The organism is Marinomonas sp. G8-14 (genome assembly GCF_055808935.1).
Genome location: NZ_CM147891.1, coordinates 3,370,343 through 3,427,473, shown reverse-complemented (window position 1 = coordinate 3,427,473; position 57,131 = coordinate 3,370,343). Strand labels below are relative to the sequence as shown.

The following is a 57,131-nucleotide window of genomic DNA, read 5'->3' as shown; positions in this document are numbered from 1 at the left end:
AGCGTTGGCTCTACAGCGTTTGGTTGAGGATTTTCACCTTACTCAACAAGAAGTTGCAGATACCGTTGGTAAATCTCGTTCAACTGTAGCGAATCTATTACGTTTGTTAGGGTTGACGCCTGAAGTTCGTCGTTTGTTAGAACATGGTGATATTGAAATGGGCCATGCGCGAGCTTTATTACCTTTAGAGCATGACAAACAAATTCAAGCGGCGTCACAAGTTGTCACTAAATCCTTGTCTGTCCGTGAGACAGAAAGATTGGTGAAAAACTTCCAAGTTATTGAAAAAAATGAAGATAGCAAACCTATCCTGCCAGATTTAAGTGCAGAAGCAGAACGCATTAGTCAAAAAATTAATGCAGCGGTAAAAATACAGCCTTCAGCCAAAGGAAAAGGCAAGTTGGTCATTGAGTACCGTAACCCTGAACACCTAGAACTCTTGATCAGCGAACTGCTTAAAGGGAAATGAAGCAATTCGTGACAAATGCTTTTTTCTATCTAGACAAGATGATTAGAAAGTGATCTTGATAATCAGTTTAAGTTGAACACGGCAGCTATTACCCATATAATGCCTCGAATTTTGTAAATCATCACATTGATTGCACTTTTATAGTGCGCAAAGAGAGTTAGGCAATGGAGACAAAAAAGCCACTAAGCGCGAGTGCAATTATTAGCGCTAAAAAGAAGGCTGTATTTCGTTTCCTTTTATTGCAATTATTACTGACTTTTTTAATTTCTTTGGGAATTTTTTACATTGCAGGCTGTCTGTATGGGTACTCATTTATTTTGGGAGCCTTAACCAGCATATTGCCTAGCGTATATATGGCTTGGCGAGTTTTTGGTTACAAAGGAACTCGTCCTGCAAAAGATGTCGTTAGATCATTCTATCGAGGAGAAGCCGGTAAAATAGCGATGACAGCAATATTACTGTCGTTGGTTTTTCTTCTGATAAAACCATTGGCTGCAGGAGCTTTCTTTGCAGGTTTTGGTTTGGCAATTTTGAGTCACTGGCTCAGTCCTATTGTACTAAAGCATTGATTAGTACGAAGGAAATAAGGTTTTAATCATTGAAAGAGCGTGGATATAAATATGGCAAGTGAAAATCCAACAGCTTCTGAATATATACAGCATCACCTTCAGAATTTGACCTTTGGTCAACATCCTGATGGCAGTTGGGGCATTGCTCACGGTGCTAAAGAAGCGGCAGATATGGGGTTCTGGGCGATTCATCTTGATACGATGGGCTTTTCCATCGCATTAGGTATTCTGTTTTTATGGTTATTCCGTAGAGCAGCGAAAAAGGTGTCTGCAGACACGCCGTCTGGATTACAAAACTTTGTTGAGTTGATGGTTGAGTTCGTTGACGGTAGTGTTAAAGAAACCTTCCATGGCAAAAGTAAAGTTATTGCTCCATTAGCACTCACTATTTTTGTCTGGGTATTCTTAATGAATACGATGGACTTAGTACCAGTTGATTTCTTACCAACTATCGCCGGACTACTGGGTATTCCATACTTTAAAGTGGTTCCAACAACAGACTTAAATGCTACTTTAGGCATGTCTTTATCTGTGTTTATTTTGATTGTGTATTACAGCATCAAAGTAAAAGGTATTGGTGGCTTTGTTGGTGAATTAACGTTACAGCCTTTTGGTAAATGGATGATCCCTTTCAACTTATTGCTTGAAGGTGTTGGTCTGCTTGCGAAACCTGTGTCATTGGCATTACGACTATTTGGTAACTTGTATGCTGGTGAATTGATCTTTATTTTGATTGCTATTTTGCCTTGGGGTCTACAATGGGCTTCTGTCTGTGCCATGGGCAATATTCCATATTTTGGTCATCGTGCTTCAAGCTTTCATCTTTATGATGTTGACTATCGTCTACTTGAGTATGGCGCACGAAGATCACTAAGTGTGTGTTCTTTAAAGTAATATTATTTAAACCTTATCTAAAACTGTGAAAATGTAGGAGTTAAAATGGAAACTGTAGTTGGTCTTACTGCGATTGCTGTAGCCCTTCTAATCGGTCTAGGTGCCCTAGGTACTGCGATTGGTTTTGGTATTTTGGGTGGAAAATTCTTGGAAGGCGCTGCGCGTCAACCAGAAATGGTTCCAATGCTGCAAGTTAAAATGTTCATCGTAGCGGGTCTTCTTGACGCCGTAACTATGATCGGTGTAGGTATCGCATTGTTCTTCACTTTTGCGAATCCTTTTGTTGCTCAGGTCGCTGGTTAATTTTCTGTAATGTTACAGAAACGATTTTTAAACGACTTAGAGCGAGGGTATTAGCGTGAATTTGAATCTCACACTTATAGGCCAAGCTATCTCGTTTGCGATTTTTGTCTGGTTCTGCATGAAGTACGTGTGGCCACCAGTGATTGCTGCGCTCGAAGAGCGTAGCAAAAAAATAGCGGACGGTTTAGAAGCAGCGAACCGCGCTTCACGTGATCTAGAGTTGGCACAAGAACAAGCCGCTCAAATATTACGTGAAAGCAAAGACAACGCGGCCGAGATTATTGAACAAGCCAACAAACGTGCGAACCAAATGATCGACGAGGCGAAAGAGCAGGTAATTGCTGATGGCAAACGTCTGCGCGAAGCAGCTCAAGCAGAAATAGAGCAAGATGTTATGCGTGCTAAAGAAGCATTGCGTGCACAAGTCTCTGTTTTGGCTTTTGCTGGTGCCGAGAAAATTTTGGGCGCCACCATTGACGAAAAAGCACATAGCGAGATCGTTGAACAGCTCGCCAAAGAGCTTTAAGCGAGGGTCTAATGGCTGAATTAAAAACAGTCGCGCGACCGTACGCTAAAGCGGTTTTTGAAGTAGCTAGAGAGCAGGGTTATATTGCTGAGTGGGCCGATATGTTAAACATATTGGCTGCTGTTACAGTAGAACCCAAGCTTAAAAAAGCACTTGGAAATCCCGCTTTTAGTGCGGAAGAGAAGGCAAACGCTCTAGCGGACGTTTGTGCAGAAGTAGCTACAGAGCAAGGCAAAGCATTTTTGTTAGCACTTGCAGTGAATAAGCGTTTATCGCTTCTTCCTATGATTTCTGAGCTATTTTTACAGTTCAAACTGAATTTCGAAAAAGCTGTAAATGTTGAATTTACATCAGCTTTCGAGTTAACAGCTGAACAAACACAAACATTAGCCGCTTCATTGGCGAAAAAGTTAGATCGTAAGGTCAACTTAACCAGTGAAACAGACGCGAGCCTAATTGGTGGCGTGGTTATCCGTACCGGTGACTTAATCATCGACGGTTCAGTACGCGGAAAATTAGCGAAACTGGCCGAGGCGATAAACTCCTAGCGTTTCGTTAAATCGAAACCAGGGTTGAGGAATTTAGCATGCAGCAACTGAATCCATCTGAGATCAGCGAGATTATCAAGAAGCGCATCGAGAACCTCGATGTAACTTCTGATGCCCAGAATGAGGGCACAATTGTCAGTGTGGCAGACGGTATCGTTCTGATTCACGGTCTGGCAGATGTTATGTACGGGGAGATGATTGAATTCCCTGGTGGTGTTTACGGTATTGCTTTGAACCTAGAGCGTGATTCTGTAGGTGCGGTAGTACTAGGTAAATACCAAGATCTTGTAGAAGGTCAAAAAGTAAAATGTACAGGTCGTATATTGGAAGTTCCAATTGGTCCTGAATTGCTTGGTCGTGTTGTTGACGCATTGGGTAACCCAATTGACGGCAAAGGCGCAATCGATGCAAAACTTACTGATAAAGTTGAAAAAGTGGCGCCGGGCGTAATCGCTCGTCAGTCAGTTGATCAGCCAATTCAAACTGGTTACAAGGCAATTGATGCCATGGTACCAGTAGGCCGTGGTCAGCGTGAGTTGATCATCGGTGACCGTCAGGTTGGTAAAACAGCTTTAGCAATCGACACTATCATTGCTCAGAAAAACTCTGGCATTAAATGTGTGTACGTTGCGATCGGTCAGAAACAATCTACCATTGCTAACGTCGTGCGTAAGCTAGAAGAAGCGGGCGCTATGGCTTACACCACTGTGGTTGCTGCAGGTGCGTCTGATCCTGCTGCTATGCTGTACCTAGCACCATACACTGGCTGTACTATGGGTGAATACTTCCGTGACCGCGGTGAAGACGCATTGATCATATACGATGATTTGACCAAGCAAGCTTGGGCATACCGTCAGATCTCTTTGCTACTTCGTCGTCCACCAGGTCGTGAAGCGTACCCTGGTGATGTTTTCTACCTTCACTCTCGTCTTCTTGAGCGCGCGTCTCGTGTAAACGTTGACTACGTAGAGAACTTTACCAATGGTGAAGTGAAAGGTAAAACAGGTTCTTTGACAGCATTGCCAATCATCGAGACACAAGGTGGTGACGTATCGGCTTTCGTACCGACAAACGTTATCTCTATTACCGATGGTCAGATCTTCTTAGAAACGAGCTTGTTTAATGCGGGTATCCGTCCAGCGATGAACGCCGGTATTTCGGTTTCTCGTGTTGGTGGTGCAGCACAAACTAAGATCGTTAAAAAGCTTGGCGGTGGTATTCGTCTTGCCTTGGCTCAGTATCGTGAATTGGCGGCATTCGCGCAGTTTGCATCTGACCTAGACGAAGCAACTCGTAAGCAGCTAGAGCATGGTAAACAGGTTACTGAACTGATGAAACAAAAGCAGTTCTCTCCTATGCCTGTAGCTGATATGGGTGTGGTTCTTTACGCTGCTAATGATGGCTTCCTTGAAGATGTTGAAACAAGCAAAATTGGTAGTTTTGAAACGGCTTTGTTGAGCTATATGAACAGTGAACACACTGATCTTATGGCTGACATTAACAAAACTGGCAATTTTAACGGCGAGATTGAAGCGACATTTAAAGCGGCAATCGAGAAGTTTAAAGCGACGCAAACTTGGTAATGATTTTGGTGGCAAGCTAGTTTAGCCTGTCACCATTTTCTTGCAGTTTGTGAAATAACATTCTCACAAGGGCAGTTCTATTATGGCAGTCGGAAAAGAGATACGCACTCAGATTTCGAGCATAAACAATACGCGTAAAATTACTCGTGCTATGGAAAAAGTAGCCGCAAGTAAAACGCGTAAAGCTCAGGATCGTATGGCCGCTTCTCGTCCGTATGCGGAACGAATTCGCCAAGTAGTTGGTCATTTGGCCAACGCGAATCCTGAGTATAAACACCGTTACCTTACCGAGCGTGAGGCGAAGCGTGTTGGTTATATCGTAATCTCTTCTGACCGTGGTTTATGTGGTGGTTTGAACGTTAACGTGTTCAAAGCCGCTATTAAGAACATGAAACAGTTTGCTGATTCTGGTGTTGAAATCGACATCTGTGCAATTGGCTCTAAAGCCGTTTCATTCTTTCGTAACTACGGCGGAAATGTAACAGCAGCCTTCACCGGTTTAGGTGATGCACCTAAAGCTGACGACTTAGTCGGAAGTGTTAAGGTGATGCTAGACGCATTTGATGAAGGTCGCATTGATCGTCTTTATGTGGTTTCAAATGAGTTCGTGAATACCATGACTCAGAAGCCGACGGTTGAGCAACTTTTGCCATTAAAGGCGGAAGAGAATACAGAGTTAAAGCACCACTGGGATTATATCTACGAGCCAGATGCCGTTGAAATTCTTGACGAATTATTGGTTCGCTATATTGAATCTCAAGTATATCAGTCTGTGGTTGAGAACATTGCATGTGAGCAAGCAGCGCGTATGCTGGCAATGAAAAATGCAACCGACAACGCAGGCGATATCATTGATGAATTACGGTTGGTGTACAACAAGGCTCGTCAAGCGGCGATTACTCAGGAAATTTCTGAGATAGTCAGCGGCGCGGCAGCGGTTTAAGGTATTTAGGTATTTAAGAGGATCCGAACATGAGTAGCGGACAAATCGTACAGATTATCGGTGCGGTTATCGACGTGGAATTCCCACGTGATAGCGTGCCAAAAGTTTATGATGCCCTGACTATCGAGGGTAAAGAGTTGGTGTTGGAAGTACAACAGCAACTAGGTGACGGTATTGTTCGTACCATCGCCATGGGTTCCACTGACGGAATGAGACGTGGTTTGGTGGTTGAAAACACTAACAAACCTGTTTCTGTCCCTGTTGGTACGAAGACACTAGGACGTATTATGGACGTTCTAGGTAACCCAATTGATGAAAAAGGCCCTATCGGCGAAGAAGAGCGTTGGTCAATTCACCGTGCTGCTCCTTCTTATGCTGAGCAGTCTTCTAGTAACGAATTGCTAGAAACTGGCATCAAGGTTATCGACCTTGTTTGTCCTTTCGCGAAAGGTGGTAAAGTTGGTCTGTTTGGTGGTGCCGGTGTAGGTAAAACCGTAAACATGATGGAGCTTATCCGTAACATCGCGATCGAGCACAGCGGTTACTCTGTATTCGCTGGTGTTGGTGAGCGTACTCGTGAAGGTAACGACTTCTACCATGAGATGACTGACTCGAACGTAATCGACAAGGTATCTCTTGTATACGGTCAAATGAACGAGCCACCAGGTAACCGTCTACGTGTTGCTTTGACTGGTTTGACTATGGCTGAGAAGTTCCGTGACGAAGGTCGTGACGTACTTTTCTTCGTAGATAACATCTACCGTTACACACTTGCGGGTACGGAAGTATCTGCATTGCTAGGTCGTATGCCATCTGCGGTAGGTTACCAGCCTACACTTGCTGAAGAGATGGGTGTTCTTCAAGAACGTATCACCTCTACTAAGACGGGTTCTATCACGTCTGTTCAAGCGGTATACGTACCTGCGGATGACTTGACAGATCCATCTCCAGCAACAACGTTCTCTCACTTGGACGCAACCGTTGTATTGTCTCGTGACATCGCCTCTTTGGGTATCTACCCAGCGATCGATCCACTTGATTCTACTTCACGTCAGCTTGACCCATTGGTTATCGGTCAAGAGCATTACGACGTAGCACGTGGCGTTCAAATGGTATTGCAACGTTATAAAGAATTGAAAGACATCATCGCAATTTTGGGTATGGACGAGTTATCTGAAGAAGATAAACAAACGGTTAACCGTTCTCGTAAAATCCAGCGTTTCTTGTCTCAGCCTTTCTTCGTAGCAGAAGTATTCACTGGCTCTCCAGGTAAGTATGTTTCTTTGAAAGACACGATTCGTGGCTTTAAAGGCATTTTGGATGGTGAGTTCGATGATCTTCCTGAGCAAGCGTTCTATATGATTGGTAGTATCGACGAAGCGGTCGAGAAAGCTAAGAAACTTTAACCATCACACGCAGCAAAAGCGTCATTAGACGCTTTTGCTAAGTATGACTAAGAGAGGCAACTTATGGCTATCACAGTACACTGCGATATCGTAAGCGCTGAACAAGAGATTTTTTCCGGTACGGTGCAATCTCTTGTGGCTGCAGGCAGCTATGGTGATTTGGGTATTATGCCTGGTCATGCGCCATTGTTGACGACGCTGCAACCAGGTCCTGTTCGTGTGGTTAAAGAAAATGGTGATGAAGAGTTTATCTTCGTATCGGGTGGCTTCTTAGAAGTTCAGCCACACCGTGTTACCGTTTTGGCTAATACAGCCACTCGTGCAAAAGATCTGGACGAAGAAGCGGCACTAAAAGCGCAAGAACATGCGAAAGAGCTTTTGGCTAACCAAAAACCTGATGTCGATTACACTCGTGCGACAGCGGAATTAGTGGAAGCTATGGCTCGTTTGCGTACTATTCAACAGTTTCGCAGTCATCAATAGGCGGGATTGTTTTGAACAGTCAAAAAAGCAGCCTGATGGCTGCTTTTTTATTGTCTGCTATTTATTTGGGGATGTTCTTGAAGGGTAAAGCTGCTTCTTTAAAGCATCTTCCATAGTGTATCGAAGATAATTTGTTGTGCTTTGGCAATGTCTTTTGATTCCAATACCACGGCAGAAGGGAAGTTGTTACTCGCCAAAGAAATAATCGCGCATTTGGGCGGATAGATAGCGATATAGCTGGCATCCACCGAGCCTTCTGTTTTGATCCATTTACGTTCTGATAATTGCGCTTCTTCACCCCCTTCACCCAGAGCGATTACTTTTACATTAATGCCCAGTTTTACCCGTTGTTTGGTGTAGTTGGGGAAAGGGCGGTACAAAAAGGGACGGATCGGTTTAGACGAAAACACGCAATATTCTTTGTGGTCTTGTTGTGATACGACGTTTAAAATATCGCGTAATACCCATTCTATACCATCGTCTCCCTCATAATACCGCACATGGGTTTGATGATAGTCTGGTTGCTGTTGATGTAAGTTTGGGATGATTGTGCTCTTGAGGTTCTCTATGGTTTTATTGAGTCGGTTGCGTTTTTCTTCCGCTAGATTCAATAGAATGTCTGGATTTTCAGCAGTAAAAAAACGGCGCTTCCCTTTCGGGAAATAGCTGACAATACCTTTTGTTTGTAATTGCTTGAGAGACTCGTAGGCCGTACCGCGATTGATGCCACTGTGTTCGGCAATGTCTCGTATGGAAGACGGACCGAGTTTTAACAAGGTTTGATAAAGTTGTGTTTCTTTTGGTGTTAAACCAAGCATTTCAAAAGCTTGCTGAATCATAGGGCTCTAGTACCTGATTATAATTTGTAGCGTTTTTAATGATTTAAAAGAATACACGTATTGATAGAAAAAGCGCAGGGCGATTTTTCTGCGAGGAGAAAAAAGTGACAAATGATCAACGATTTGGTGGCATTCGCCGCTTATATGGTGATGCAGCGTATGAGTTTTTTACTCAAGCTCACGTGTGTGTCATTGGTATTGGTGGCGTTGGCTCTTGGGCGGCTGAAGCCTTAGCCCGTTCTGGTATTGGTCGCATTACCTTGATCGATATGGATGATGTTTGTATTACCAATACCAACCGTCAAATTCATGCGCTAGACGGTAACATTGGCGAATCGAAAGTCGATGTCATGGCCGAGCGTATCAAGTTGATTAACCCCGATTGCCTAGTAACCCGCATTGAAGACTTTATTACCCCTGAGAACATCTCTGAGCTGCTCTCTACGCCCTTTGATTACATTATCGACTGCATAGACAGTATCAAGCCTAAAGCGGCTTTGATGGCATGGAGTAAGAGCAACAAGCGCAAAGTGATTACTGTCGGTGGCGCGGGTGGTCAAATAGACCCGACGAAAATCTTAATCGGTGATCTTTCAAAAACGGAAAAAGACCCGCTCGCGGCAAAACTACGCAACTTTTTAAGACGCCATTACAACTTCACTCGCAATCCCAAACGCCGCTTCGACATCGAATGTGTGTATTCCACCGAGCAATTGCGCTACCCGCAAGGTGACGGCACCGTATCTCACCAGCGTTTAAAAGGCGATACAGAAACCAAAATGAACTGCGATACTGGCTTTGGTGCGAGCACCGCCGTAACCGCTTCCTTCGCGTTTGTGGCGGTGTCGAGAGTGTTGGAAAAACTGGCGCAGAAGGCGAATTAAGACATGATACCTACGACCATGACGTTCTTTGAACGCTTCGAAGCCGATATTCTATCGGGCAAAAAGACCATTACTTTACGTGATGAAGTGGAAAAGCATTATGTGCCGGATTCTGTTGTCACCGTATCTACCTTTGAAGACGGTCGTAAATTTTGTCGATTAAAAATAGTGTCTGTCGAGCCGGTCTTGTTTGATGCATTGACGGATTACCATGCCGCACAAGAAAACATGACCTTGGATGAATTAAGGGCCGTGATTCAAGACATTTACCCAGGGATTCAGCAGCTGTATTTGATCTCTTATCAGCGGGTTGATGCATGACAGACAAACAGATTCTGCTCATCTATGACAAGGAATGTCCCGCCTGCCATTTTTATTGTCAAATAGTTCGTATACGGCAAAGCGTCGGAGAGTTAGTACTCATTGATGCTCGCGACAATCCAGAGGTTATGGTAGAAGTGAATGCGAAAGGCTTAGACATAGATCAAGGCATGGTGTTGAAAATGGATGGACAGCTCTACTATGGTGCAGACGCTATCCAGCTTTTAGCTTTGCTGAGTAGCCGATCTGGCGTGTTTAACCGCTTGAATTATTGGCTGTTTCGTTCCAAAAAAATCGCCGCTATTTTGTATCCTATATTAAGGTCTTGCCGTAATCTGTTATTGAAAGTATTAGGCAAAACTAAGATTAATAACTTAAAGCAAGAAGATAACGATAGGTTCTAACGAGCATGTCGTTATATTTCAATAGAAGGTTATTAAAGGTTATCTTGAAATAAATCAGCAATTTTTTACAAGAATTTTTTACCCGAATGGTTAGCGTTAGACAGAGTTGACGTTTACTTGGAGGCCCGGATGCACGCAAACGAATATTGCCACGTTTCAACTAGCCAAATCTTGGGCGGTGTGGAAATGATTGAAGCACAGTTTACCGATACCGTATTTGGTAAACATGCTCACGATGGCTTTGTTATCTCGGTGGTCGATGCGGGAGTGATGCATTTTAGCCATCGTGGCGCGAGCCATAATGCCTTGCCGGGACAGTTATCGATTGTTGCTCCTGATGAATTGCACACCGGATCTAAGGGAAGAGGGGAAGGTTGGCGTTATCGTGCTTTGTATCCATCCAAGGAGCGTATGATGGCTTTAAACCAGTCTTTGTTTGGGGTTGAGTATGTCCCCCATTTTCGACAAAGTGTGATCAGCGACGCGCGCTTAAGCCAGCAGATGCGGATGCTACTTAAGAAGCTCTCTCATGGCGCGGAAGCCTTGGATATTGAGGTGCATTGGGAAATGCTGTTGGTGAACTTACTATTACAGGAAAGCCAACGAACGTCGACACGCCATTTTAATAAAGCACAATCTAATATTGAGTCAGTACGTGATTTACTGTCAGACTGCTATCAGCAGAAACTTTCCCTTGAAGTCATTGCGCAACAGGCTGGTATCAACAAGTTTCACCTCATTAAAGAATTTAAGCGTTGTTATCAGTTAACCCCTCATCAATATCAAATCCAACAACGCTTGAATCATGCTCGAGCCTCAACTAAAGCGCGGTTTTAGTTCTGTTGATATTGCGCTCAATTGTGGTTTTCATGATCAAAGCCATTTCACCAAAGCGTTTTTTAGCGCGATGGGGATCACGCCAACGGCCTATCAAAAGCAATTTTTTACAAGATAAAAGCTAACTGGCTGATTAAAGTGATGGCCTCAATCGTGAGGAGCAAAGTCATGGAAAATCAACTAGCGTTTTTGGCCATTTGCCTAGCATCGGCATTATCACCAGGACCTGGTGGTTTGGCTGTTGTAAGTAACAGCATTAACCAGAGTTTACGGGGTACTTTACCGGTGATTTTTGGCATTGCTACAGGGTTAATATTCGCTTCTGTGTTAGCGAATACTTGGTTGTTAGCCATGATTCATTCTAATGAACACGCTTTTCAAATTATGACGTGGTTGTGTAGTGGCTATATCGCTTATTTGGGCTGCAAGGCGTTGTATTATGCTAACAGTGAGGTGACTATCGCCACGCAAGGATACAGTTTTAAAAATGGTGTATTGATCTCGCTATTAAATCCAAAAACATTGGTCTTTTTTGGCGCTTTATTTCCATTATTCGTTCCGTCAAACGAACATTTTGTGGTCTATTCAGTATTATTAACGCTAGAGTTGGTCGTGATCACTTTGATTATCCATATACTTATTTCTTCAGCGATAGATAAGGTATCTCACTGTTTAAAGCATCATATAGTACTGATTAATCGTATTACAGGGTTGTTGTTTATCGGTTTGGGCATAGCAGGTTTTATTGTTTAGGTGCCTGTATTTTTTCCAAAATCGCCAATATGCCATTGGCTCTAGAGCTGGTTAAGTAGCTTGATAGATTAAGTTCGGCTAGCTCTGCTTTTAGATCCATTTGTTGGATGTCTGTGAGAGCTTTCCCTTCGACCAAGCTCAATATGGCGACTAATACCCCGCGCATGAGTTTGGCGTCGCTGTCGGCTTCAAAGTGGCGTATGCCATGGCTTTCTTCAATGATGAGCCAAACTGCGCTTTCGCAGCCTTTTATTTTGTTTACTTCCGTTTTATCTTCAGCAGTCAGTCTTGGAAGTGTTTTGCTCAACGTCACCAAGGTTTTGAAGGTGTCTTCCTTGCTTCGGCACGCCTGTAGTTGGGTTTTGAGGTGTATGGCGTCTGTCATCACGGGTTACTCATCGTTTAGTAGGTCTATGGCGTCGAGCAACACATCACAGAAGCGGTTGGCTTCTTCCATGGTGTTATAACAAGCGAAGGAGGCACGTAAGGTTCCGGCAACGCCAAGTTGTGCCATTAATGGATGGGCACAGTGGCTGCCTGCACGAACGGCGACACCTTGGCTGTCTAGGTAAGCGTTTAAATCCAAGATATGAATATTGGGTACACTTAGAGACACTAGGGTGGTGTTTTTCTCGGGGGAATAAATTTCGATACCGCCCGCTTTATGCAGTCTTGTATAAACATGATTCGCAAGCGATTGCTCCCAAGCCAATAACGCTAGGCGATCTTGGGCGTTGAGAAAGTCACACGCCGCCGCTAAGCCAATAACGCCTTCAATATGTGGCGTTCCCGCTTCTAAACGATAAGGCAAAACATTGAATTCTGTGGCTTGGTAGGAAACATGACGTACCATTTCGCCGCCAGTTTGGTATGGTAGTAACACGTCCAACGCATGACTTTTGCCATACAAAACACCAACGCCGGTCGGCCCATACATCTTGTGGCCAGAGAAGACATAGAAGTCACAGTCTAATGTTTGCACATCAATAGGATAGTGCGCCACAGCTTGAGCGCCATCGACAAGGGTAAAAGCGCCTTGTTGCTTGGCATGATCGAGCATAGTTTGTAGCGGTGTACTTACGCCGATGGCATTCGAAATCTGCGTTGCCGCAAAAATACGAGTGCGATCGGTAAAATAGTGGCTGAATTCGGGTTCCCATTCACCATTGGATGTTAACGGTACAATGCGTAAGCGTGCGCCTGTGCGAAACGCCAGTTGCTGCCAAGGGACCAAGTTAGCATGATGTTCTAAACTGGTGATGAGGATCTCATCGCCTTTTTCAAGAATGTGCTCAAGGCCGTAGGCCACTACATTGATGGCTTCCGTTGCGCCTTTTGTCCAAATCACGTGGCTTTGTTCTGGCGCGTTAATAAAGCGCGCGACGGTGTCTCTGGCTTGCTCAAAACGGTTAGTGGCTCGATCGCTAAGAAAGTGGGCGCCGCGGTGAACATTGGCATTGAAGTGTCGATAGTAGTCTTGGATAGCATCCAATACTGGCAAGGGCTTTTGAGTCGTGGCGGCATTGTCCAAGTATGTTAATGGATGATCGTAGGCCGATTGCGCCAAAATGGAAAAAAGGGGACGAAGCAATAACGGGTCGAAAGCCATGAATACTCTACGTTGAAATCAGCCTAAAATAAAAGAAATTGTACCTTAACTCCTACAAAAAGCGGGAATTATTGGGCTTTTACTTGCGTTTTTTTCAGACAACTATAATGATTGATAACAGATACTAGATGACAAACTAGAAAAGGTACAAAACGGTGGCGGATTTTTTATATAAAGGTGTGGTGGATTGGTTTTTGGATCAAATGTCACAAGAGGCCATTGTGCCTGGTGATAAGATGCCCTCTTTACGAGCGTTATCGAAGCAATTGGGCCTGAGCTTAAACACGGTCATACACGGTTATGAGTTGTTGAGTGAAGATGGCTGGATCGAGTCTCGTCCCAAATCGGGTTACTTTGTTTGTCATCGCAGTGACACTAAGCCAGCTTTGTTGCTGGCGGGGGATGAGCTACGTGAACTGGCCAATGATGGCACTAAGCCGGCTTGGTCGTGTCTTGCTCACCGTGCGGCTTTGGTCGATCAAAGCGAGGCTTTTTTAAGCCCCGCAGCGCGTCAGGAAGAAGTCCATCTGCCTGTCTTGGGTAAAGGTCATTTAGCCGTGCGCGAAGCCGTTAGCGAGCATTTAAAAGGCCTTGGTATTAAAGTCCATGCCTCACACCTTTGGTTAGGACATTCACCTTTAGCTATCTTCACTCAAACCGTGCAAACCTTAACTCAACGTGGTGACAGCGTGTTGGTGTTAACGCCGTGTGATCCTCGAATCACCACCACCTTGCAAAGTTTAGGGCGACAAGTGATTGCCCTGACGGCGGGTGAGCGCGGTGTCGATTTAGATTTAGCGATTCGCTGTTTACGGGATAAAGCCATTCGCTTGATTGTTTTGCCTGGGCAGTTTTCGTTTCCAGCGGGTCAGTTGGTGAGTAATTTAAGTCTGCGTCGTTGGTTGGCGATTATTGAAGAAACCAAGTTGCCCGTGATTGAGTGGGATTTGTGTTCGCATTTGGCGTATCGCGCTGGTTCGATGATGACCTACAAGTCAATGGATTCGTCTGACCATATTGTCTATATCGGTGGCGTGGAATCAAAAGGCGTAGATCGCTCTGCAAGCTGGTGCTTGCCAGGTCGATATCAAGCCGTATTAGAAGGGGCCTTTTTAGGTGCCGATATGGCGTTGAGTGATGCTCAGCAGATGGCACTGAACGACGCCTTGCAGTCTAATAGCAAACGTTCGTTAACGAAACGTGCTCGAGAAGTTTGGGCAAATTCGGAGCGTGTTAAAGCGCATTTGGAAACCCGTCTGGGCGAGCATGTCAGTTTTGCGGCGAGTAAAGGAGGGATGTCACTCTGGATGCGCTTGTCTAAACCGTTGGATGTTGCCAGTATGACGGCTCTACTAGCCGGCTTTCGACATGCGATCATGCCCGGTGCTTTGGTGAGTCATGAAGCCGACGCTAATCATTGGTTGGCAGTGAATGTGACCTTAGACGACGTTGAGCCTTTAGCGAAAGCCTTGGCGGAGCATTTGGTCGTTGATGAAGAGATTAAGACGACCAAGACGATAAATGATCCTGTTATTGAACCAACAACAGAGTCAGCAGAAGTGAGCGAGCAAAGAGAAGAGGCTGAAGAGATAGAAGAGATAGCGGAAGCCATAGAAAGCGATTTACAAATGTTTGATGTTTTAGAAGCCAACAACGTTGGAGCGTCTGACAAAGAAGCGAAAAAATCACGCAATGCAACAACAGAACCACTTTATAACCCGATGTTGGATTTAATTAATCACGACTTTGGTTAGAGCCTCAAAAAGAGTCATGTTTTCTAGAAAATGACAAAAACAATAAAGGCCAGATTTACTGGCCTTTATTGTTTATTCGCTAGTCTATGGCTATTGTTGGCGCGCAGCCCTGAACATATCTAGGTCTTTATTATAGATTTCGCTGTTCATATCAAAGGCGCCCATGACGCTATGGAAAATATTCGCTTGGGTGCTTTGTTCTCGTGCTCTTAGTTTATCGATAGAGATATGCCTCTGATCAATAAAAGATGGCGACATCCACACAAAGAACGGCACTTTGAATTGTTGCTCAGGTGCAATGGAATAAGGTGTTCCATGTAAATAAATACCACCTTCGCCAAGTGACTCTCCATGGTCAGATACATAAAGATAAGCGCTGGAGGTGTCTTTCAATCCTTCTAAAGTTTTGCGTAACTGATCTAAGAAATGATCGTTATATAAGACGGTATTATCGTAGGCGTTAATTAGCTCCTCTTGCGTGCAGTTACTAAGCTCGACCGAACGACAAATAGGTTTAAAAACCTCAAACTCCTTTGGATATTTACTGTAATAAGATGGTCCATGACTGCCTGTTTGATGCAGAACCACAAAGACTTTTTGTTTATCCGATTCTTGAATTTGCTCAGCTAGATGACTTAATAACACGCCATCATAGTCGCATTCACTGCCTTCACAGTTCTTTTTCAAATCCCCTGAACTTAAATAGCTAGCTACTTTAATTGGTGGCTCTCCCCAGTTTTTTGTGCGCCAAAAAACGTCAACTCCTTGTCTTTGCAGGTAACTTGGCAAAGGTTCAAATTGCTCGGAGAAACTACCACTTGGGTTATTGTGTGAAAGAATACATTTCACAGATTCGGTAGTGTAAGTGGCGCAAGAGGTCGCATTTTTTAAGGTAACGACATTTTCAGATGCGGTTAGCAAAGGATTGGTTGGTTTTTCATAGCCGTATAGGGAAAAATTCTCCGCTCGCGCTGATTCACCAATGACTAACACCACAACGGTTTTTTCATTTGAATCAAAGGTGGCATCTGGTAATAGAGTTTGTACTACATTTTCTTTCGCTAACTGGTTTTGATAGCGAATCGTATTACCTACGTAAGACCAAGGCATGATTCGGCCACCTAATTGTTTGGCATGATCATCAATCCATAGCCAATGACTTTGTGACTGCCAAATCCAAGTAGACGTGACTATGACGGTGATAATAAGATGCGCGAATAATCGTATTCTTGAGGTTTTCTGAACCGACACACGAAGGATTAACCAAGCTGGTAAGACGCCAAGCAGAATAAAATAAATGGCCAGCTTTGGGCTTAAAAATTGTCCAGATTCTGAATATTGGGTGTTAAAAATATTGCCTATCATGGTTCTGTCTAAGATGACGTTATAGGTCACCACGAAATACACTGCCAATGAGTTTGCTAATGCAAACACCACACATACAGCTTTACCTAAGCGTCTAGATAAAATAAACAACACATAAAGCACCAGCGTGGTGACTAGATAAATAGCGGCAAAAACGGTCATGAGAGTTTGCATGCTATTCAACGTAAAGCCATCTAGATTTTTTATCGAAAAAGAAAATAAAGGCCAGTTATATAGCGCTGTATTTAGTAGCGTTAGCAAAATAACAAAGCTTGAAGTACTAGGTTTTGTTTTAAAACCCTGTCTGAAGAAAGAACATAGCCCTGTCGTGAGTCGGGACAAAATAGTGTGGTTACGCTTCATGTGGGATATGTGTTCCTGTTGACCTTGTTTGCTACTTCGATAAAAAATCTAGATTAAGAGAAGGCTAAATAAGAAAAATCTAGATGGAAAAAATTGCTCGTGATTATTCGCCTATTAACGGGGATTTCATCATGATCATCAATCCTTCTTTTACCTTTTATTTGCTTATTTCACATAAAAGTACAAACAAATACATAACTATTTATTTCTGTTTATATCTCAGATTCTCATTTCACTTATTTTTCACTCAATGTGCATAAAATGTGACCATCTAATTTATATCTCTTTTTGTCAAAAGAAATGAGGGTTTTATGCGTTGTCACTTAACTAAAATGTCGACCAATTATAAATCGCTGCTAGATCAAGCTAGAGCAAGCAAGGCGGTTGTTCCTCAATCTAGTATTCAAATTTTACTTTTGGTTGCCGTTGTATTAGCAAGCACTGCCATGATTGGTAATGTACTTGGTGGTTATCATTTTGGCTTTATGGAAATAAATAGCTTTAGCATCTACATACCTTCTTTCTTATTGGAAAATATGACGGTATTTGGAGATGGCGTATTTTTGTTGGCCCTAGTGCTGTTATTTTCTTGCCGCAATATTCGTTTTCATTGGACTGTTCTATTCACCACATTACTTGGTGCCATCGTAGTTAACTTACTTAAGGATTATTTTGCGATGCCGCGTCCACCGGCAGTGCTTGATCCTGAAACCTTTAATCTTTTGGGCAGAGCCTATAAAGCACGTAGCTTTCCTTCTGGCCATAGTTTAACGGCATTCTTATTAGCAAGTGTGTGTTTCTGCTACGTTCAAAATGCTTATGCTAAAGCGACGTTTATCCTGTTGGCGGTATTGGTTGCTTTGAGTCGGGTGTTGATTGGTGTGCATTGGCCAATGGATGTTTTAGTTGGTGGCGCATTGGGTGTGGTTTTAGGTGTGGGTGGTGTGATGATTACCGCAAAATGGAAGTTTGGTTTGTGTGCCTATGTGCATCTATTTACACTGAGTTTGTTTGTCATTGCGTGCATCATAGTATTTGTTGATGGCAACGATTATAAGCTCGCTTTACCTTTGTTATATGTTGTTTCAGCCGCTGCTATTATTCGCACAATGAAGAGTTATGTTTTTGTTCGTTGATTTATATTTATAGAACTGATGTGATTTAAGTGACTAAGGCGCTAAGACAGCGCCTTTTTTATGGCAGTTAACATGCTTAAATGATCCTTGTAATCTAGTGGAATAGGCGTGAGCTTATCGCCTATTAACAAGGCTAAAGAAGGGAATGAATTCAAGCCAAGATGCCTAGCCTGTTCTATTTCTTCTTCCAATAAACGCTCATTTTTAACGTGCTGCATGGTCTTCTGAAAACCGTCAGCATTCATGCCTATTTGTTCAGCACATGCAATTAAGGTGTCGAGATCCGACGGATTTTTAGCGTTTAAGTAATACGCCTCTTGGATGGCATGATACATCTCTTCTTCGAGTCCTATGTCTCTGGCGACGTAACAGGCACGGCAGGCTGGATAAGTTGATCGACGTGGCGCTGCGGTTTTCCAGAAGTCGAAATTAAACTCCGTTCCTAGAGTGCTTTGAATATGTTTCCATGTGCCTTCCAGTTTGGCTTTCATTTCCTCTGGCATGGCCACATCGGAATCAATGGCAAGACCGCCAAGCATAGGCTGAATGGTGAGCTGATTGGCATCGATCAAATGTTGCAAGGCTTTTTGCAGCTTGGTCCAAGTAGGACGAAATCCCCAACACCAGCTACACATTGGATCGTAGCAGTAAATCAGTGTGGCGGTCATAGATGGCTCCTGTATGTATAAAAAAAGCGGACCCATAAGGTAACAGCCTACTGAGTTATAAAACAACCAACAAAAACCATCGACATAAAAAAACGGCCTCAACATTCACGTTGAAGCCGTTTTTATTGCCTCACACCAAGGCGAGTAAATGTGAGCTTAGCCCTTTAAAATCGCGGCAATAGCATCACAAAGTGGGCCCATATTGTCATGCGTCATGCCCGCGACACTAATGCGTCCTGAGCCAACAATGTAGATGCCGTACTCTTTGCGCAACTGTGCCACTTGATCTGGTGTTAGCCCAGAAAAAGAAAACATACCTTGCTGATGCGAAATAAACGAAAAATCTTGGCTCACACCTTTAATTCGTAGGGTATTCACAAACAAACTGCGCATTTCGTGAATGCGTGTTCGCATGGCTTTTAACTCGCTTTCCCACAAAGCATAAAGCTCTGGGTCATTGAGGATTTCGGCTACTACAGCAGAACCATGGGAAGGTGGGTTTGAATAATTGGTACGAATACAGCGTTTGATTTGTGTGAATGTGGTTTCGGCTTGTTCTGCGTTTTCACAGACAATGGTTAGCGCGCCAACGCGTTCATTGTATAGACCAAAATTTTTCGAGAAGGAACTGGCGATGAGCATCTCTGGCACATACTCTAAAAACTTACGTAAACCTTGAGCGTCTTCTGTTAAACCTTGACCAAACCCTTGGTAAGCGAAATCAAACAAGGGTAAGAAACCTTGTTTGCTGCAGAGTTTCGCTAATTGGTACCACTGCTCGGGTGTTGGGTCTATGCCGGTTGGATTGTGGCAGCAACCGTGAAATAACACCACGTCGCCTTCAGGTACTTGCGACAAACTGGCAAGCATGGCTTCGAAATCCAACGATTTGTTATCGGCATTGTAATAAGCGTAGCTGCCTACTTCTAAACCGACGGACTGAAAAACGGACTGGTGATTAGCCCAAGTTGGGTTACTGACCCAAATTGTGGCTTCGGGTAAATGCTTTTTAATGAATTCAGCGGCGACGCGCAACGCACCGGTACCACCGGGAGTTTGTGCTGTTTGAGCAAGCTGTTTGGTAATAATGTTGTGGTCTTTACCAAATAAAAGCGTTTGCACGGCAGATCGATAGGCGGGAGCGCCCTCTATGCTGAGGTAGTTTTTGGTTTTTTCTTGGGTCAACAAACGTTCTTCTGCTTGTTTAACGGCTTTTAAAATCGGTGTATTGCCTTGTTCATCCTTATAAACACCAACACCTAGGTTGATTTTATGCGGATTAAGATCATTTCTATAAGCGTCATTCAGGCCAAGAATTGGGTCTGCAGGAGCAGCTTGGATATGTTCAAACATGGTAACTCCCCAAGAGGGTTATTTTCTTTTTTATTATGGATTAAAAGATATGAAAATCAGACGCTATGGTACTCCAACACGTGAGTAACCGCTATAAGTTGCAGAAAAACGAAGACGATAAGAAGAGATAAAAGTCATATTTTAAGGGAATAATGATTTTTCTCCTTTAAAAATAAGCGAGCAAAGCCACATACAAAAAGTACGATTGAAAAAACAATGTCCTACTATTGTCGTAGGCGCGAGCGTTCTTTGGTGAAATACACACTACGGCCTAACGCAGAGGTTAGGCCCAGTTTGTTGTACCAAATCACTCAGTTTAGCGAGATAAAATCAATCATCCCAGCCGTTTGAGATATCATGGTTTAAACGTTTTTGTTCTAAGTGCTGTTCAATTGCACGTCGGGCTTTTAACATACGTGCCGCATCTTCCTTTTGATTCCGTTCTTTTGTTTCATTATCCAAACTAATGGAGGCATGCAGTATGTCGGTTTTTACTTCAGTTAGTGTTTCGGCAAAATTGCTCATCGTTATACCCTTTTTGGACGTTCGATGACATTGAACTGTATAGACCCCTGTCATCGGCTGTTGAAAAAAGTCAAAATAGACAGACAACTCATTTTCACGTTAATAAAAAACGCAAATCGTTCGAAAATCAATCTATTTTTGCGGATTTTTGTGACAAAAGTATTAATTAATTATGGCGGAATGTAATGGACGTTTCTTTTATCCTCGACTCACTGAATGACAAGCAACGGGAAGCGGTCGCCGCGCCCTTGCAGAATAGCCTTGTCTTGGCTGGCGCAGGATCGGGTAAGACCCGTGTTTTGGTCCATCGCATTGCTTGGCTGATGCACGCTTACGAGCTATCACCCTATAGTTTGATGGCCGTTACATTCACCAATAAGGCTGCTCGCGAGATGCAAGGTCGTATTGAGCAATTGGTTGGTGTTCCTCCACAAGGCATGTGGGTGGGGACTTTCCACGGTTTAGCGCATCGCTTATTGCGTGCTCACTGGCGTGATGCTGGACTCAAAGAAAACTTCCAGATCATGGACAGTGATGACCAACTACGCTTAATCAAACGCATCATGCGCGAACTGAATATCGACGATACTCGCTGGCCGCCGAAGCAAGTGTCTTGGTTTATTAACGCGCAAAAAGACGAAGGCCGTCGTGCGGCACATGTGCCAGACAGCCATGACCCTTTCTCCAAAGGCATGCGCGAGCTGTACTACCACTATGAAGAGGCTTGTGAGCGTGGTGGTTTATTGGATTTTGGCGAGTTGCTGTTGCGCGCTCATGAGTTGATGCTCAGCACACCCGCTTTGTTACGCCATTATCAAGAGCGTTTTCGTCATGTGCTGGTGGACGAGTTTCAAGATACCAACACCATTCAATATGCTTGGTTGCGCATCATGGTGGGCAGCGAAGGCACGATTACTGCTGTGGGTGACGATGATCAATCGATTTACGGTTGGCGTGGTGCAAAAATTGAAAACATCCAAAACTTCACCAAAGATTTTAAAGACGTTGGCACCATTCGTTTGGAGCAAAACTACCGTTCAACGGGCCATATCCTAAACGCGGCGAATGGTTTGATTAAACACAATGATGATCGTTTGGGCAAAGAGCTTTGGACCGACAGCGGTGAAGGTGACCCTATTTCCTTGTATGCAGGCTTTAACGAGCAAGATGAAGCGCGTTTTATCATCGGCATCATCAAACAATGGCGCGATAAGGGGACGGCGTTGTCTGACATGGCGATTCTGTATCGCTCCAATGCTCAGTCACGGGTGATCGAGGAATGCTTGGTTAGGGAACAGATTGCTTATCGTATTTATGGTGGGCACAGATTCTACGACCGTCTTGAAATCAAAAATGCCTTGGCTTATGCACGCTTGGCGTTGGATCCGAATGACGATGGTGCGATGGAGCGTGTTATTAACGTACCGCCTCGTGGTATTGGTGAACGTAGCATTGGAACCTTGCGTGAAATCGCCCGTGATAACGGCTGTTCTATGTGGCAAGCCGCGCAAGAAGTGGTGCGTCAATCCTTGATGCCGGGCCGTGCGACCAACGCCATTAAAACCTTTTTGCATCTTATTGAGGGTTTAAGCACCACGGTCCAGCAACCCGATTTGAACTTGAACGACATTTTCGAACAAATTATCGAAGAAGCCGGTTTGATTCCTTTCCATGAAAAAGAGAAAGGCGAGAAGGGCGAAGCGCGTATCGAAAACTTAAAAGAGTTGGTGGGTGCGGCTGGCGGTTTCAGCTGGAGTGATGAAGACGAAGAGTTTAGTTCGCCGCTGATGGCATTCTTGGATAAAGCCGTGTTGGACGCTGGCGATGCGCAAGCCGACGAATACCAAGACGCCGTGCAGTTGATGACCTTGCATTCGGCGAAAGGTCTTGAATTCCCATTGGTGTTCTTAACCGGCGTGGAAGAGAACCTGTTTCCGAGCAAGATGTCTTTTGAAGAACCAGGACGCTTAGAGGAAGAGCGACGCCTTTGTTATGTGGGTATTACCCGAGCTATGGAGAAACTCTACATCACTTACGCGGAATCCCGTCGTTTGTTTGGCAGTGAGTCGTTTAATAGCCCCTCTCGTTTTATCAAAGAAATCCCACCGCAGTGTTTGGAGGAAGTGCGTCTGCGTTCGCAAGTGAGCCGTCCTGTGTCGTTGCAGCGCCCAGACTACCAGTCTGAAAAGAATAAATTGCAAAACAGCAGTTTGTTAAACAACTATAAAGCGCCAGAAGTGACGGTGAATATGGGCGATCGAGTGAATCATCCTGTGTTTGGTGAAGGCTTAGTGATCAACTACGAAGGCCAAGGCCCACAAGCACGCGTACAGGTAAACTTTGATGACGAAGGCACTAAGTGGCTGGTGTTGTCGTTTGCTAAACTGGAAGTGCTTTAACTCTCCGGTAAAAAGGACGCTGACTCTTATTCCTTTGCGCCTCGCTGCGCAGGCTCAGCGCGTCAGCAGGAATAAGATTCAGCTTATCTTTGTATCCTTGTTTTGACGTTTATTACTTTTCGGCGCTTCTATTTCTTTCTCCGCTCCCTAGCTATTTATCTATCAGTTAAATTATCTAACTTTTTAAGTGTTTTTAATTGCAGCATTTTTTCTCAATTGGTTGTAAACTATTTAGAGTTGTAAGTATTTAGTTTTAAAAGGAGTAGAGCATGTCTATTCGTGTGGGTTTGATTGGTTTTGGTTTGTCTGGGCGGGTGTTTCATGCGCCGTTTGTGGTGAATGATCCAGAGATGATGTTGGCGTATGTTTGCAGTTCAAAAGTGGATGAGGTGAGAGCGCTGTTTCCTGAAGCGTCAGTCGTGTCTTCAGCTGAGGCGGTGTTTGCAGCGTCAGATGTGGATTTGGTGGTGATTACCACACCAAATGCATTACATTTTGATCAGGCAAAGCAGGCGTTGGAAAACGGTAAGCATGTGTTGTTAGAAAAACCTTCTGTTACCAAATTATCTCAGATAGAGGCTTTGTGTACCCTAGCGAAACAAAAAGATTTGGTTTTTTGCGTGTATCAAAATCGCCGTTTTGATGGGGATTTTTTGCGTCTTAAAGCGCTTATTAAGAGTGGTGAGTTGGGCGAGTTGAAGCACTTAGATTCTCGCTTTGATCGTTTTCGCCCGACGGCGCAAGCACGCTGGCGTGAAGAGCCAGGTATTGGCACGGGGATTTTTTGGGATTTAGGACCGCATATAGTAGACCAGACCTTGTGTTTGTTCGGCCCGCCGAAGTGGTTACATGCCAGCATTGATAAGTTACGTGATGGCAGTCAAACCCATGACTGGTTTGAGCTGGAGTTGGGCTATGACGATAGACGTATACGGTTAGCATCAACACCGTTTGAAGCGGGTGAAATGCGACGCTTTAACGCAAGATTTACGAAAGGCAGTTGGCAATGTGTGGGTTTGGATCCGCAAGAAGAAGCATTGCGCGCTGGGCAAATGCCTTGGCATGATGACTTTCCGTCTAAAGCTGTTCAGCAGCGTAATACACGTTTTGTTGCTCATTCTCAAGATACTATTGAAGCCATTCAAGAAGCATCGACCCAAGGTGAATACGCCGCGTTTTATGGACAATTGCGTGATGCGATTCTTGGTAAAGGGGAAGCTCCTGTTCCAATGGAGCACGCTTGCCAGTTAATCTATTTATTGTGTTTGGCCGAGCAATCTGCTGAAAGTGGTCAGCGTATGTCGTGGAGCTACACGCCAAATTTATAGCGAAGCGAAATTAAGTGGCGATAAATTGCAAAAAAGAGTTGAGCAAGATTCCGACAATTCTTATCATCTTTTGCCCTTTTCAATGTTTTGTACAGGAAAAGGGCAAATTTTTGTCTGATTATAATAAAAACCTAATCATAGACGGCATTAGTGGATGTTTTGATTGCCCCTATTGTTAAGGTTAGCTATTCATAACAATTAAGTAACTGGCTCCCTGAGGGAAAATAATGCGTAATTTAATGGTATTGGGCAAATTGGCGTTCGCTAGTTTGTTTGCTTTGTCTTTGGTCGCCTGTGGCGGATCAGAAAAAGCGGAAGAGACGGCTAAGGTTGAGAAAAAAGCTGAAACAATTCATTGGAAAATGGTCACCACTTGGCCTAAAAACTTTCCTGGCTTGGGCACGAGTGCTGAAGCATTAGCGAAAAACATTACGCAAATGTCGAATGGTCGCTTGGATGTGAAAGTGTATGCGGCTGGTGAATTGGTACCTGCACTAGAGGTATTTGATGCTGTGTCTCGTGGTACGGCGGAAATGGGACACAGTACGGCTTATTATTGGAAAGGTAAGGCCCCAGCTGTGCAGTTTTTTTCCTCTATTCCTTATGGCATGACGGCACAAGAGTTTAATGCTTGGCTTCAATACGGTGGTGGTTTGCAACTGTGGGAAGAGGTTTACGCACCTTTTAACATCATCCCTATGGTAGCCGGCAATACAGGCGCGCAAATGGGCGGTTGGTTTAATAAAGAAATTAACTCGTTGGACGACTTCCAAGGTTTAAAAATGCGTATGCCAGGCTTGGGTGGCGAAGTACTGAAAAAAGTCGGTGCTGTTACCGTCAACCTACCAGGCAGTGAAATTTTTACCGCGTTGCAAACAGGTACAATTGACGCGACGGAATGGGTGGGGCCTTATAACGATTTAGCGTTTGGTTTGTACAAAGCAGCGAAATACTATTATTACCCAGGTTGGCAAGAGCCAGGCTCAGCGGTAGAAGCTTTGTTCAATAAAGATGCTTTCAATGCACTGCCAGCGGATTTACAAGAGATTGTTCGCGCTGCGACACAACAGGCAAACGTAGCGATGTTAAGCGAATTTACAGCACGTAATGACGCCGCGTTAGCGACCTTAGTCAATGAGCATAATGTGGTGTTGAAAGAGTTTCCGAAAGACCTTCTAGAGGCGTTAAAAGTCGCCTCTAATGAAACGCTAAACGAAGTGGCCGCTAACGACCCTATGAGTCAGAAAGTATACGACTCCTTTAAAAGCTTTTTAGCGTCAGTGAGTCAATGGCACGATATTTCGGAACGAGCGTTTATTAATGCTCGTGCTAATGACTGATTATTCATTTTAACGAAATAAGCTTAATAAGCCCTGTTATCCATAGATAATGGGGCTTATTTGTTAGAAATAGCGCGTTTATTAAAGGATACAGTGAATGAACAAGAGAGCAACGTGGGGGAAATGGGTTCTTGTCGGGATGACGACAGCCTTATTGGTAGCCTGTGGCGGATCGGAAGAGAAAGAAGTCGCCAAAGTCGAACAGAAGGTCGACACCATACATTGGAAAATGGTCACCACTTGGCCGAAAAATGCTCCAGGTATGGGCACAGGTGCCGAAGTCTTAGCGCAGAATATCAAAGAAATGTCTAACGGTCGCTTGGACATTAAAGTCTATGCTGCGGGTGAGTTGGTGCCTGCTTTAGAGGTCTTCGATGCGGTTTCTCGTGGGACTGCACAGATGGGCCATGGTACGGCGTACTACTGGAAAGGCAAAATACCCGCTGCACAGTTCTTCTCTACCGTACCTTTTGGGTTTAACGCACAAGAATTTAACGCTTGGATTGGTGAAGGTGGTGGATTAGCGTTATGGGAAGAGATTTATGCTCCCTTTAATTTAATCCCTATGGTCGCTGGCAATGCAGGTGTACAGATGGGGGGTGGTTCAATAAAGAGATTAACTCACTGGCTGATTTCCAAGGCCTGAAGATTCGTATGCCAGGATTAGGTGGCGAAGTACTCGAAAAAGTGGGGGCGTCATCAATAAACTTACCCGCTAGTGAAGTCTTTACGGCATTACAAACAGGCACTATCGATGCGACTGAATGGGTTGGGCCTTACAATGATTTAGCGTTTGGTTTGTACAAGGCTGCGAAATACTACTACTACCCAGGTTGGCATGAGCCAGGTTCGGCGGTAGAAGCCATTTTTAACCAAGAAGCGTTTAATGCCTTGCCAAATGATTTGCGAGCCATTGTGCGTTCTGCCGTTCAACAAGCAAACTTAGCGATGCTTAACGAGTTTACTGCACGCAATAATGCAGCATTACAAACCTTGGTAAATGAACATAATGTGATTCTTAAACCCTTCCCGGAAGATTTACTGATTGCATTGAAAAAAGCATCTTCTGAGACATTAGAAGCGCTTGCCGCGAACGACCCGCAAAGCCAAAAAGTGTATGAATCTTTCAAAAACTTTTTAGGCCCGGTGAGCGAATGGCATGATGTTTCAGAGCGAGCTTACATCAATGCTCGAGCACTGGAATAACGTCACAACGTTCTGTTGTCATGGCTATAAATGATGTATCTGCAAAGCCTTGCTATCTCCATAGCGAGGCTTTTTATTATCTGCGTCGCGTTAGGGCTTTTTTCCTAACCATGCTTTGGCGCCAAAAGCGTTGCTGCTAGGGGCATGGATATCATATCGGTGACGCCGACCTCTATGCCTATTTGCGTCATTAGCGTGGTGAGTTGCCCTCTATGATGAGTCTGGTGATTAAAAAGATGCGTCAAAATAAGACCAAGAGGGAGTTCATTTACATCATCAGATTGCAGGCGTTTATATTGAATCGACTGTGCAATATCCGTATCCGTTAATGAGCCTATGTAGTTCGTTAACAAAGCATCAACTTCATGACGTGCTGCAGTAAGCTGATGGTAATCGTCATAGAGGATATCTGCCAAAGAATTCGCCCTACATGCAACGGGTAGACCCAGTCTCGAAAGCCAGAGTAAGTCCGCCAACAAAATATGATTCAGTGTGCCATGGATAGAGCTGAAAAAAGCTCCCTGATTCCTTTTCCTTTCTTCGTCTGAAAGGGATTGGCAAAGATCGTAAAGTCGCTTATTCATCCAATGGTTGTATTGTGTTTTTAACTGGAAATACTGTACGGCAGACATAGAATACTCCTTGGCAAACTTGACATAGGTATCATGGCTAGTAAGCAAAAGATATCAGCTGAGCGTCGAAAAGACAGGTACAGATTGCGTGTTTTATAACCAGTACAAGGCCATATATAATCGACAAAAATGCATTTATGTTGGCAGCTTGGTGTATTTTTAGTGTTCGTCATAACATAAAAAAACCGTCATATTTTTTACTATGACGGTTTTTTAGAGCAATGCATAAACTAATAGATACTTATTTTTTTAGCACTTTTAGTATTTTTGGTGCGATAAGGGCGGCCACTGTTGCAACGGCTAAGATATAAGTCATGGTGCCATTGAGTAAGATAGACCAATCGCCACCACTGATAGACAATGCGCGACGCAAGTTTTCTTCTAACACTTCTCCTAGTACTAAGCCCAAAATGACCGGTGCGAGAGAGAAGCCTAATTTGCGTAAAATGAAGGCAAAAATACCCAAGACAATCATAAAGAACAGGTCAAACGAATCACCATGAATCGAATAGATTCCGACAAAAGTCAGCATCACGATAATAGGTACGAGGTATGATTGTTTGATAGACAGTAGCCGAACAAAGACACCAATGAGTGGCAAGTTCAATACGAGCAAGGCGATATTACCTACGAACATAGAAGCAATCAGTCCCCATGCAATATTGGGTTGTTGCTCAAATAATAATGGTCCTGGTGTTATATTAAACATTAGTAATGCACCAAGTAGAATCGCGGTTGTACCACTACCTGGAATACCCAAAGTTAGCATAGGTAACATAGAACCCGCCGCTGCAGCGTTGTTTGCTGCTTCCGGTGCAGCAAGACCTCGAATATCGCCTTCGCCAAACTTATCGTTGTGACCTTCTGCGAAACGCTTTTCTGTACCATAGGCAACCGCGCTGGCAATAGAGGCTCCAGTTCCTGGTAATACGCCAATCAAAAAGCCTGAAAGCGTAGAGCGTAGTACAACCCACTTTACTGCCATTAAATCGGCAAAACTGACAAAACTTTTTCCGACAGGTGTCAGTTTCAAGTCATTACGCGCCCAACTTTCTAGCAGTACCAAAACTTCACTGATAGCAAACATACCGATGACAACAACCAGAAAATCGACACCGTCGAATAAGTTTGGAATGTCCATGGTAAAGCGCAAAATGCCCGTACCAGAATCAATGCCAACGGTCGCGAAAAGTAGACCTATGACCACGCCAACGACGGTTTTAATAGGGCGTTTGCCTACCATGGTTGCCAAGCAAGTGAAGGCAAAAATCATCAGCCAAACGTATTCAGAAGGGCCAAACTGAATGGCTAGTTTGCTGAGTAATGGTGCAAATATCACCATTAACAATAAGGCGCCGATACTACCAAAGAAAGAGGACACAGCGGATAAAGCTAATGCTCTACCGGCTTCTCCACGTTTGGCCATAGGATAGCCATCCAAGGTTGTCATTATGGCACCCGCATCTCCTGGAACGTTTAGCAAAATACTGGAAATTCGGCCACCATATTCTGCGCCATAATAAACACCGGCTAATAAGATCAAAGCGGATTCTGGCGGTAAACCAACGGAATAGGCCAATGGTAACAAAATAGCCACGCCATTGATGGGTCCAATACCGGGCAATGAGCCAATTAATGTACCAATAAAACAGCCTGCTAACACCAAACCTAAGTTAAGGGGCGTAAGAGCGACAGAAAAGCCTATTGATAAATAATGTAAAATGTCCATCATAAGTCTCCGAGAAGTAAGCCAGTTGGGACATTAAGTTCCATTAAATAAGCTAATAAAAAATAGCTGATGACGCTTAGGGCGAGAGCATACAAGAAGGCTTTCAGTGGTTTTTCTCCAAATAACCAGCTAAAAATGGCCCCCACGATGGTGGTAGCAATAATGAAGCCCGCTTCTTCAAATAGGGCGGCATACAAAATCATTATCACCAGACCTATGATGATTTTTGTTAGAACTTCTTTGTTTGGATGCCAAGCATTACTATCGGGTTTGGCTATTAGCCAAATGCAGCATGCGGCTAATATAATAGACAAGATAATAGGAAAGGCTTTTGGTCCTAATGGTTCATATTGAAACGGGACATCGAAATGGAAAGCTGTCCAGGCAATAAGCCCAGACAGCACCAATAATGCACCCGCAAAAATGCGGTCATATAACATGTAGTTGCCTCAATTTAATACGTATCAACTGATTAGTTCGTTAACCCAGCTTCTTTTGCTAAGCCGCGCATAAAGGCAACGCGTTCTTTAATGTAGCTGTCTAGAGCGTCTCCAGACATGTTGAATGGCACGAGATTTTGATCGACAATGACTTTCTCAAAAGCGGGGCTCTTATAGGCTTTTTGGAATTGAGCAGTCCAGTAGTTATAAGCCTCGTCTGACACTTTAGGGCCTAAATAGTAACCGCGAAGAATGGTCCATTCGGCGTCATAACCTTGTTCAATAGCGGTTGGGTAATTAGCGAAGTCACCTTTTAAGCGTTCAGGGGACATGATTGCTAGGATTTTTACTTTGCCAGATTCAACTAAACCTTTGATTTCACCAACATCGCCTGGATAGACTTTAATATGTCCACCAAGCAAAGCGGCTGAGGCCTCACCGCCACCTTCGTAGGCAACATAGCGCATTTTTTTCGGATCAACACCTGTCGATTTCATTAATATTGCGGCTTTCATCCAGTCTTGGCTACCAACGCCACCACCTGCTCCTAACACAAATGCGCTTGGGTCTTTTTTGATATCGTCAACTAACTCACCAAGCGTGTTCCATGGTGCATCCGCGCGAACCATGATGGCACCATAATCGACTCCTGCTGTACCGACCCAACGAGCGTCATTTTCATCTAAGTTTTTGCCGAATTTGCCCTGAGCAAGGTTTAGTAGAGAACCTGAGCTAAAAGCGACTAATTTGTTTGGATCATCTGGCGTTGTGGAGTTGATGTAGTTGTAAGCAACCGCACCGACACCACCTGGCATAAAGGTCACGGCCATTGGGATATCGGTGATCCCTGCATTAGCAAAACCAGTGGACAAAATACGACAAGTTAAATCGAAGCCACCACCTGGTTTGGCAGGGGCAATACAGCTGGGTTTGGATGGTTCAAAGGCGCTGACATTTAGTGCTGCGGTAAGACCGCCAACCAATAACAGTGAGGCAATGTTGGATTTCATCTTTTTATTCTCCAAATTTCTTTTTGTTTTATTTTGCTGTACAAGGTTGCACAGGAGTGGACAAAGTTACTCCTTTAAACTGACACTAACCTGACAAGAAGAAGAGATAGGGTTCCGTCATGCGTATGTTATTGATTGAAGACAATGAGAGCTTGGCCGACTCGATTCGTGTGTATTTTAGGAATTTAGGTCATCCGATTGATTGGATTGGTTCAGTTGAGAAAGCAGAAGCGAGTTTGTCGTTTGATGATTTTGATTTGTTGATTTTAGACATCAACTTGCCCGGCAAGAGTGGATTTCAGTTACTGCAGAGTCTCAGAAATAGGGGGAGCCGTCTTCCCGTGTTGGTATTAACAGCTCGAACTGAAGTCGATGATAGGGTCAGTTCATTAGATTTTGGGGCAGATGATTATCTAGCAAAACCCTTTGATTTTCGTGAGTTGGCAGCTCGTTGCCGTGCGCTTTATCGACGTGAGCGAGGTGGAGCAAGTAACGAAATACAGTGCGGTAATTTGGTCTATGACTTAGCCGCGCACTCTGCCAAAGTGAACGAAGTTACCTTAGATTTGCGACCAAGAGAATTGCAATTGTTGGAACTGTTTCTAAAAAATCTGGATCGGGTACTGACGAAAGATGACATTGCTAATCGGCTTTACAGTTACGATGAGGCCTACACGCCTAATGCCATAGAACAAACTTTGACGCGCTTAAGAAAACAGCTCGACGGCTCTACTTTGATCATTAAGACCATTCGTGGATTAGGGTATTTAGCGCATGTTGATGACTGAAAAAAGCTACTCAATACGTACTCGAATGTTGGGACGCTCAGCGTTATTGTTATTGTCTATTTTTTTTATTTTGAGCCTTGGCGTTTGGCATTATGCCCGTCAGTCGGCCAATTATTCCTATGACAGACTGCTCAATAGTGCCAGCTTGTCTATCATGGAAGGTTTGCATGTTTATGATAAAAAAGTGGATTTAGATTTGCCTTATGCAGCTTTTGAGATGATGCAGCTTGCTGATGAAGATAAGGTGTTTTATCAGGCGTTAGGTACCAAAGGTGAGCTGATTACTGGCTATGCTGATATGCCTTTGCCTGATGCATTCAACGAAGAATCTGCTATTGCTTTTTATAATGCGCATTATCTATCTGAAGAGGTGCGGGTGGTCATTCGCCAAAAAAGGCTTTCTGAGCCAGCTGTTTCTGGTTGGGTAACGGTCGTGTTGGCGCAAACGCTTAGAGCGCGTCATAAGATGATGAATGATATCTTGTACCGAAGTTTTGCTGTGTTGTTTGGTCTTATGGTATTTGTGATGATTGTCTTATGGGTAGCGATTAATCGCGCTCTTGAGCCGCTGAGGCTCTATTTCCAAAAGCCTTGCTTCCCATTCGCTTTTATCGGCAGAGCCTATTCAAACTACGCCTATTCAAGAAGTCTCTCCACTGGTAAGCGCAATTAACGATTACCAAGCGCAACTATTATCTAACTTAGCTGTAATGAAGCGTTTTATCGCCGATGCTAGTCACCAAATTCGTACCGCACAAAGTGCTACGCAGGCTCAATTGGACATTGCCAGTCAAAGTCAAAACCTAGCGGATTTACCTGAGCATTTAGGTAAAATTCGTAAAGAGCATGAACGTTTGACACGATTAACCAATCAACTGCTTACTCACGCCATGGTAGTACATCGTAGTGACACTGTAGTGAATGAACAGATGGACATTGAGGGCATCATGAAACAGTTATTAACGGAATGTGTGCGTGACAATGCTCACCGTCAGGTCGAATTTTCTTATCAATGTGAGCAGACATTACCTTTGTTTATGGGGGATTCTATTAGCTTACGTGAAGCGGTACGTAATCTTTTGGATAACGCGGTGTATTACGGTCCCGAACAGAACCTGATTGAGATTCACTTGCGAGCAGATATCTCTGGCATTGATATTATGATTGACGATGCTGGCCCTGGTATTCCTTTTGAGTTGAGAGAAAAAGCATTAGAGCGTTTTCAGCGCTTGGATAATGGATTAAGTGGTTCTGGTCTTGGTTTGTCTATTGTCGCTAGCGTTACGGAAGCCCATGGCGGTGATTTTTTCTTGGAGGACAGTCCATTTGGAGGGCTTCGAGCAAGAGTGCATTTGCCAAAAGAGGGGACCGTATGTCGAAGCGAATAGGCTTATTATGTATTTCTCTGGTGATGGCGAGCAAGGTGATTGCAGAGACGACTGTGTTACCCACGATATGGGAAGCGGACAGGTTAACCATATACAGTGCGACAGATTTAAACGCTATTGCCCCCTTACTGGATACTTTTAGTGCACAAAACCCTGATATAAAGCTTGAGTACAGAGAATTTAATACTCAGGAATTAGATCGAGCCATTAGGGCCAAACCGTTAGCAGAACAGCCTGATGTGGTCATTAGCTCCGCCATGGATCTTCAGGTCCGACTTGTTAATGATGGTTACGCACAACCGGTATTTGGCGAAGCGGTTGAGGCCTTACCTAGTTGGGCCAATTGGCGTAATGAAGTGATTGGCTTTACTTACGAGCCCCATTGTTTTTGTTTACAACAAGCAAGCCTTTGAGGAGAAAACTGTTCCACTGACTCATGAGTCATTGGCGAGCGCCATGCGTATTGACGATGACTTTTTTGTTCATAAAGTTGGCTCCTATGATGCGCGCAGCTCCGGTATTGGTTATTTAGTGGCGACGCAAGACGAAGTAACATCAAGTATTAGTGGGCGTTTACAAGAGAGTTTAGGGCGTGCTCGAACTAAGGTTTATGGCCAGACTGCTATGTTACTAGACGATATTGCCTCTGGTACTTTGATATTTGGTTACAATCTTTTAGGGTCGTATTCTTTTGCTCGTGAAAAACGGGATAACCGCATTGGTGTGGTGATTCCGCAAGATTATGCTTTAGTGGTGAGCCGCGCAGTGTTTATCTCCAAACAAGCCAAGCATGTTTCTAATGCACAGCGCTTTGTCAGTTTCTTGATATCCAAAGAAGGACAGGAAGTGATTGCACAGAAAAGTGAATTGATGGCCTTGAATCCAGATATTGATGCCCTAGTATCAAGACAAAATATACAGGACCAAACGATTAATTTTCATCCTATTCCTTTGGGGCCAGCGTTGATGGTCTACCTTGATGATTCAAAACGGCAGCGCTTTATCAAAGCGTGGGAAAACGCATTGCTTTCCATCAACGAAAATCAATAATACTAAGTATTAGATGGTAAAAAAACAGCCCTTTTTGTTATCAAAAAGGGCTGTTTTCATTAAAGTGTATCTTATTTAGAGCGGTAATTAGTCGTTCATGCTGCCCAATTCAAGCAGTGTCGCGTTGCCGCCGATGGCGGTGGTGTTGTTAGACACGGTGCGTTCAGTGACAAAACGCAGAATGTAATGCGGTTTGGCGATCACGCTTAGATGTTGCGCATCGGTTTCTTCAATCAATTGGCAAATCAAGCCACTCTTCGCCGCAAGGCGTTGGCTAAGCTGTTGTGCTTGCGCTGGGTCGCACAGTACAGCAATGCCAGCTAAGTGGTCTGCTTCGATCAAAGAGTCTTGAGCTGATTCGGCAATGTTTTGAATGACGCCTTCGGCTACGAAGGGCGAAATCATGTCCATGATTTCTTGACCTGTCGGGCCGACGGTAATCACAGGGTTGCCTGCAATAAGCGCCGCAAACACTTGGCCGACTAAACCGACTCTGGCGTTGTCGCCTTCGATCAAAGACATGCAAAGAAACACACCACGGCCTTGGTTGGATAGCTCGTTACGTTCACCTGTCGGACCAGGCATGAGGCGTGTTTCAGCGATGGATTGTTTGGCGTTATCAATCTGCCAAGCGGCCATTTTTCTTTGTTCATTGGTAAAAGAATAAAGCGCCTGCTGTAGTTTGTCAGCGCGGCCTTTCACACCAAGCTTGTCCCATGCTTCGAAGATTTTCTGAGCGACCTGAATTTGGATAGGTTGTACGATTGTCATAATAGTGTCTCCCCTTAAAGGTCTTGCTCAATAGCGAAGCGTTGAAGGTAATGTGGGCCACCTGCTTTTGGTCCTGTGCCCGATAGGCCTTGTCCACCGAAAGGTTGAACGCCTACCACAGCACCTACTTGGTCGCGGTTAATGTATAAGTTACCCACGCGAGCACGGCTAGCAATGCGCGCGCACGTGGTTTCGTTACGGCTGTGAACACCCATTGTTAAACCAAAACCTGAGTTGTTGATCGTATCGATGATCTTATCTAGGTCGCGAGCTTTGTAGCGTACAACGTGCATGATAGGACCAAATTTTTCATCGGTTAGCTGATCGATGCTGTTGATCTCAAACGCAGTTGGTGCAACGAAAGTGCCTTTTTCTGCAAAATCAGGCAAATCAGTTTGGGCGATCAATTTAGCATTCGCTTTCATGTATTCGATGTGATCAAGCAGCATTTTTTGTGCTTTTTTATCGATAACCGGACCCACATCTGTGCTATGTAGGTAAGGTAAGCCAACGCTTTGCTCTGCCATGGCGCCTTTGATCATCGGAATAACGCGATCTGCGATGTCTGCTTGTACAAACAAGACGCGCAAGGCAGAACAACGCTGACCCGCGGAGGCAAAGGCTGAACGGACGGCGTCACGAACCACTTGCTCAGGCAATGATGTTGAATCCACCAACATGGCGTTTTGACCGCCCGTTTCTGCAATAATAGGTACAGGTGCCACGCCACGCGCCGCTAGGGTACGGTTGATTAATTGTGCTGTGCCGGTGGAACCGGTGAAAGCAAGGCCAGCAATGCGCTTGTCGCTTGTTAAGGGGGCGCCAACGGTGGCACCGTCACCCGGTAATAGGTGAAGTACGTCCGTTGGAACGCCCGCTTGGTGTAGCATTTCTACCGCACGAGAAGCAATCAAGCTGGTTTGTTCTGCAGGTTTTGCCACTACGGTGTTACCCACGACAAGAGCCGCAACCACTTGACCGGTAAAGATGGCCAATGGGAAGTTCCATGGGCTGATGCAAGTGAACACGCCACGGCCGTTTAGCTTGGCTTGTTTTTCTTGGCCTAAGAAATCTGTGTAGCGAGCTGGATTGGCGAAGTGGCTACGAGCTTGTTGAGCATAATAGCGACAGAAATCCACCGCTTCACGTACTTCGTCGATGCTGTCTTGGATGGTTTTACCCGCTTCACGGTGGCAAAGCGCCATCAATTCGGCGTAGTTTTCTTCCATCAAGTCCGCCATTTTATCTAGGCAATCAGCACGCTCTGTCGCTGGACGCGCAGACCATGCAGGGAAAGCGGCTTCAGCCAGGTCAATGGCCTTGGTAACAGTCGCTGCGTCTGCCCAGTCAATTTCACCCGCGGTTTGGCTGTGATCATAAGGGCTTTGTACTGTATGCGTATTGCCCGTTGTGACTTTTTCGCCACCCACGATAGGGAAGGCACGCCATTGGGTATCTTGTCCCATAAATGGGGCAATTTTCGCCTTGAAAGGCGTCCATTCGGATTCGATTTCAATGTTTGGACCAAAGGAGTTTTTACGGTCGTTAAACAAGGCCGATGGAAGCGTGATATGTGGGTTCGCCAGAGACTTTCGGCTTTCCAGCGTGGTCACTGGGTGGTTGATTAGCTCGGCAATGGGATAACTGGCATCGATCAAACGGTGTACGAATGAGCTGTTGGCGCCGTTCTCAAGTAGGCGACGAACCAAGTAGGGAAGCAAATCTTTATGGCTACCAACGGGTGCGTATATGCGTACACAAATGTCGCTGCCTTTGATTAAGCGGTTATAAAGGGCATCGCCCATGCCGTGTAAACGTTGGAATTCGAATTCCTCTGTCGTCGCTCCTAATTGCTTGGCTAGGCAGCTGATTGTCGCGATAGTATGCGCATTGTGGCTGGCAAATTGAGGGAAGATATTGGCACGAGTGTGCTCGCTTAATAAGAAGTGAGCACACGCCAAGTAAGAAACATCGGTGGATTCTTTACGAGTGTAAACAGGATAACCATTGATGCCGCGTTGTTGGCACATCTTTATTTCAGAATCCCAGTAAGCGCCTTTTACAAGACGCACAGGAATACGATCGCCTTGCTCTTTAGAGAGAGCCGCCAACCAAACCAAAACCGGTAGCGCGCGTTTAGAGTAGGCCTGAACCACAAGACCGAACAAGCCCCATCCTTTGGTACATTCGTCACGGAAAAGCTTCTCAAACAAATGCAACGATAGCTCAAGACGATCGGCTTCTTCGGCATCGATTGTGATGCCAACGTTGAGCGCACGGGCTTTGGTGATCAAGCCTTTTACACTGGCAAAAAGTTCGGTCATAACACGTTCTTCACAACCGACTTGATAACGTGGGTGCAGAGCGGAAAGTTTGATAGAAATAGTCGGGCGATGCTTTTGGCTATAAGTGTCTTTACCAACAGATTCAACCGCTTGCTCATAAGAGCGTAAGTATTTGTCGGCATCTTCTGCGGTTAATGCCGCTTCACCCAGCATGTCGAAAGAATAAGTGTAACCCTTGTCACGGTAGCTTTTACCTCGAGACAAAGCTTCTTCAATGCTGCGACCTAGAACGAATTGATGCCCCATGATTTTCATCGCTTGGTTCATTGCTTTACGAATCACTGGCTCAGAGACACGGTTCACCATGCGGTTCACCAAATTGGCTGGTGTGCCGTCTTTTTTCTCGCTCATGGTGACGATTTTACCCGTCAATAATAAGCCCCAAGTAGACGCGTTAACGAAAAAAGAGTCGGAGTTTTTTGCATGAGATGCCCAGTCAGCGACGCTCAAACGGTCTTTAATAAAAGCGTCTGCGGTTTCTTTATCTGGCACGCGCATCAAGGCTTCTGCCAAACACATCAGCAAAATGCCTTCTTTGGTATCGAGACTGTATTCCAGTAGCAAGGCGTCAATCATTGACATGCTGTCGTCGTCTTTGCGGACTTCCGCGATGAGCGTGGCAGCGGCGTCGGTTTGTATTGCCAGCTCTTCTTCAGACGGTTTTGCCAAAGGCAGTAGTTCGTTTAACCACTTCTCTTCGTCCATATTGTAAAGAGGGGAAATGAGCTGCCACAATTCATTGAGTGGACGCTGAATGAAGTTAGGCTGTAACACCTCAATCGCTTTAAACATGGTTGAATTCTCCCGCGTTAACATAAAAAATCGACGGATTTTTTATTAAGGCCGCATATTGTTATAGAGCATTAAGCGCTTTTTTGACTATTTCTTTGCTCTGTACTGTCAAAAAAATGCATGTCTGGATAATGCTGACACTTTAGTGACAGAAGAGAGTCATTGTCTTTCGAAAAAATCGTTTTTTTTTATAAGAAAGTCCGACTGAACAAGAATAAATACAGCGTAGACTCATTCTGGTTCAGGCGCGTCTAGGAAAGCATAAAAGTGCCTATTAATAGGGCGTTTTAGGGTGTTTTAGAAAAGCAGAGGATTAACGGTTGCCAAACTGCTTTTGATACTTGAGCGGGGTGATGCCGAGGGTTTGGGAAAACACATTGGTCATGGCACTTTGGCTAGAAAAACCACACATTTCAGCCACTTGAATGGGGGGTACACCTTCCGCGAGCAAGCTTTGTGCACGTTCTAAACGTTTACGCATTAGGTATTGATGCGGTGTCATGCCTGTGCGATCTTTAAAGCGCTCGTGAAACTGGCTGACACTCAAAAAGCAGAAGTTTGCCAACTGATCAATATGAACCCGGCGAGATAAATTCAGCTCGATAAATTGGTCGAGTTTATCAATATCAAGATGGTTGCCACGGCTTCGGACATCTTTATTGTTGATCTGATGGCGAATGGCGCTGAGTAAAGTGTTGCCACAGGCGCGTGCCAGAATCAGATCATTTGGGTATTGCTGTAATTCGCCAGACAACGCCGAGGCCAGTATCTGCAAACGTGGATTGAGCTGAAAATAGGCCGCTTGGTCGAACAAACGAGAGACGATTTCGTATTCTTCGTCGGTAATGCCTTTCTGCGGTGGGATCGGCAGATTGACGACCATGATGCGATTTTCCCCCAGACCCGCAAATGCATGACTGTTCTCTGACGGAAGAATACAGCCTTCGCCAGTGTGCAGTTGCTTGCCTTTGCCTTCTATGTCGAAATCGGTATTGCCATCTAATACGACCACTAATTGATGATAATCGTGATCGTGAGCATCCGCTTCGTTTGGCAGGCTGAAAACATCGGAATCAGACTGAGTCAAAATGCACCTTTGAGTAAATTAAGAGAAGAAGTATAGCGAGCTTATAGTGGCTTTAGTAGCGTATTTTTTTGAAGATAACGGATTTTATCGTTCTTTTATCGCCTTAATGCTTGTTCTAACGAGGCTTTTTAGTACTGACTGATGAACGATGTGGTTAGTAAAGTGCAACGCGATGCTTTGCCTTAGTGGCAGCACCGCGTTCACCGGCGTTTTGTTTTTTTACTCAGTAATGCGAACAACAAGATTGCCCAATGCACCCGATTTTAGAACGTCTTCGTGGGCCTGTCCGAGCTCCTGCAGGGCATAACAATGACGAATTACGGGCTTTAAAATCCCTTTTTCAAACAAAGGGCGTAAGGCTTTTGCAATCAAGGACAGTTCATTAGGTTTGGTATTAGCTAAGGCCACACCCACCACGGACGCATCACGAGCCATCAAGTCACGAGGATTAATCTCCACCGTGCCACGGTTGCCCACGACAGCAACGCAACCGCCAAAGGCCAAGGCTTTTAAGTCTTGATCTAGGTTGTGGTTAGCAAGCATCTCGATAACGATATCAAACCCCGTCTCTAATGACTGATAGGGCGCAAGGTGACCCGCTTCATTGTGCATAATGATGTTAGTCACGCCTTGCTGGCGTAATAAATCCGCGCCAGCTGCCGTGCCAGAACTCGCCACGACTTCCATGCCTGCTGCAAGGGCAAGTTGCACCGTCGCAATGCCGACGGCACCGGTTGCACCATGTACCAACACCTTGTCGCCCGCTTTACCGTTAGCGCGACCAAATAAAGCACGATGAGCCGTGGTGTAAGGAATGCCCACACAAGCGCCTTCCTCAAACGATAGGGCGTCCGCTAAAGGGAAGGTGTGTGTTGCTGCACAGGCGGCAAATTCAGCGGAAGAACCGCTTAGATTACGACTGAAATAAACACGCTGACCAATCTCAAAACCTGTCACGTTAGCGCCTAGTTCAACAATCCTACCGGCGCCATCAGAACCAGGGGTGTGCGGAAATTTGGCTGTGTAGTTGTTGGTGCCAGAGCGAATGTAAGTGTCTACTGGGTTCACCCCAGCGGCGCCAACTTGTACCAAAATTTGGTCTGCTGTGATGCTTGGCTTTTGAGCCTCAACCAGCGATAAAGCGCTGGCAGGGCCGTAGTCGTTTATTTGCATTGCTTTCATCTTCGTTTGCCTCTCATTAGTCTGCATAGACTTGCTCAGGGAGCCAAGTAGCTAGATCTGGCCAGATAGATAACATAATTAACACGAAAATTTGGATCAAAATAAAGGGAATAACGCCTTTATAAATAGCTTGAGTTTTCAGTTCAGGTGGCGCCACGCCACGTAAGTAAAACAGAGCAAAACCAAAGGGTGGTGTTAGGAAAGACGTTTGCAAGTTGATCGCCATCATAATGCCTAGCCAAATTGGATCTAATCCCATCGCTAATAATACCGGCGCTACGATAGGCACCACGACAAAGGTGATTTCAATAAAATCTAGGATGAAGCCAAGGAAGAACATCAGCAACATCACCACGATCATCGCGCCAACCACACCACCAGGAAGCTGGGAGAAGAAATCCTGAATTAACTCTTCACCACCAAAGCCACGGAATACTAAAGAGAACAATGACGCCCCGATTAATATCATGAACACCATGCTAGTGACTTTGGTGGTGGAATAGACGGCATCTTTTAAGGTCGTTATGCTGAGTTTCCCGCTGCCCCAAGCCAATAGGGCCGCACCCAGTGCGCCAACACCAGCCGCTTCGGTAGGCGTTGCGATACCACTAAGAATCGACCCAAGTACCGCAAAAATCAACAATAAGGGTGGTAGTAGTCCCTTAAACAGTAAAACGACTAATGGCTCAGTGGAACCATTACGAAGTTCTTCACGAGGCACGGCAGGGGCTTTATGTGGCTGTAACCAAGCCACCATAATCACATAAAGAATGTACAGCCCAACCAGAATTAACCCTGGAATCAGCGCACCGACAAAAAGGTCCCCAACCGATATGGTTTTTGGTGAAAACACCCCCATATCCAACTGTGCTTTTTGGAACGCATTTGACATCACATCGCCCAATAACACCAAAGCAATAGAGGGAGGAATGATTTGACCTAAGGTGCCTGTGGCACAAATCGTACCGGCTGCCAATGCAGGATCGTAACCACGGCGTAGCATGGTAGGTAAGGAAATCATCCCCATGGTGACCACAGTAGCACCCACAATCCCGGTACTGGCAGCTAATAGCATACCGACCAAAATAACCGAAATCCCTAAGCCACCACGTAAGCTTCCAAACAGCATGGCCATGGAATCGAGTAATTTCTCCGCCAATTTGGATTTTTCTAACAATACTCCCATCAATACAAAAAGCGGCACAGCGATGAGCGTCTCGTTACCAACAATACCAAATAAGCGATTGGGTAAGGCTTCTAGGAAAACACTATCAAAGGTACCGAACATGGCGCCAACGGCCGCAAAAATCAGTGCCGTGCCACCTAAAGAAAACGCCACAGGGTAGCCAAATAATAAGCACACGCATACGCCGGCAAAAAGCCACAATGGAATAAATTCAGCCATTAGTTTTGTCCTTTCGCGTGTCTGTTCATTGGGGTGCGGGCCGCGTTTATTACGCCAATATTTTTTAGAATATCTGCTGTACCTTGAAGAATCAGACTCACCATCATAATGGGAATCAGTGTTTTAAGCAGATACACGAAAGGCAAACCGCCAGGTTCTGCGGATGTTTCCATTACTCGCCAAGAGGCGCTGACGTAATCCAAGCTTAAATATGCGGTGTAAAGCGTGAAGGGCAAAAGGAAGAAAACACCACCAATAATATTGACCCATGCTTTTTTGGTTACCGAAAAACCACGGTAAAAAACATCAACCCGTACATGTTCGTCGTCTTTGAGCGTATAAGCCGCTCCTAACATAAACACCATCGCGTGTAGATAAAGAACCGATTCTTGCAAGGCCGTAGAGCCAATACCAAAACCATAGCGTAGAAGCACGATGAAGCAAGTTAGCAGCATCATAGCTAATGTAAACCAAGCAACGAATTTTCCCGTGTAATGGGAAATCGCCTCAGCCGCACAGATTAATTTGTTGAACATGAAAGTACCCACAGTTTTTAATCATTATGATCGGATGGTTAAAGTAGAGATCAGCCTCTTAAAAATGATGCTTAAAGAGGCTGACTTCTTTCATTAAAAAATCCGGACGGCTAGTCTATTGGATAACGCTACGCTTGGGAATATTGTTGGTGTCTTGAAACCGCTACTTGAATGGTTTTCTTGTCGCTTGTAGGTAACGGTATTCGGTTCTTGGGTGATGACCTGATAGAGGGTTACAGGTTCTCATTGGGTATTGAGGAAATCATGTTTCTTTCTACTGTTTGTGTATGCACGCTAATTTTTTTTGAAATATTTCATGCTTTAACATTTTTGTCACATATCTTTTCTATAGTTAAAAACATCGAACGAGCTATGGGCAATTGCTCATAAATTTTTGACTATAACCACTGAGGTTTATGTGATGAAAAAACTAGTTGCGGGTTTAGCAATGACAGCAGCAGTAGGCGTTTCTTTTAACGCTTTTGCAGATGTTGATGCCGATTTGATTTCTTACAGCAAAGCAAGTGGCGTTTCTGGCAATATTTCAAGTATCGGTTCGGACACATTAGCTAACTTGATGACATTGTGGGCAGAAGAATTTAAGCGCTTATACCCAAATGTTAATATTCAAATCCAAGCCGCCGGTTCTTCTACTGCGCCACCAGCGTTGACAGAAGGCACGTCTAACTTTGGTCCTATGTCTCGCGCTATGAAAGACAAAGAAATCGCTGATTTCGAGAAAAAATATGGCTACAAGCCAACTGCCATTCCAGTTGCGATCGATGCACTAGCGGTTTTTGTTCATAAAGATAACCCAGTGAAAGGTTTGTCTCTTCCTGAGATCGATGCGATCTTCTCTTCCACACGTAAAGGTGGACACAGTGAAGACATCACAACTTGGGGTAAAGCGGGTTTGACTGGTGCTTGGGAAAATCGCGATATTCAGTTGTTTGGTCGTAACTCAGTTTCTGGTACTTACGGATATTTCAAAGAGCATGCGCTTTATAAGGGCGACTTTAAGAACAACGTAAACGAGCAGCCTGGTTCTGCGTCTGTTGTGCAGTCTGTTTCTACGTCTCTAAACAGTATTGGTTATTCTGGTATCGGTTATACCACTTCTTCAGTACGTGCTTTGCCTTTGTCGAAAAAAGAGGGTGATGCTTACGTTGATGCTACACCAGAAAACGCAGCGACTGGTAAATACCCATTGTCTCGTTTCCTTTACGTCTACATTAATAAGGCACCAAATAAGCCACTAGAGCCATTACAACGTGAGTTTGTGAAGATGGTGCTTTCTAAGACTGGTCAAGAGGTTGTCGTAAAAGACGGTTATGTGCCTCTACCAGCAAAAGTGGCTAATAAATACCTAAGTGATTTGGGTATTAACTAAGTAACGCGGTAGCGAGCTACGAATGAGATATTTAAAGTGGGAGGGCTGAAATGCTCTCCTACTTTTCTTGCTTCGTGGGTTGTCATAAAAACGTCACATAAAAAGATGAATGCGGATGACTAAATCAACTGACCATCAGATGCCGGAACTGGATTTTAATACGCCAGCTTTAAAGCGTCATCGTAAGATTCGTGCCCTGAAAGACCGTATGGCTAGTATGGGTATTGCAGTCGGCGGCAACAGTGTTATTTTGGCTGTGTTGCTGATTTGTTTCTATTTACTATATGAAGTGATGCCGTTGTTCTCTGGAGCCTCCATTGAACAGCAGGCCAGTTATGCGGTGCCTGCTGAAGAGCAGGGCGACAGTGTTTATTTATCAGCGGAAGAGCAGTCCGAAGTTGGTATGCGAGTCACTAGTCTTGGCAGTATAGTATTTTTTTCCATTGCTGATGGCAGTGTTATTAATACGGTCGAAAACTTACGCACGGATGCAAAAGTCACCGCTTTTGCTGTGGAGTCTGATACAAGTCGGTTGATAGCGTTTGGTTACGACGATGGCAAGGCACTCATTGTGAAGCACGATTACCGTACTTCCTATCCTGATGGAAAACGCAAGATCACCCCGATTGTTGAATACCCTTACGGGGAAGAGCCGATTGATGTGGCCGATTTTCCAATTAACAAAATGAGTCTTCGTGACGGCAGTGACAGCTTGACCGTGGTCGCGATTGGCGATAGCAAAAGTGCCATCACCAAGGTGTCGAAAGACGTTAATTTTATCACTGAAGAAGTGGAGTTAAGTGAGCAAATTACAGAGTTACCATTTGTGGCAGATACTGCCAGTGTACTGATTAGTGGTGATCAACGTTATTTGTACGTAGCAACTCGTTCTGGTCAGTTGAGCGAATTTGATTTACGTGACTTTGATAACATCACTCTCAAAGATAATATTTCTTTGTTTAACGATGATGCCAAATTGGTTTCCATGTCATATTTGTTGGGCCAATCTTCTATCATGGTGGCGGATTCCTCTGGGCGTGTGAGTCAGTGGTTTAATGTCCGTGATAATGCGACCAATGAAGAGCATTTAACCTTTATTCGGGATGTAAAACAGCCTGTTGCTTTGGTTGGTTTAGCCATGGAACAACGTCGCAAAGGTTTTGCCACTCTGGATGAGCGTGGTATTGTGGCGATTTATAATGCTACGTCTACACGTCAGGTTATAGATGAGAAATTAACCGATGATTCGGCCCGTCTGATCAGTTTTGCGCCGCGTGCTAATGGATTGCTATTAGAAGACAGCAAAGGTTTACATTTCTTCTACGTGGACAATGCACATCCCGAAGTATCTTGGTCTGCTATTTGGGGCAAGGTATGGTACGAGGGGTACCAAGAACCCACCTATACTTGGCAGTCTTCTGCTGCAAACAACGACTTTGATCCCAAATACAGCTTAACACCATTGGCGTTTGGTACCCTCAAAGCCGCATTTTATGCCATGTTAATGGCTGTACCCTTGGCCATTTGTGGTGCGATTTATACGGCGTACTTTATGGCGCCAGCGTTACGTCGCAAAATCAAACCGATTATTGAGTTAATGGAAGCCTTACCGACGGTTATTTTAGGTTTCTTAGCGGGTTTGTTCTTTGCACCTTTTATGGAAGAAAACCTCGCCGCGACCTTTAGTATATTGGTTGTCTTGCCAGTAGGCATTTTGTTGTTTGCTTACCTATGGTCTCGTTTACCACAAAAAGTTAGCTGGTTGGTGCCTGAAGGTTGGCAGCCTTTGTTGTTAATCCCTGTCATTGTATTACTTGCTTGGTTTTGTTTAGCCTTGGTCCCAGTGATTGAGCTTAACTTCTTTGATGGCAATATTCGTGGTTGGATTACCAATGATCTTGGTATCACTTTTGATCAGCGCAATGCATTGGTAGTTGGTTTTGCCATGGGTTTTGCGGTGATTCCAACCATTTTCTCCATTACTGAAGACGCCATCTTTAGTGTTCCTAAGTCATTGACGCAGGGTTCTCTTGCGTTGGGTGCAACTTACTGGCAAACCATGACTCGTGTTGTTTTACCAACGGCCAGTCCAGGTATTTTCTCTGCTGTTATGATTGGTATGGGCCGTGCAGTTGGCGAAACCATGATCGTATTGATGGCAACGGGGAATACGCCAATCATGGATTTCAATATCTTTGAAGGTATGCGAACTTTGGCTGCTAACTTGGCAGTAGAAGTGCCAGAATCTGCGGTAGGAAGCTCTCACTATCGTGTCTTATTCTTAGCGGCGTTTGTGCTCTTTATCTTCACTTTTGTGGTGAACACAATCGCTGAAACCGTGCGTCAGCACCTACGCAAAAAATACGGGTCGCTATAATGAGTATTGAAATGAAAATGAAGAAAAAATCCGTATCCGAATGGGTGAAAGCAGGTGATCCATGGGTATGGCTTAATGCGGGTGCGGTGGCGATTTCAGTTATCATGGTCATTGGATTGTTGCTATTGATTGCGGTACGAGGGTTAGGGCATTTTTGGCCTGCAGACGTGGTAGAAGCCAATTATGCTTTACCAGGTCAGCCTGCATACAACATAGTGGCTGAACGAGTGGAAAGTGTTGAGGTAACAGCGGCGCAATTACGTGAAGCTGGTCTTGATATTCCAGGTGAACATGAACTGATGCAGCGGACGTTGCTGAAAACAGGTAACCGTGATGTTTACGGTTCGGACTTTCGTTGGGTACTTGATGAGTATTTAACGGATACCAAACGTCCAGAGATGTTGTTCACAGCTGAGCGTCATGAGTGGGGTAACTTATATGGTTATCTCAAAGCGGTGAAAGAAAATGGACAAATCGTTTCTGAAACAGCGGATCTTGAGCCTACCGCTTCAGCATTAGCGACTTGGCAAGTTTTCGAAAAGAGCATTGATCGCGCAGCAAGGATTCACGAAGAGATCAAGAAAGTTGAGAAAACAGACATAGGTCGAATTAATTATGGTCTTGAGCGCATTCGTTTAAAGCAGCGTAGCCTTGAACTAGAGGGCAAGCTTACACCAGCGGCCGAGGCCGATCTTGCGGCAGAGCGAAGCCAGTACGATGAAGAGTACAAAGGGCTTCAGCAGAGCTTGATTGATCTGTACGGAGAAATTAATCGTGATAGCTTTATTGTTCAGGTAATGGATGGTTCCGTACACGAAATCTCGGTTGCAAAAATTGTTCACGCGTATCGTGCTAATGCGATGGGGGTTCCTGAGAAAATAGGCTTCTACTTCGTTAAATTGTGGGAGTTTCTTACAGACGAACCACGCGAGGCAAATACTGAGGGCGGTGTATTCCCTGCTATTTTTGGTACCGTCATGATGGTGTTGCTGATGACTGTTTTGGTAACGCCTTTTGGTGTCGTTGCTGCAGTGTATTTGCGTGAATATGCTTCCCAAGGTTGGGTGACACGTATTATTCGTATCGCGGTCAATAACTTAGCGGGCGTGCCATCTATCGTTTACGGTGTATTTGGTTTGGGCTTCTTTATCTACTTTTTGGGATCTGGTATTGATCAGGCGTTTTTCCCAGAGGCTTTGCCATCGCCAACCTTTGGTACGGGTGGTCTTATGTGGGCATCGGTAACGCTTGCTCTATTGACTTTGCCTGTGGTGATTGTGGCAACCGAAGAAGGTTTAGCACGAATCCCTCGCAATGTTCGTGAAGGCAGCTTGGCATTAGGTGCGACAAAAGCGGAGACATTATGGCGTGTGGTGTTACCAATGGCGAGTCCTGCAATTATGACGGGTGTGATATTGGCAGTGGCTCGTGCCGCGGGTGAAGTAGCGCCTTTGATGCTGGTGGGTGTAGTAAAATTGGCACCATCTCTGCCTTTAGATGGCAATTATCCTTATATCCATTTAGATCAGAAATTCATGCACTTAGGCTTCCATATTTATGATGTGGGTTTCCAAAGCCCTAACGTTGAAGCGGCACGACCATTGGTCTACGCAACGGCCTTATTACTTGTGATTGTTATTGCTTTATTGAATTTATCGGCAGTAACTATTCGTAACCATTTACGTGAAAAATACAAATCGCTGGAAATGTAAGCGGCGGAGAAGAGATTATTATGAGCGAAGCAAAAACACACTCAATTGATATTTCGGCAATGCAGCGTAGCCAAAAGGCTTTGCGTATTGAAGATGAAACCGTTTGCCTTTCTGTAAACGATTTACACCTTTATTATGGTGAGAAGGAAGCATTAAAAGGGGTGAACATGATCATCCCTGAAAAGAAAGTAACCGCGTTTATCGGGCCATCAGGTTGTGGTAAATCTACCTTGTTACGTTGTTTCAATCGTATGAATGATCTGGTGGACACTTGTCGAATCACTGGTGAAATCAATTTACATAATGAAAATATTTATGCCAAAGGCACTGATGTCGCTGAATTACGTCGTCGTGTTGGTATGGTGTTTCAAAAACCAAACCCGTTCCCAAAAAGCATTTACGAAAACGTGGCTTATGGCCTGCGTATTCAAGGCATTAACAAAAAACGCCTATTGGATGAAACTGTAGAGTGGGCATTGCGTTCCGCGGCTTTGTGGGATGAGGTGAAAGACCGTTTACACGAGAGTGCATTGGGAATGTCTGGTGGTCAGCAACAGCGTTTGGTTATTGCCCGTACCGTAGCGGTGAAACCAGAAGTGCTGTTGTTGGATGAGCCTGCATCAGCCTTGGATCCTATTTCGACGTTAAAAATTGAAGAACTGATTCACGAACTAAAGAACGAGTTCACCATTGCTATTGTGACGCATAACATGCAACAAGCAGCGCGGGTATCCGATTATACCGCGTTTATGTATTTGGGGGATTTGGTGGAGTTTGGTGACACCAATACTTTGTTTACGAACCCAGAAAAACAACAAACAGAAGACTACATCACAGGCCGCTACGGCTAGGCGGAGGACGCATTATGAAAGAATTAACGACGGATCATATTTCTCAGCAGTTTAATAATGAACTGGAAGCGTTGCGCCAGCACTTTTTAACCATGGGTGGCGTGGTGGAAAATCAGGTACAAGACGCTGTTCAGGCTTTGTTAGACAGCAATGGTTCTTTGGCAGAAGATGTCAAAAACCAAGATGCGACGGTGAACCAATTAGATGGCCTAATTGATGAAGAATGTACTCGTATCTTGGCGAAGCGTCAGCCAGCGGCTTCGGATTTGCGAATGATTTTATCTATCAGCAAAGCCGTTAGTGAATTAGAGCGCATTGGTGACGAAGCGAAGAAAATTGCGAATTTGACGCTTAATCTGGTCAACGAAGGCGAGTCTCCTCGTGGTTATGTTGAGATTAACCGTATTGGCGAAATGGTGTCTCGTATGGTGCATGACGCATTGGATGCTTATGCACGTTTAGACATCGATATGGCGATTAAAGTGGCGAAGCAAGATCGTAACGTCGATCAAGAATACAATACAGCAATGCGTTCCTTAGTAACCTATATGATGGAAGATCCTCGTAGTATTTCTCGAGTGATTAACGTGATCTGGGTACTTCGTTCGCTTGAGCGTATCGGTGATCATGCTCGTCATACTTGCCAACACTTGATCTTTATGATCAAAGGCGTGGACGTTCGTCACGTCAATGTGAATGACTTGACGCCAGATTATAAAGCCAAATAAGTCTTACCTCCTTCTCTTGGTGGGCGTCAACGCCAGCCAAGAGAAGGCTTTTCTGTTTTCTTCCCTTCCTCTTATTCACTAATATGTCGATAAAAAAATAGGATTATTGGTGGGCTCTTAAGCGGGCTTTGCTATCATAAGACTTTCGTTTTATTTGGTGTAAGGTGTTATGTTTACGATAGAAATGGATGCTACCGCGTCACTTGAAGCACGTTATCAAGATCTTAATGCTCAGTTAGCGGCCTTGCTAAGTGGCGAACGTGATCTTATTTGCAATGCGTCTCAATTTTCTGCTTTTGTCATGCAAACCCTTACGGATCTTAATTGGTCGGGGTTTTATTTTGTGCGTGGTAATGAGTTGGTGCTTGGACCTTATGTTGGTAAGGTGGCTTGTACGCGAATTCCATTCGGTCGTGGGGTATGTGGTAAAGCGGCCATGACATTGCAGACGCAGCGAATCGAAGACGTTCATGCTTTTGATGGACATATTGCTTGCGATGCCGCATCGGCGTCTGAATTAGTGATTCCTGTCGTCGTTGATGGCAAACTGATAGCGGTATTCGACATTGATAGTCCAAAAGTTGGACGGTTCTCCGAGGTTGATCAAGCTGGTTTAGAGTCTTTTGTTGGTACATTTGTCGATTCGACAGACATTTCTTGGTCGTTTTAATCAAAGTCTGAAAAATACTGTTTGAGTGCTTGTAATGAGCTGGTGTGCAAGCTTGGCAGCGTGTCGATAATAGCCTGCAGACCTTGCTCATTGTGTTGTAAGGCAGATTGTTCTATTTGTTGGCATTGCTTGGCGAACACTAACATGGCCATATTTGAACTCGCCGATTTTAGCGAATGACTAATCTGCCTAAGCTCCGAATAGTTTTTTGTATTCCAAGCCTGTAACAATTGCGCCAACTTGTCATGGCTGTCTTCAATATATTCTAAACGTATCTGATTAATCGTGTCCCTTCCTAGTAACTGGGTAAGAGTATCGAGATGTGCGGTATCAATCATGATTATCGACCTTTATAGGCGCTTTGTGGTTGGAAAATAGCTTATAAATATGCGTCTCCAACTGATTTTGTGTCAATGGAAAACAAAGGGGAATGACGGAATATTCTGGGTTATTAAGCACTTTTGGGTGATAGCTGAGTATTGGGCACGATTTTGCTTTCCATTGTAAGATGGCGTCTTTTCCATCTCGTTCAAAGCGCGGCGTGTTGCCGAGCATGATGAGATCGTAGTTTTTATGTTCTTGAAAGCTTCCGTCCTTAGAAAAAGACACTTCTATATTAAAAGTAGAAAGTTGTAAACCAATGATTTTGGCCAGATGTGTGTCTGTTTCTATGATGAGGGCCTGTGTCTTATTGGGACATTGGAAGATTGTCGAAGTATTTTGGTCATTGTCATTAGGCTCGTAATAGGGCAGATCGACCCAAAATTCACAGCCCTTCTGTGGTGCGCAAGAGAAATGCATTTCACCCTGCATGAGATAAACCAGTTTATGACACAAGGCGAGGCTTAAGCCAACTTTACTGGGCAGCGGACCTTCTTGTTGCATAGGCAATGCTGGGTTTATCCTTAAGTTTTGCTGCAGTTGATTCGGCATACCAAGCCCCGTATCTCTGATGGCAATTTGTAGCATTTTCGCTTCTTTTGCCTTCGCAGGCAGTTGCCCTTTCGGGGCGTTCAATGCGGACGGGCGAACTTGTAAACTAATACTGCCTGAGGGCGTATTAGTGATGGCATTTTGAAGTAATGCTACTATGATTTCTTTGACCCTAGAGAAATCCATTTGAATATTGGTTGGTAATAGGGGGTCTATGTAGGCAATACCCTGTAAGCTTTTTCGTGACATTTTCGTCTCAAAAATAGCAAGATAGTCATGAATATTTTTACTTAAGCTTTCGGTGGTTATTGTCAGCGAGAGTTTCTTGGCGTCAATTAAGGCAAGGTCAGAAAACATTTCGATGGTTTGCAGTAGCTGTTGACCAGACTCTTCAATATGTTGAGAAAGTGCCTCTGTATCGTGATAAGACGTTGTGTTTTTGAGTGTTTTAGCCGCTCCTAAAATAGCATTAATCGGAGAGCGTATTTCTTGATGTATAAACGACAGCATGTCTGATTTGTCTTCATGAACAGCGAGGATACTGGATTGCAGGTTGTCGTTGCGACGCAAGACATTTTTTAGTTCAGTCAAACCTTTGATGGTCAAAAAGCACAGACATAAAAGACAGGCAAGCAATGCCATTGAAAGCAACTGAATGTCGTTCAGGTTTTTTTGTAGGGTACGGTGTTGCTGACTGATGTATTCGTTGCTGCCTTTGTTCACTAGAGTGACAAATTCGTTAATTTGTTCTTCGATGTTTTGAATACGAACAATCAAATCTGGCAAATAGGTGTGATCACCATCTTCTATTCTAGAGAGATTGAAACTCAGTAGTTCCAATTCACCGTTAATGATGTTCAGTAATCTGGTCGTGCGACCACCTTCAAAATTACGAATCAGAGAGCCGACTTCCCCTTCTCTCAGTAAATCGACGCGACTCATTAGCAAGTCATATTCAAAAAAAGCGTTACCATTAAGTGGGTAATCGCTGTCTTCTAATGCCTCCAAATAATTGAGAAATCGATATGACTGTATCTGCAATTGTAAGGCATTCCATAAAGAGCTTTCGAAAACGCGACGACCATTATTTTTTGAACTGTCGCTAGTATAGGTAATGATGGCAAACACAGCGATGGTGATGGCGATAATGAAAGCAATAAAGCCATATACCATCCATATTTTGAACTTGGACAGCCAAGTTTTCCCCTTAAAGAAACGCGACATCTTTACTCCGTTATGGCCATTGCTTTGATGTGACGTATTTGCCAGATAGAGCGGCCATAAAACAATTCTGATTTTAATTCTTTGCGTTCATCAAAGGGGTAAATCACCATGATGGGGCCAAGGTTTCTGACGCTCATGGGTTTTCCATCTTGGTGTGTCGCAAAAATAGCCCCATTTTCGGCAAAGTCACTGACTGGGATTTCCGTCATATAATCATTGAGTGCGGTTACTTGTAAGAGCGTGCTTTGGCTTCCTAAGCGTTTTAATAGATCTATGGCGGAAAAACCTTGGTAAGTGTGAAGACCTTTTGCCCACGGGTTATGAGTCGTAATGGAATATTGTGGCAAGGTTTGCAGCATGGTTATATCGAATTTTACTTGCCGTTCCGCTTTTATCGCCCCAGAGACCGTGAGTATGGTTTTGTTATTTGGTATTTCTGATGCGTGAGTTGCTAGAGACATAAATATTAAGCACAAAAAAACAGAGGGAATGAATAAACGCATAGATGAAAGCCTTGACGCCGTTACTTAATAGAGTGATATCTATCGATAATATAAGAGTTTTATAATAGACAAAAATAACGGTCTTGTGTGGTGATTGCTAGAAATAACACGATATTTCATTAATAAAAAAGCCATTTGGATGGACCAAACGGCTTTTTTGTTTTTTTGACTTGTTTGCATCGCCTTACGAGGCGTTGGCGATGTCTTCTAGGCGTGAACAGGCTGCTTGATGCTCTTCGGATAATACCTGTAAAGTGGGCTTTTGTTGTGTACAGACCTCATTGGCATGAGGGCAACGAGTGCGAAACACGCAACCAGATGGCGGGCTGATAGGGGATGGTAAATCGCCAGTCAAAAGCTGGATTTTTTTACCTCGCTCTACTTTAGGGTCCGGCACCGGCACCGCAGACAATAAAGCCTTGGTGTATGGGTGTTGGGGGTTTTCGTATAACGCTCGTTTGCTGGCTAACTCCACCGCATTGCCTAGATACATCACCAAAACGCGATCTGAAATATGTTTTACCACACTTAAATCGTGGGCGATAAACACCAAAGACAAGCCCATTTCGGCTTGTAGTTCTTTTAGCAGGTTCACGACTTGCGCTTGAATAGATACGTCCAACGCGGATACAGGCTCATCACAAACAACCAACTTTGGTTTGAGAATCAGTGCTCGTGCAATGCCAATGCGCTGACATTGACCACCAGAAAACTCATGTGGATAGCGGTTAATCACGTTAGGTAATAAACCTACTCGGTCCATGATGTTACGGACTTCCGTTTTCATTGCTTCTTTTGATAGTTCTGGGCGGAAAGTTTTCAGTGGTTCGGCAATGATGTCGCCCACTGTCATACGAGGATCAAGTGATGCCAAAGGATCTTGGAAGATCATTTGCAGCTCTTGGCGCTTGCTGCGCATTTGTTTTTTGTCTAAATCCGTCAGATCTTGCCCAAGCCACACAACATTACCTTCGGTAATGGGTACAAGACGAAGCAAAGCGCGGGCAAGCGTAGATTTACCGCAACCAGATTCACCCACGACGCCTAAGGTTTCGCCAGCGTAAATGGTCAAATTAACGCCATCCACGGCTTTTAGTGCTTGGCCTTTTTCCCATGGCCAGGCATTGTCTGATTTGATGTTGAAATGAACTTTTAAGTTATTCACTTCCATTAATACATTGTTTGACGTGTTCATTAGGCGACCCATCCATCAACGGATTTATGACAAGCTCTTAGCTGACCCGATGCAAATTCTTTTAGCGGCGGCATGCTTTCTCCACAGCGCTCTTTGGCAAATTCACAGCGTGCTTGGAATGGACAGCCAGACGGCATATGCAGCAAGTTCGGTGGATTACCCGGAATGGTGGAGAGCTTTTCGTCATTACTATCGAGACGTGGAATCGCTTTAAGCAAACCTTGCGTATAAGGATGCGTAGGGCGATAAAACACATCTTCTGCCGTACCGTATTCCATGGTTTGACCCGCGTACATCACCAGTACTTTGTCGCATAAACCCGCTACGACACCCAAATCATGAGTAATCATGATGATAGAGGTGTTGAAGTCGTCTTTTAACTCGTTCAGCAAGGTTAAGATCTGAGCTTGTACTGTTACGTCTAGAGCCGTGGTTGGTTCATCGGCGATCAGAAGTTTAGGTTGGCACAATAATGCCATAGCGATCATCACACGCTGTCTCATACCACCAGAGAATTCGTGGGGGTACATGTTCATGCGTTTGCGCGCTTCGGGCATTTTTACCGCGTCGAGCATCTTCACGGATGCTTCAAACGCTTCGGCTTTGCTCATGCCTTTGTGCAGCATCAAAACTTCCATCAGCTGCTTGCCGACTTTCATGTAAGGATTCAATGAGGTCATTGGATCTTGGAAAATCATCGCAATGTCTTTGGAACGAATGCGGTTCATGGCTTTTTCATTCAGGGTAAGAATGTTTTGCTCGTTAAAGCGTGCTTCCCCTTCAATAACGCCATTGCCAGCCAATAAGCCCATAAGTGCAAACGCGGTTTGGCTTTTACCTGAACCTGATTCACCAACGATGCCGAGGGTTTCGCCTTGTGCCAAGGTGAAATTCAAATTATTCACCGCGGTAACAAAACCATCAGGCGTTCTGAAGTTTACTTTTAGATTATTGACTTCTAATAAATTCTTTTTACTTAATACGTTCATAAGGCCTCCTTAGCGGTCTTTGGGATCAAGCGCATCGCGTAAGCCATCGCCGAGGAAGTTAAAACAAAACAGTGTTACCACTAAGAAACCTAATGGCCACGCCAATTGCCATATGGCAATTTCCATATTCTGAGCACCTTCTGAAATCAGCGCGCCCCAGCTGGTCATAGGTTCTTGAACGCCGAGTCCCTAAGAAGCTGATAAAGGACTCTAACAAAATCATATTCGGTACCAATAACGTGGCGTAAACGACAACGATACCGAGTACGTTTGGCACAATGTGGCGCAAGATGATTTTGGGTGTCGAGACGCCACAAGCATAGGCGGCTTCTATGTATTCTTTGTTTTTTAGGCTCAAGGTTTGGCCGCGAACTATCCGTGCCATGTCGAGCCAAGAAATCGCGCCAATGGCGACAAAGATCAAGAAGATATGACGACCAAATAGGGTCATCAAAATGATCACAAAGAACATGAAAGGGAAAGAGTTAAGGATTTCCAAGAAACGCATCATCACACTATCAATGCGTCCGCCAAGGTAACCTGACGCTGCCCCATAAAGCGTACCTATGATGATAGCCACCACACTGCCCATGATGCCGACTAATAATGAGATTTGACCACCTTGCATAGTACGCACAAAAATATCACGGCCTAACGTGTCGGTACCAAAGTAATGACCGTTTTCAATATTAGGACGTCCTAGAGTGGAAATATCAGACAGTGCTTCCCAGTCGATATCATCGTAATTCCATTGACTGAAAAATGGACCCAATAGGGCAATCGCAGCAATCATGGTCAAAATAATTAAGCTGGTAACAGCGGCATGGTTTGAAAAAAGCGACGACGAGCGTCTTGCCATAAGCTACGACCTTCGACTTCCACCACTTTTTCGGCGAACTGTTCGACGGCCTGAACTTTGTCTTTTGTAGTAATCATAATTGCGTGGCCTTAGTAGCGGATTTTCGGATCAATAACAGCGTACAAAATATCGACGATGGCATTGAATAGAATCGTTAATGTACCCACCAAAATGGTGACGCCCATGACCATGGAATAGTCACGATTTAAAGCACCATTGATAAAGTGCTGACCAATACCACCGGTACCAAAATACACATCGACGATGACGGAACCTGTCACTATGCCGACGAATGCGAGTACAAGGTAAGAAATAACGGGCAACATAGCAGGGCGCAATGCGTGCTGAAAAATGATGCGATACTTTGGTAAGCCTTTCGCGCGTGCCGTGCGAATAAAGTTAGAGTGCATGGTTTCAATCATGCTGCCGCGAGTGATACGAGCAATCTGAGCTATGTAGCTGGTGGACATGGCAATAACAGGCATCACCAGATAAGGCCAAGCGCCGCCGTTCCAGCCACCAGGCGGTAGCCATTGATTATAAATAGAGAAAAATAGGATACACAAAGGAGCCAGAACAAAATTTGGCAACACGATACCTAGGTTAGCAAAGCCCATCACACTGTAATCTAACCAGGAGTTCTGGCGCAGTGCTGCGATAATTCCGCAACCTACTCCGATCAAGAGGGCAACAAGAAAAGACCAAATGCCGATTTCTGCCGAAACGGGAAAACTCTGTGCGATGAGTTCATTAATGGTGAAGTCTTTATAACGAAAAGAGGGTCCTAGATCGCCTTGAAGTAAGCCGCCAAGATAGTAAAAATATTGATTAATCACTGGCTCATCTAAGTGGTACTTCGCATTGATGTTTGCCAATACCTCTGGCGGTAACGTGCGTTCACTGGAGAATGGGCTGCCTGGAGCGGAATGCATTAAGAAAAATGAAACCGTAATCAAAATCAATAAGGTTGGAATGGCTTCTAAAATGCGTTTTGAGATAAATGTCAGCATAAAAATTACCGGATTCGTTGCACTGGGTGACGGCCAACACAAAAAACCTGCAGGAGTTCAAGAGATCCTCAGCACCGAAGTGCTGAGGAGAATTTTCAACATAGAACAACAACACCAAAATTAGTGCTTGATGATGTACATATCACGCGCATAGACGTTATCTTCTGGGTTAGGCATATAACCCCCTAAATAGCTTTTTACCAAACGCTTTTCGGTGTACTGATAAATAGGCGCTACGGCCATGTCTTGTTCAATGGCGATTTCTTCTGCTTTGTTGTAGTTCTCAGCTGGGTTCTGCATGGTACGTGCTTCGGTTAGAAGCTTGTCGTATTCGGCGTTGCTGTATTTACCATCGTTATTACCATGGGTAGTGGTCAGAAGGTCTAGCATGGTGGAGGCTTCGTTGTAGTCACCGATCCAGCCAGCACGTGCTATATCAAATTGTTGATGTTTTTTCGTTTCTAGGTAGGTTTTCCATTCTTGGTTTTCCAATGTAACGTTGACGCCCAAGGTTTTGTTCCACATAGACGCGATCGCAATGGCGATTTTTTTATGGTTTTCGTTAGTGTTGTACAGCAAGCTGAAAGACAGTGGGTTACTTTGTGTGTACCCCGCTTCTTCTAACAGGGCCTTCGCTTTTTCATTACGTTCTTTTTGTGTCCAAGTAGCGTATTCTGGCGTGGCTGGTGAGAAGTCGTTTACTACTTCTGGGGTAAACGAATAAGCT

The 57,131-nt window shown here is 44.5% G+C and carries 55 protein-coding genes and 3 pseudogenes (2 of these 58 running past the window's edge); 33 read left to right on the top strand and 25 right to left on the bottom strand.

All coding sequences use genetic code 11. The features are described from left to right. From AC0L6V_RS17455 to AC0L6V_RS17410, 10 genes and pseudogenes are all read left to right on the top strand, one after another. Positions 1-469, top strand: partial view of a ParB/RepB/Spo0J family partition protein gene (locus tag AC0L6V_RS17455; protein WP_265219638.1) — the 3' portion only. The gene continues 416 nt to the left of window position 1, outside the view; 469 of the gene's 885 nt are visible here — the last part of the coding sequence; its start codon lies off the left edge, out of view; the stop codon is at positions 467-469. A 164-nt stretch (positions 470-633) separates the two neighbouring features. Continuing rightward, a complete protein-coding gene (locus tag AC0L6V_RS17450; RefSeq protein WP_265219637.1) occupies positions 634-1,038 on the top strand; it encodes an ATP synthase subunit I in 405 nt (134 codons plus the stop codon). A 51-nt stretch (positions 1,039-1,089) separates the two neighbouring features. Continuing rightward, positions 1,090-1,912, top strand: a pseudogene (gene atpB / locus AC0L6V_RS17445) (F0F1 ATP synthase subunit A). A gap of 65 nt (positions 1,913-1,977) precedes the next feature. Beyond that, on the top strand, positions 1,978-2,235 hold the full coding sequence (gene atpE / locus AC0L6V_RS17440) for a F0F1 ATP synthase subunit C (RefSeq protein WP_265219636.1): 258 nt from the start codon (positions 1,978-1,980) through the stop codon (positions 2,233-2,235). Positions 2,236-2,290: 55 nt separating this feature from the next. Further along, complete coding sequence (locus AC0L6V_RS17435; protein ID WP_265219635.1) at positions 2,291-2,761, top strand: F0F1 ATP synthase subunit B; 471 nt, start codon at positions 2,291-2,293, stop codon at positions 2,759-2,761. An 11-nt stretch (positions 2,762-2,772) separates the two neighbouring features. Then, entirely contained in the window at positions 2,773-3,309 is a 537-nt protein-coding gene (locus tag AC0L6V_RS17430) for a F0F1 ATP synthase subunit delta (protein ID WP_265219634.1), read from the top strand. A 38-nt stretch (positions 3,310-3,347) separates the two neighbouring features. Next, a complete protein-coding gene (gene atpA, locus AC0L6V_RS17425) occupies positions 3,348-4,892 on the top strand; it encodes a F0F1 ATP synthase subunit alpha (protein WP_265219633.1) in 1,545 nt (514 codons plus the stop codon). 82 nt (positions 4,893-4,974) lie between these two features. After that, positions 4,975-5,835 (top strand): F0F1 ATP synthase subunit gamma, encoded by an 861-nt coding sequence (atpG, locus tag AC0L6V_RS17420; protein ID WP_265219632.1) that lies wholly within the window; start codon positions 4,975-4,977, stop codon positions 5,833-5,835. A gap of 29 nt (positions 5,836-5,864) precedes the next feature. Next, a complete protein-coding gene (atpD, locus tag AC0L6V_RS17415; RefSeq protein WP_265219631.1) occupies positions 5,865-7,241 on the top strand; it encodes a F0F1 ATP synthase subunit beta in 1,377 nt (458 codons plus the stop codon). 63 nt (positions 7,242-7,304) lie between these two features. After that, the gene (locus AC0L6V_RS17410; RefSeq protein ID WP_265219630.1) at positions 7,305-7,724 is read left to right on the top strand and encodes a F0F1 ATP synthase subunit epsilon; all 420 of its coding nucleotides are present in this window, start codon (positions 7,305-7,307) and stop codon (positions 7,722-7,724) included. A gap of 98 nt (positions 7,725-7,822) precedes the next feature. Here AC0L6V_RS17410 and AC0L6V_RS17405 read toward each other — a convergent pair whose 3' ends face one another. Then, entirely contained in the window at positions 7,823-8,563 is a 741-nt protein-coding gene (locus tag AC0L6V_RS17405; RefSeq protein WP_265219629.1) for a TrmB family transcriptional regulator, read from the bottom strand. 104 nt (positions 8,564-8,667) lie between these two features. Here AC0L6V_RS17405 and tcdA point away from each other — a divergent pair, with 104 nt between their 5' ends. The 6 genes from tcdA (at position 8,668) to AC0L6V_RS17375 (ending at position 11,762) form a co-directional block, all read left to right on the top strand. Beyond that, entirely contained in the window at positions 8,668-9,447 is a 780-nt protein-coding gene (tcdA, locus tag AC0L6V_RS17400) for a tRNA cyclic N6-threonylcarbamoyladenosine(37) synthase TcdA (protein WP_265219628.1), read from the top strand. A gap of 3 nt (positions 9,448-9,450) precedes the next feature. Continuing rightward, positions 9,451-9,768, top strand: coding sequence for a N(4)-acetylcytidine aminohydrolase (gene yqfB, locus AC0L6V_RS17395; RefSeq protein ID WP_265219627.1), 318 nt, complete (start codon positions 9,451-9,453; stop codon positions 9,766-9,768). Continuing rightward, positions 9,765-10,172, top strand: a complete 408-nt coding sequence (locus AC0L6V_RS17390; protein ID WP_265219626.1) for a DUF393 domain-containing protein — start codon at positions 9,765-9,767, stop codon at positions 10,170-10,172. The genes yqfB and AC0L6V_RS17390 overlap by 4 nt, the downstream gene beginning before the upstream one ends. A gap of 129 nt (positions 10,173-10,301) precedes the next feature. After that, entirely contained in the window at positions 10,302-11,009 is a 708-nt protein-coding gene (locus AC0L6V_RS17385; protein WP_418138460.1) for an AraC family ligand binding domain-containing protein, read from the top strand. Further along, entirely contained in the window at positions 10,978-11,127 is a 150-nt protein-coding gene (locus AC0L6V_RS17380; RefSeq protein WP_418138459.1) for a helix-turn-helix domain-containing protein, read from the top strand. Before AC0L6V_RS17385 ends, AC0L6V_RS17380 begins: the two co-directional genes overlap by 32 nt. 50 nt (positions 11,128-11,177) lie before the next feature. After that, positions 11,178-11,762: a LysE family translocator gene (locus AC0L6V_RS17375; protein ID WP_265219624.1), complete on the top strand. Its 585-nt coding sequence runs from the start codon at positions 11,178-11,180 to the stop codon at positions 11,760-11,762. Here the strand turns inward: AC0L6V_RS17375 and AC0L6V_RS17370 are convergent. Together AC0L6V_RS17370 and AC0L6V_RS17365 are read right to left on the bottom strand one after the other, a co-directional pair. After that, on the bottom strand, positions 11,752-12,147 hold the full coding sequence (locus AC0L6V_RS17370) for a SufE family protein (RefSeq protein WP_265220306.1): 396 nt from the start codon (positions 12,145-12,147) through the stop codon (positions 11,752-11,754). The genes AC0L6V_RS17375 and AC0L6V_RS17370 overlap by 11 nt on opposite strands. Before the next feature lie 6 nt (positions 12,148-12,153). Then, on the bottom strand, positions 12,154-13,371 hold the full coding sequence (locus tag AC0L6V_RS17365) for an aminotransferase class V-fold PLP-dependent enzyme (RefSeq protein WP_265219623.1): 1,218 nt from the start codon (positions 13,369-13,371) through the stop codon (positions 12,154-12,156). Positions 13,372-13,526: 155 nt separating this feature from the next. On the opposite strand from AC0L6V_RS17365, the gene AC0L6V_RS17360 reads away from it, so the two are divergent. After that, on the top strand, positions 13,527-15,125 hold the full coding sequence (locus AC0L6V_RS17360; RefSeq protein WP_265219622.1) for a GntR family transcriptional regulator: 1,599 nt from the start codon (positions 13,527-13,529) through the stop codon (positions 15,123-15,125). 90 nt (positions 15,126-15,215) lie between these two features. Here the strand turns inward: AC0L6V_RS17360 and eptA are convergent, their stop codons facing one another. After that, positions 15,216-16,853, bottom strand: coding sequence for a phosphoethanolamine--lipid A transferase EptA (gene eptA, locus AC0L6V_RS17355; RefSeq protein WP_265219621.1), 1,638 nt, complete (start codon positions 16,851-16,853; stop codon positions 15,216-15,218). A gap of 311 nt (positions 16,854-17,164) precedes the next feature. On the opposite strand from eptA, the gene AC0L6V_RS17350 reads away from it, so the two are divergent. After that, positions 17,165-17,989 (top strand): phosphatase PAP2 family protein, encoded by an 825-nt coding sequence (locus AC0L6V_RS17350; RefSeq protein ID WP_265219620.1) that lies wholly within the window; start codon positions 17,165-17,167, stop codon positions 17,987-17,989. A gap of 41 nt (positions 17,990-18,030) precedes the next feature. Here the strand turns inward: AC0L6V_RS17350 and AC0L6V_RS17345 are convergent, their stop codons facing one another. From AC0L6V_RS17345 to AC0L6V_RS17335, 3 genes are all read right to left on the bottom strand, one after another. Beyond that, a complete protein-coding gene (locus AC0L6V_RS17345) occupies positions 18,031-18,657 on the bottom strand; it encodes a DsbA family protein (RefSeq protein ID WP_265219619.1) in 627 nt (208 codons plus the stop codon). A gap of 156 nt (positions 18,658-18,813) precedes the next feature. Further along, positions 18,814-20,010, bottom strand: a complete 1,197-nt coding sequence (locus AC0L6V_RS17340; protein ID WP_409418834.1) for an amino acid aminotransferase — start codon at positions 20,008-20,010, stop codon at positions 18,814-18,816. Positions 20,011-20,340: 330 nt separating this feature from the next. Continuing rightward, the gene (locus AC0L6V_RS17335) at positions 20,341-20,535 is read right to left on the bottom strand and encodes a PA3496 family putative envelope integrity protein (RefSeq protein WP_111605834.1); all 195 of its coding nucleotides are present in this window, start codon (positions 20,533-20,535) and stop codon (positions 20,341-20,343) included. A gap of 185 nt (positions 20,536-20,720) precedes the next feature. Between AC0L6V_RS17335 and uvrD the strand changes: the two genes are divergently transcribed. The 4 genes and pseudogenes from uvrD (at position 20,721) to AC0L6V_RS17315 (ending at position 26,808) form a co-directional block, all read left to right on the top strand. Continuing rightward, positions 20,721-22,934: a DNA helicase II gene (uvrD, locus tag AC0L6V_RS17330; protein ID WP_265219618.1), complete on the top strand. Its 2,214-nt coding sequence runs from the start codon at positions 20,721-20,723 to the stop codon at positions 22,932-22,934. Between the two features lie 269 nt (positions 22,935-23,203). Continuing rightward, positions 23,204-24,262, top strand: a complete 1,059-nt coding sequence (locus tag AC0L6V_RS17325; protein ID WP_265219617.1) for a Gfo/Idh/MocA family oxidoreductase — start codon at positions 23,204-23,206, stop codon at positions 24,260-24,262. Between the two features lie 227 nt (positions 24,263-24,489). Then, positions 24,490-25,602: a TRAP transporter substrate-binding protein gene (locus AC0L6V_RS17320; RefSeq protein ID WP_265219616.1), complete on the top strand. Its 1,113-nt coding sequence runs from the start codon at positions 24,490-24,492 to the stop codon at positions 25,600-25,602. Positions 25,603-25,699: 97 nt separating this feature from the next. Beyond that, a pseudogene (locus AC0L6V_RS17315) lies at positions 25,700-26,808 on the top strand (TRAP transporter substrate-binding protein). 104 nt (positions 26,809-26,912) lie between these two features. Here AC0L6V_RS17315 and AC0L6V_RS17310 read toward each other — a convergent pair. The 4 genes from AC0L6V_RS17310 to AC0L6V_RS17295 all read right to left on the bottom strand — a co-directional run bounded on the left by AC0L6V_RS17310 (position 26,913) and on the right by AC0L6V_RS17295 (position 30,619). Continuing rightward, complete coding sequence (locus tag AC0L6V_RS17310) at positions 26,913-27,440, bottom strand: DinB family protein (RefSeq protein ID WP_265219615.1); 528 nt, start codon at positions 27,438-27,440, stop codon at positions 26,913-26,915. 241 nt (positions 27,441-27,681) lie between these two features. Further along, on the bottom strand, positions 27,682-29,169 hold the full coding sequence (locus tag AC0L6V_RS17305) for a tripartite tricarboxylate transporter permease (RefSeq protein ID WP_265220305.1): 1,488 nt from the start codon (positions 29,167-29,169) through the stop codon (positions 27,682-27,684). Further along, positions 29,169-29,609, bottom strand: a complete 441-nt coding sequence (locus AC0L6V_RS17300) for a tripartite tricarboxylate transporter TctB family protein (RefSeq protein ID WP_265219614.1) — start codon at positions 29,607-29,609, stop codon at positions 29,169-29,171. Before AC0L6V_RS17300 ends, AC0L6V_RS17305 begins: the two co-directional genes overlap by 1 nt. A gap of 32 nt (positions 29,610-29,641) precedes the next feature. Further along, a complete protein-coding gene (locus tag AC0L6V_RS17295; protein WP_265219613.1) occupies positions 29,642-30,619 on the bottom strand; it encodes a Bug family tripartite tricarboxylate transporter substrate binding protein in 978 nt (325 codons plus the stop codon). A 119-nt stretch (positions 30,620-30,738) separates the two neighbouring features. Here AC0L6V_RS17295 and AC0L6V_RS17290 point away from each other — a divergent pair, with 119 nt between their 5' ends. The 5 genes from AC0L6V_RS17290 to AC0L6V_RS17270 are packed head-to-tail and all read left to right on the top strand — an operon-like array spanning position 30,739 to position 33,845. Beyond that, positions 30,739-31,407, top strand: a complete 669-nt coding sequence (locus tag AC0L6V_RS17290) for a response regulator transcription factor (RefSeq protein WP_265219612.1) — start codon at positions 30,739-30,741, stop codon at positions 31,405-31,407. Further along, positions 31,394-32,080, top strand: a complete 687-nt coding sequence (locus AC0L6V_RS17285) for a sensor histidine kinase N-terminal domain-containing protein (protein WP_418138458.1) — start codon at positions 31,394-31,396, stop codon at positions 32,078-32,080. The genes AC0L6V_RS17290 and AC0L6V_RS17285 overlap by 14 nt, the downstream gene beginning before the upstream one ends. Before the next feature lie 37 nt (positions 32,081-32,117). Further along, positions 32,118-32,795, top strand: coding sequence for a sensor histidine kinase (locus tag AC0L6V_RS17280; protein ID WP_265219609.1), 678 nt, complete (start codon positions 32,118-32,120; stop codon positions 32,793-32,795). Beyond that, a complete protein-coding gene (locus tag AC0L6V_RS17275) occupies positions 32,780-33,208 on the top strand; it encodes a hypothetical protein (protein WP_418138457.1) in 429 nt (142 codons plus the stop codon). Before AC0L6V_RS17280 ends, AC0L6V_RS17275 begins: the two co-directional genes overlap by 16 nt. Further along, positions 33,156-33,845 (top strand): ABC transporter substrate-binding protein, encoded by a 690-nt coding sequence (locus AC0L6V_RS17270; RefSeq protein WP_418138456.1) that lies wholly within the window; start codon positions 33,156-33,158, stop codon positions 33,843-33,845. The genes AC0L6V_RS17275 and AC0L6V_RS17270 overlap by 53 nt, the downstream gene beginning before the upstream one ends. Positions 33,846-33,932: 87 nt before the next feature. On the opposite strand, the gene AC0L6V_RS17265 is transcribed toward AC0L6V_RS17270, so the two are convergent. The 6 genes from AC0L6V_RS17265 to AC0L6V_RS17240 form a co-directional block, all read right to left on the bottom strand. Continuing rightward, the gene (locus tag AC0L6V_RS17265; protein ID WP_265219607.1) at positions 33,933-34,616 is read right to left on the bottom strand and encodes a 1-pyrroline-5-carboxylate dehydrogenase; all 684 of its coding nucleotides are present in this window, start codon (positions 34,614-34,616) and stop codon (positions 33,933-33,935) included. A gap of 14 nt (positions 34,617-34,630) precedes the next feature. Then, a complete protein-coding gene (gene putA / locus AC0L6V_RS17260; RefSeq protein ID WP_409418830.1) occupies positions 34,631-37,753 on the bottom strand; it encodes a bifunctional proline dehydrogenase/L-glutamate gamma-semialdehyde dehydrogenase PutA in 3,123 nt (1,040 codons plus the stop codon). Between the two features lie 313 nt (positions 37,754-38,066). Then, positions 38,067-38,840 (bottom strand): helix-turn-helix domain-containing protein, encoded by a 774-nt coding sequence (locus AC0L6V_RS17255; RefSeq protein WP_409418829.1) that lies wholly within the window; start codon positions 38,838-38,840, stop codon positions 38,067-38,069. A 219-nt stretch (positions 38,841-39,059) separates the two neighbouring features. Further along, complete coding sequence (locus AC0L6V_RS17250; RefSeq protein WP_265219605.1) at positions 39,060-40,022, bottom strand: NADPH:quinone reductase; 963 nt, start codon at positions 40,020-40,022, stop codon at positions 39,060-39,062. A gap of 16 nt (positions 40,023-40,038) precedes the next feature. Then, positions 40,039-41,427, bottom strand: a complete 1,389-nt coding sequence (locus tag AC0L6V_RS17245; RefSeq protein WP_265219604.1) for a TRAP transporter large permease — start codon at positions 41,425-41,427, stop codon at positions 40,039-40,041. Then, a complete protein-coding gene (locus AC0L6V_RS17240) occupies positions 41,427-41,963 on the bottom strand; it encodes a TRAP transporter small permease subunit (RefSeq protein WP_265219603.1) in 537 nt (178 codons plus the stop codon). The genes AC0L6V_RS17245 and AC0L6V_RS17240 overlap by 1 nt, the downstream gene beginning before the upstream one ends. 421 nt (positions 41,964-42,384) lie before the next feature. Between AC0L6V_RS17240 and AC0L6V_RS17235 the strand changes: the two genes are divergently transcribed. From AC0L6V_RS17235 to AC0L6V_RS17210, 6 genes are all read left to right on the top strand, one after another. After that, positions 42,385-43,353: a PstS family phosphate ABC transporter substrate-binding protein gene (locus tag AC0L6V_RS17235; RefSeq protein ID WP_265219602.1), complete on the top strand. Its 969-nt coding sequence runs from the start codon at positions 42,385-42,387 to the stop codon at positions 43,351-43,353. Positions 43,354-43,468: 115 nt separating this feature from the next. Then, the gene (locus AC0L6V_RS17230) at positions 43,469-45,730 is read left to right on the top strand and encodes an ABC transporter permease subunit (protein WP_418138455.1); all 2,262 of its coding nucleotides are present in this window, start codon (positions 43,469-43,471) and stop codon (positions 45,728-45,730) included. 11 nt (positions 45,731-45,741) lie between these two features. Then, positions 45,742-47,442 carry a phosphate ABC transporter permease PstA gene (gene pstA, locus AC0L6V_RS17225; RefSeq protein WP_265219601.1) on the top strand — a complete coding sequence of 567 codons (1,701 nt, stop codon included), beginning with the start codon at positions 45,742-45,744 and terminating at the stop codon, positions 47,440-47,442. 20 nt (positions 47,443-47,462) lie between these two features. Next, on the top strand, positions 47,463-48,293 hold the full coding sequence (gene pstB / locus AC0L6V_RS17220) for a phosphate ABC transporter ATP-binding protein PstB (protein WP_321160346.1): 831 nt from the start codon (positions 47,463-47,465) through the stop codon (positions 48,291-48,293). 14 nt (positions 48,294-48,307) lie between these two features. Then, the gene (phoU, locus tag AC0L6V_RS17215) at positions 48,308-49,021 is read left to right on the top strand and encodes a phosphate signaling complex protein PhoU (RefSeq protein ID WP_265219600.1); all 714 of its coding nucleotides are present in this window, start codon (positions 48,308-48,310) and stop codon (positions 49,019-49,021) included. Between the two features lie 169 nt (positions 49,022-49,190). Beyond that, a complete protein-coding gene (locus AC0L6V_RS17210) occupies positions 49,191-49,691 on the top strand; it encodes a GAF domain-containing protein (protein ID WP_265219599.1) in 501 nt (166 codons plus the stop codon). Here AC0L6V_RS17210 and AC0L6V_RS17205 read toward each other — a convergent pair. From AC0L6V_RS17205 to AC0L6V_RS17170, 8 genes and pseudogenes are all read right to left on the bottom strand, one after another. Continuing rightward, positions 49,688-50,029: an Hpt domain-containing protein gene (locus AC0L6V_RS17205; RefSeq protein WP_265219598.1), complete on the bottom strand. Its 342-nt coding sequence runs from the start codon at positions 50,027-50,029 to the stop codon at positions 49,688-49,690. The two genes, AC0L6V_RS17210 and AC0L6V_RS17205, sit on opposite strands and share 4 nt — an antisense overlap. Next, positions 50,022-51,848 carry a sensor histidine kinase gene (locus AC0L6V_RS17200; protein ID WP_265219597.1) on the bottom strand — a complete coding sequence of 609 codons (1,827 nt, stop codon included), beginning with the start codon at positions 51,846-51,848 and terminating at the stop codon, positions 50,022-50,024. Before AC0L6V_RS17200 ends, AC0L6V_RS17205 begins: the two co-directional genes overlap by 8 nt. Before the next feature lie 2 nt (positions 51,849-51,850). Continuing rightward, positions 51,851-52,351 carry a putative pterin-binding protein gene (locus tag AC0L6V_RS17195; protein WP_265219596.1) on the bottom strand — a complete coding sequence of 167 codons (501 nt, stop codon included), beginning with the start codon at positions 52,349-52,351 and terminating at the stop codon, positions 51,851-51,853. A gap of 184 nt (positions 52,352-52,535) precedes the next feature. Further along, the gene (gene oppF / locus AC0L6V_RS17190) at positions 52,536-53,546 is read right to left on the bottom strand and encodes a murein tripeptide/oligopeptide ABC transporter ATP binding protein OppF (RefSeq protein WP_265219595.1); all 1,011 of its coding nucleotides are present in this window, start codon (positions 53,544-53,546) and stop codon (positions 52,536-52,538) included. Beyond that, entirely contained in the window at positions 53,546-54,535 is a 990-nt protein-coding gene (gene oppD, locus AC0L6V_RS17185) for an ABC transporter ATP-binding protein (RefSeq protein WP_265219594.1), read from the bottom strand. Before oppD ends, oppF begins: the two co-directional genes overlap by 1 nt. 9 nt (positions 54,536-54,544) lie before the next feature. Further along, positions 54,545-55,471, bottom strand: a pseudogene (gene oppC / locus AC0L6V_RS17180) (oligopeptide ABC transporter permease OppC). A gap of 12 nt (positions 55,472-55,483) precedes the next feature. Continuing rightward, positions 55,484-56,404 (bottom strand): oligopeptide ABC transporter permease OppB, encoded by a 921-nt coding sequence (gene oppB, locus AC0L6V_RS17175; RefSeq protein ID WP_418138454.1) that lies wholly within the window; start codon positions 56,402-56,404, stop codon positions 55,484-55,486. Positions 56,405-56,524: 120 nt separating this feature from the next. Continuing rightward, positions 56,525-57,131: the 3' portion of a peptide ABC transporter substrate-binding protein gene (locus AC0L6V_RS17170; protein ID WP_265219592.1), read on the bottom strand. Its footprint extends 1,004 nt past the window's final position; only the last 607 of its 1,611 coding nucleotides appear in the window; the start codon falls outside the window, past its right edge; its stop codon occupies positions 56,525-56,527.

Excerpts from the sequence above, each read along its gene's own strand:
- AC0L6V_RS17310 (WP_265219615.1), bottom strand. The coding sequence starts at position 27,440 with ATGTCTGCCGTACAGTATTTCCAGTTAAAAACACAATACAACCATTGG.
- oppD (WP_265219594.1), bottom strand. The coding sequence starts at position 54,535 with ATGAACGTATTAAGTAAAAAGAATTTATTAGAAGTCAATAATCTAAAA.
- AC0L6V_RS17335 (WP_111605834.1), bottom strand. The coding sequence starts at position 20,535 with ATGAGCAATTTTGCCGAAACACTAACTGAAGTAAAAACCGACATACTG.
- AC0L6V_RS17300 (WP_265219614.1), bottom strand. The coding sequence starts at position 29,609 with ATGTTATATGACCGCATTTTTGCGGGTGCATTATTGGTGCTGTCTGGG.
- AC0L6V_RS17325 (WP_265219617.1), top strand. The coding sequence starts at position 23,204 with ATGTCTATTCGTGTGGGTTTGATTGGTTTTGGTTTGTCTGGGCGGGTG.
- AC0L6V_RS17320 (WP_265219616.1), top strand. The coding sequence starts at position 24,490 with ATGCGTAATTTAATGGTATTGGGCAAATTGGCGTTCGCTAGTTTGTTT.
- AC0L6V_RS17340 (WP_409418834.1), bottom strand. The coding sequence starts at position 20,010 with ATGTTTGAACATATCCAAGCTGCTCCTGCAGACCCAATTCTTGGCCTG.
- AC0L6V_RS17230 (WP_418138455.1), top strand. The coding sequence starts at position 43,469 with ATGACTAAATCAACTGACCATCAGATGCCGGAACTGGATTTTAATACG.
- yqfB (WP_265219627.1), top strand. The coding sequence starts at position 9,451 with ATGATACCTACGACCATGACGTTCTTTGAACGCTTCGAAGCCGATATT.
- AC0L6V_RS17410 (WP_265219630.1), top strand. The coding sequence starts at position 7,305 with ATGGCTATCACAGTACACTGCGATATCGTAAGCGCTGAACAAGAGATT.
- AC0L6V_RS17390 (WP_265219626.1), top strand. The coding sequence starts at position 9,765 with ATGACAGACAAACAGATTCTGCTCATCTATGACAAGGAATGTCCCGCC.
- AC0L6V_RS17290 (WP_265219612.1), top strand. The coding sequence starts at position 30,739 with ATGCGTATGTTATTGATTGAAGACAATGAGAGCTTGGCCGACTCGATT.
- AC0L6V_RS17205 (WP_265219598.1), bottom strand. The coding sequence starts at position 50,029 with ATGATTGATACCGCACATCTCGATACTCTTACCCAGTTACTAGGAAGG.
- AC0L6V_RS17210 (WP_265219599.1), top strand. The coding sequence starts at position 49,191 with ATGTTTACGATAGAAATGGATGCTACCGCGTCACTTGAAGCACGTTAT.
- AC0L6V_RS17430 (WP_265219634.1), top strand. The coding sequence starts at position 2,773 with ATGGCTGAATTAAAAACAGTCGCGCGACCGTACGCTAAAGCGGTTTTT.
- AC0L6V_RS17195 (WP_265219596.1), bottom strand. The coding sequence starts at position 52,351 with ATGCGTTTATTCATTCCCTCTGTTTTTTTGTGCTTAATATTTATGTCT.
- oppB (WP_418138454.1), bottom strand. The coding sequence starts at position 56,404 with ATGCTGACATTTATCTCAAAACGCATTTTAGAAGCCATTCCAACCTTA.
- AC0L6V_RS17240 (WP_265219603.1), bottom strand. The coding sequence starts at position 41,963 with ATGTTCAACAAATTAATCTGTGCGGCTGAGGCGATTTCCCATTACACG.
- atpD (WP_265219631.1), top strand. The coding sequence starts at position 5,865 with ATGAGTAGCGGACAAATCGTACAGATTATCGGTGCGGTTATCGACGTG.
- oppF (WP_265219595.1), bottom strand. The coding sequence starts at position 53,546 with ATGAACACGTCAAACAATGTATTAATGGAAGTGAATAACTTAAAAGTT.
- atpE (WP_265219636.1), top strand. The coding sequence starts at position 1,978 with ATGGAAACTGTAGTTGGTCTTACTGCGATTGCTGTAGCCCTTCTAATC.
- AC0L6V_RS17405 (WP_265219629.1), bottom strand. The coding sequence starts at position 8,563 with ATGATTCAGCAAGCTTTTGAAATGCTTGGTTTAACACCAAAAGAAACA.
- AC0L6V_RS17350 (WP_265219620.1), top strand. The coding sequence starts at position 17,165 with ATGCGTTGTCACTTAACTAAAATGTCGACCAATTATAAATCGCTGCTA.
- AC0L6V_RS17385 (WP_418138460.1), top strand. The coding sequence starts at position 10,302 with ATGCACGCAAACGAATATTGCCACGTTTCAACTAGCCAAATCTTGGGC.
- AC0L6V_RS17345 (WP_265219619.1), bottom strand. The coding sequence starts at position 18,657 with ATGACCGCCACACTGATTTACTGCTACGATCCAATGTGTAGCTGGTGT.
- putA (WP_409418830.1), bottom strand. The coding sequence starts at position 37,753 with ATGTTTAAAGCGATTGAGGTGTTACAGCCTAACTTCATTCAGCGTCCA.
- AC0L6V_RS17450 (WP_265219637.1), top strand. The coding sequence starts at position 634 with ATGGAGACAAAAAAGCCACTAAGCGCGAGTGCAATTATTAGCGCTAAA.
- AC0L6V_RS17265 (WP_265219607.1), bottom strand. The coding sequence starts at position 34,616 with ATGACAATCGTACAACCTATCCAAATTCAGGTCGCTCAGAAAATCTTC.
- phoU (WP_265219600.1), top strand. The coding sequence starts at position 48,308 with ATGAAAGAATTAACGACGGATCATATTTCTCAGCAGTTTAATAATGAA.
- AC0L6V_RS17275 (WP_418138457.1), top strand. The coding sequence starts at position 32,780 with ATGTCGAAGCGAATAGGCTTATTATGTATTTCTCTGGTGATGGCGAGC.
- uvrD (WP_265219618.1), top strand. The coding sequence starts at position 20,721 with ATGGACGTTTCTTTTATCCTCGACTCACTGAATGACAAGCAACGGGAA.
- AC0L6V_RS17235 (WP_265219602.1), top strand. The coding sequence starts at position 42,385 with ATGAAAAAACTAGTTGCGGGTTTAGCAATGACAGCAGCAGTAGGCGTT.
- AC0L6V_RS17375 (WP_265219624.1), top strand. The coding sequence starts at position 11,178 with ATGGAAAATCAACTAGCGTTTTTGGCCATTTGCCTAGCATCGGCATTA.
- eptA (WP_265219621.1), bottom strand. The coding sequence starts at position 16,853 with ATGAAGCGTAACCACACTATTTTGTCCCGACTCACGACAGGGCTATGT.
- AC0L6V_RS17305 (WP_265220305.1), bottom strand. The coding sequence starts at position 29,169 with ATGGACATTTTACATTATTTATCAATAGGCTTTTCTGTCGCTCTTACG.
- atpG (WP_265219632.1), top strand. The coding sequence starts at position 4,975 with ATGGCAGTCGGAAAAGAGATACGCACTCAGATTTCGAGCATAAACAAT.
- AC0L6V_RS17370 (WP_265220306.1), bottom strand. The coding sequence starts at position 12,147 with ATGACAGACGCCATACACCTCAAAACCCAACTACAGGCGTGCCGAAGC.
- atpA (WP_265219633.1), top strand. The coding sequence starts at position 3,348 with ATGCAGCAACTGAATCCATCTGAGATCAGCGAGATTATCAAGAAGCGC.
- AC0L6V_RS17365 (WP_265219623.1), bottom strand. The coding sequence starts at position 13,371 with ATGGCTTTCGACCCGTTATTGCTTCGTCCCCTTTTTTCCATTTTGGCG.
- AC0L6V_RS17285 (WP_418138458.1), top strand. The coding sequence starts at position 31,394 with ATGTTGATGACTGAAAAAAGCTACTCAATACGTACTCGAATGTTGGGA.
- AC0L6V_RS17380 (WP_418138459.1), top strand. The coding sequence starts at position 10,978 with ATGCTCGAGCCTCAACTAAAGCGCGGTTTTAGTTCTGTTGATATTGCG.
- AC0L6V_RS17200 (WP_265219597.1), bottom strand. The coding sequence starts at position 51,848 with ATGTCGCGTTTCTTTAAGGGGAAAACTTGGCTGTCCAAGTTCAAAATA.
- AC0L6V_RS17245 (WP_265219604.1), bottom strand. The coding sequence starts at position 41,427 with ATGGCTGAATTTATTCCATTGTGGCTTTTTGCCGGCGTATGCGTGTGC.
- pstA (WP_265219601.1), top strand. The coding sequence starts at position 45,742 with ATGAAAATGAAGAAAAAATCCGTATCCGAATGGGTGAAAGCAGGTGAT.
- pstB (WP_321160346.1), top strand. The coding sequence starts at position 47,463 with ATGAGCGAAGCAAAAACACACTCAATTGATATTTCGGCAATGCAGCGT.
- AC0L6V_RS17280 (WP_265219609.1), top strand. The coding sequence starts at position 32,118 with ATGAAGCGTTTTATCGCCGATGCTAGTCACCAAATTCGTACCGCACAA.
- AC0L6V_RS17295 (WP_265219613.1), bottom strand. The coding sequence starts at position 30,619 with ATGAAATCCAACATTGCCTCACTGTTATTGGTTGGCGGTCTTACCGCA.
- AC0L6V_RS17250 (WP_265219605.1), bottom strand. The coding sequence starts at position 40,022 with ATGAAAGCAATGCAAATAAACGACTACGGCCCTGCCAGCGCTTTATCG.